At 67.8% G+C, this 57671-nt stretch carries 47 protein-coding genes and 1 pseudogene (1 of these 48 running past the window's edge); 23 read left to right on the forward strand and 25 right to left on the reverse strand.

What is annotated here, in order from left to right; all coding sequences use genetic code 11:
• Positions 1-114 precede the first annotated feature (114 nt).
• On the reverse strand, positions 115-885 hold the full coding sequence (locus D7X99_RS07365; protein ID WP_158626946.1) for a sporulation protein: 771 nt from the start codon (positions 883-885) through the stop codon (positions 115-117).
• Between the two features lie 151 nt (positions 886-1036).
• On the opposite strand from D7X99_RS07365, the gene D7X99_RS07370 reads away from it, so the two are divergent.
• Entirely contained in the window at positions 1037-2152 is a 1116-nt protein-coding gene (locus tag D7X99_RS07370) for a Gfo/Idh/MocA family protein (protein ID WP_121777137.1), read from the forward strand.
• 45 nt (positions 2153-2197) lie between these two features.
• Positions 2198-2605: a PaaI family thioesterase gene (locus D7X99_RS07375; protein ID WP_121777138.1), complete on the forward strand. Its 408-nt coding sequence runs from the start codon at positions 2198-2200 to the stop codon at positions 2603-2605.
• Between the two features lie 6 nt (positions 2606-2611).
• On the opposite strand, the gene D7X99_RS07380 is transcribed toward D7X99_RS07375, so the two are convergent.
• Positions 2612-3643 carry a hypothetical protein gene (locus D7X99_RS07380; RefSeq protein WP_121777139.1) on the reverse strand — a complete coding sequence of 344 codons (1032 nt, stop codon included), beginning with the start codon at positions 3641-3643 and terminating at the stop codon, positions 2612-2614.
• Between the two features lie 351 nt (positions 3644-3994).
• Between D7X99_RS07380 and D7X99_RS07385 the strand changes: the two genes are divergently transcribed.
• Positions 3995-4576 (forward strand): NADPH-dependent F420 reductase, encoded by a 582-nt coding sequence (locus D7X99_RS07385; RefSeq protein WP_121777140.1) that lies wholly within the window; start codon positions 3995-3997, stop codon positions 4574-4576.
• 1 nt (position 4577) lies between these two features.
• Here D7X99_RS07385 and D7X99_RS07390 read toward each other — a convergent pair whose 3' ends face one another.
• Together D7X99_RS07390 and D7X99_RS07395 are read right to left on the reverse strand one after the other, a co-directional pair.
• Entirely contained in the window at positions 4578-5495 is a 918-nt protein-coding gene (locus D7X99_RS07390; protein ID WP_121777141.1) for a LysR family transcriptional regulator, read from the reverse strand.
• Between the two features lie 72 nt (positions 5496-5567).
• Positions 5568-6077: a DUF2267 domain-containing protein gene (locus D7X99_RS07395; protein ID WP_121777142.1), complete on the reverse strand. Its 510-nt coding sequence runs from the start codon at positions 6075-6077 to the stop codon at positions 5568-5570.
• Between the two features lie 228 nt (positions 6078-6305).
• On the opposite strand from D7X99_RS07395, the gene D7X99_RS07400 reads away from it, so the two are divergent.
• The 5 genes from D7X99_RS07400 (at position 6306) to D7X99_RS07420 (ending at position 13818) form a co-directional block, all read left to right on the forward strand.
• A complete protein-coding gene (locus D7X99_RS07400) occupies positions 6306-6506 on the forward strand; it encodes a hypothetical protein (protein ID WP_121777143.1) in 201 nt (66 codons plus the stop codon).
• A gap of 66 nt (positions 6507-6572) precedes the next feature.
• Positions 6573-7112 (forward strand): hypothetical protein, encoded by a 540-nt coding sequence (locus D7X99_RS07405; protein ID WP_121777144.1) that lies wholly within the window; start codon positions 6573-6575, stop codon positions 7110-7112.
• 353 nt (positions 7113-7465) lie between these two features.
• Positions 7466-8491: a hypothetical protein gene (locus tag D7X99_RS07410; protein WP_233613177.1), complete on the forward strand. Its 1026-nt coding sequence runs from the start codon at positions 7466-7468 to the stop codon at positions 8489-8491.
• A gap of 2 nt (positions 8492-8493) precedes the next feature.
• Positions 8494-8838: a DUF2019 domain-containing protein gene (locus tag D7X99_RS07415; protein WP_121777146.1), complete on the forward strand. Its 345-nt coding sequence runs from the start codon at positions 8494-8496 to the stop codon at positions 8836-8838.
• Positions 8839-8979: 141 nt separating this feature from the next.
• Positions 8980-13818: a hypothetical protein gene (locus D7X99_RS07420; protein ID WP_121777147.1), complete on the forward strand. Its 4839-nt coding sequence runs from the start codon at positions 8980-8982 to the stop codon at positions 13816-13818.
• 772 nt (positions 13819-14590) lie between these two features.
• Here the strand turns inward: D7X99_RS07420 and D7X99_RS42240 are convergent.
• The 7 genes from D7X99_RS42240 to D7X99_RS07450 are packed head-to-tail and all read right to left on the reverse strand — an operon-like array spanning position 14591 to position 24459.
• Positions 14591-18580: an NACHT domain-containing NTPase gene (locus tag D7X99_RS42240; RefSeq protein WP_147476055.1), complete on the reverse strand. Its 3990-nt coding sequence runs from the start codon at positions 18578-18580 to the stop codon at positions 14591-14593.
• A gap of 4 nt (positions 18581-18584) precedes the next feature.
• A complete protein-coding gene (locus D7X99_RS07425) occupies positions 18585-19595 on the reverse strand; it encodes an MlaD family protein (protein ID WP_121777148.1) in 1011 nt (336 codons plus the stop codon).
• Entirely contained in the window at positions 19588-20331 is a 744-nt protein-coding gene (locus tag D7X99_RS07430; RefSeq protein WP_121762164.1) for an ATP-binding cassette domain-containing protein, read from the reverse strand. Before D7X99_RS07430 ends, D7X99_RS07425 begins: the two co-directional genes overlap by 8 nt.
• Complete coding sequence (locus D7X99_RS07435; protein WP_121777149.1) at positions 20328-21074, reverse strand: ABC transporter permease; 747 nt, start codon at positions 21072-21074, stop codon at positions 20328-20330. The genes D7X99_RS07430 and D7X99_RS07435 overlap by 4 nt, the downstream gene beginning before the upstream one ends.
• A complete protein-coding gene (locus D7X99_RS07440) occupies positions 21071-21850 on the reverse strand; it encodes an ABC transporter permease (protein WP_233613179.1) in 780 nt (259 codons plus the stop codon). The genes D7X99_RS07435 and D7X99_RS07440 overlap by 4 nt, the downstream gene beginning before the upstream one ends.
• Positions 21851-21869: 19 nt before the next feature.
• On the reverse strand, positions 21870-22568 hold the full coding sequence (locus D7X99_RS07445; protein WP_121777150.1) for an ABC transporter ATP-binding protein: 699 nt from the start codon (positions 22566-22568) through the stop codon (positions 21870-21872).
• A 10-nt stretch (positions 22569-22578) separates the two neighbouring features.
• A complete protein-coding gene (locus tag D7X99_RS07450; RefSeq protein ID WP_121777151.1) occupies positions 22579-24459 on the reverse strand; it encodes a putative metal-binding motif-containing protein in 1881 nt (626 codons plus the stop codon).
• 208 nt (positions 24460-24667) lie between these two features.
• Here D7X99_RS07450 and D7X99_RS07455 point away from each other — a divergent pair, with 208 nt between their 5' ends.
• From D7X99_RS07455 to D7X99_RS07480, 6 genes are all read left to right on the forward strand, one after another.
• Positions 24668-26068: a TolC family protein gene (locus D7X99_RS07455; protein WP_121777152.1), complete on the forward strand. Its 1401-nt coding sequence runs from the start codon at positions 24668-24670 to the stop codon at positions 26066-26068.
• 5 nt (positions 26069-26073) lie between these two features.
• Entirely contained in the window at positions 26074-27261 is a 1188-nt protein-coding gene (locus tag D7X99_RS07460; protein ID WP_121777153.1) for an efflux RND transporter periplasmic adaptor subunit, read from the forward strand.
• Complete coding sequence (locus D7X99_RS07465) at positions 27258-30374, forward strand: efflux RND transporter permease subunit (RefSeq protein ID WP_121777154.1); 3117 nt, start codon at positions 27258-27260, stop codon at positions 30372-30374. Before D7X99_RS07460 ends, D7X99_RS07465 begins: the two co-directional genes overlap by 4 nt.
• Positions 30375-30513: 139 nt before the next feature.
• Positions 30514-30972: a DUF2267 domain-containing protein gene (locus tag D7X99_RS07470; protein ID WP_121777155.1), complete on the forward strand. Its 459-nt coding sequence runs from the start codon at positions 30514-30516 to the stop codon at positions 30970-30972.
• 88 nt (positions 30973-31060) lie between these two features.
• Complete coding sequence (locus D7X99_RS07475; RefSeq protein ID WP_121777156.1) at positions 31061-31699, forward strand: hypothetical protein; 639 nt, start codon at positions 31061-31063, stop codon at positions 31697-31699.
• 10 nt (positions 31700-31709) lie between these two features.
• Positions 31710-32189 carry an SMI1/KNR4 family protein gene (locus tag D7X99_RS07480; RefSeq protein WP_169819852.1) on the forward strand — a complete coding sequence of 160 codons (480 nt, stop codon included), beginning with the start codon at positions 31710-31712 and terminating at the stop codon, positions 32187-32189.
• Positions 32190-32210: 21 nt separating this feature from the next.
• Here the strand turns inward: D7X99_RS07480 and D7X99_RS07485 are convergent, their stop codons facing one another.
• Together D7X99_RS07485 and D7X99_RS07490 are read right to left on the reverse strand one after the other, a co-directional pair.
• Positions 32211-33032, reverse strand: a complete 822-nt coding sequence (locus D7X99_RS07485) for an SDR family oxidoreductase (protein WP_199756325.1) — start codon at positions 33030-33032, stop codon at positions 32211-32213.
• On the reverse strand, positions 33025-34572 hold the full coding sequence (locus D7X99_RS07490) for an NAD(P)/FAD-dependent oxidoreductase (protein ID WP_121777157.1): 1548 nt from the start codon (positions 34570-34572) through the stop codon (positions 33025-33027). Before D7X99_RS07490 ends, D7X99_RS07485 begins: the two co-directional genes overlap by 8 nt.
• A gap of 102 nt (positions 34573-34674) precedes the next feature.
• Here D7X99_RS07490 and D7X99_RS07495 point away from each other — a divergent pair, with 102 nt between their 5' ends.
• Positions 34675-35271, forward strand: a complete 597-nt coding sequence (locus D7X99_RS07495) for a TetR/AcrR family transcriptional regulator (RefSeq protein WP_121753241.1) — start codon at positions 34675-34677, stop codon at positions 35269-35271.
• A gap of 127 nt (positions 35272-35398) precedes the next feature.
• On the opposite strand, the gene D7X99_RS07500 is transcribed toward D7X99_RS07495, so the two are convergent.
• On the reverse strand, positions 35399-36526 hold the full coding sequence (locus tag D7X99_RS07500; RefSeq protein WP_169825934.1) for a serine hydrolase: 1128 nt from the start codon (positions 36524-36526) through the stop codon (positions 35399-35401).
• Between the two features lie 137 nt (positions 36527-36663).
• On the opposite strand from D7X99_RS07500, the gene D7X99_RS07505 reads away from it, so the two are divergent.
• Complete coding sequence (locus D7X99_RS07505) at positions 36664-37533, forward strand: alpha/beta fold hydrolase (RefSeq protein WP_121777158.1); 870 nt, start codon at positions 36664-36666, stop codon at positions 37531-37533.
• Positions 37534-37539: 6 nt separating this feature from the next.
• On the opposite strand, the gene D7X99_RS07510 is transcribed toward D7X99_RS07505, so the two are convergent.
• The 10 genes from D7X99_RS07510 to nhaA all read right to left on the reverse strand — a co-directional run bounded on the left by D7X99_RS07510 (position 37540) and on the right by nhaA (position 47636).
• A complete protein-coding gene (locus D7X99_RS07510; protein WP_121777159.1) occupies positions 37540-38052 on the reverse strand; it encodes a hypothetical protein in 513 nt (170 codons plus the stop codon).
• Positions 38053-38074: 22 nt separating this feature from the next.
• Entirely contained in the window at positions 38075-38899 is an 825-nt protein-coding gene (locus D7X99_RS07515) for an endonuclease/exonuclease/phosphatase family protein (RefSeq protein ID WP_121777160.1), read from the reverse strand.
• Positions 38896-39825 carry a hypothetical protein gene (locus D7X99_RS07520; protein WP_121777161.1) on the reverse strand — a complete coding sequence of 310 codons (930 nt, stop codon included), beginning with the start codon at positions 39823-39825 and terminating at the stop codon, positions 38896-38898. Before D7X99_RS07520 ends, D7X99_RS07515 begins: the two co-directional genes overlap by 4 nt.
• On the reverse strand, positions 39822-41780 hold the full coding sequence (locus D7X99_RS07525) for a glycosyltransferase family 1 protein (protein WP_121777162.1): 1959 nt from the start codon (positions 41778-41780) through the stop codon (positions 39822-39824). Before D7X99_RS07525 ends, D7X99_RS07520 begins: the two co-directional genes overlap by 4 nt.
• Positions 41777-42061 carry a hypothetical protein gene (locus tag D7X99_RS07530; protein ID WP_147476056.1) on the reverse strand — a complete coding sequence of 95 codons (285 nt, stop codon included), beginning with the start codon at positions 42059-42061 and terminating at the stop codon, positions 41777-41779. Before D7X99_RS07530 ends, D7X99_RS07525 begins: the two co-directional genes overlap by 4 nt.
• Positions 42058-42312, reverse strand: a complete 255-nt coding sequence (locus tag D7X99_RS07535; RefSeq protein ID WP_121777164.1) for a hypothetical protein — start codon at positions 42310-42312, stop codon at positions 42058-42060. Before D7X99_RS07535 ends, D7X99_RS07530 begins: the two co-directional genes overlap by 4 nt.
• 168 nt (positions 42313-42480) lie before the next feature.
• Positions 42481-43971, reverse strand: a complete 1491-nt coding sequence (locus tag D7X99_RS07540; RefSeq protein ID WP_121777165.1) for a hypothetical protein — start codon at positions 43969-43971, stop codon at positions 42481-42483.
• Positions 43971-44429: a cytochrome c gene (locus tag D7X99_RS07545; protein WP_147476057.1), complete on the reverse strand. Its 459-nt coding sequence runs from the start codon at positions 44427-44429 to the stop codon at positions 43971-43973. The genes D7X99_RS07540 and D7X99_RS07545 overlap by 1 nt, the downstream gene beginning before the upstream one ends.
• A gap of 169 nt (positions 44430-44598) precedes the next feature.
• A complete protein-coding gene (locus tag D7X99_RS07550) occupies positions 44599-46284 on the reverse strand; it encodes an AarF/ABC1/UbiB kinase family protein (protein ID WP_121777166.1) in 1686 nt (561 codons plus the stop codon).
• Positions 46281-47636, reverse strand: a complete 1356-nt coding sequence (gene nhaA / locus D7X99_RS07555) for a Na+/H+ antiporter NhaA (protein WP_121777167.1) — start codon at positions 47634-47636, stop codon at positions 46281-46283. Before nhaA ends, D7X99_RS07550 begins: the two co-directional genes overlap by 4 nt.
• 151 nt (positions 47637-47787) lie before the next feature.
• Between nhaA and mutS the strand changes: the two genes are divergently transcribed.
• Entirely contained in the window at positions 47788-50553 is a 2766-nt protein-coding gene (gene mutS, locus D7X99_RS07560) for a DNA mismatch repair protein MutS (protein ID WP_121777168.1), read from the forward strand.
• 127 nt (positions 50554-50680) lie between these two features.
• Positions 50681-51847: a serine/threonine-protein kinase gene (locus tag D7X99_RS07565; protein WP_121777169.1), complete on the forward strand. Its 1167-nt coding sequence runs from the start codon at positions 50681-50683 to the stop codon at positions 51845-51847.
• A gap of 6 nt (positions 51848-51853) precedes the next feature.
• Here D7X99_RS07565 and D7X99_RS07570 read toward each other — a convergent pair.
• Positions 51854-52214: pseudogene (locus tag D7X99_RS07570) on the reverse strand (helix-turn-helix transcriptional regulator).
• 157 nt (positions 52215-52371) lie between these two features.
• Between D7X99_RS07570 and D7X99_RS07575 the strand changes: the two are divergent.
• The 5 genes from D7X99_RS07575 to D7X99_RS07600 form a co-directional block, all read left to right on the forward strand.
• Complete coding sequence (locus tag D7X99_RS07575) at positions 52372-54192, forward strand: serine/threonine-protein kinase (protein ID WP_121777170.1); 1821 nt, start codon at positions 52372-52374, stop codon at positions 54190-54192.
• Positions 54193-54216: 24 nt separating this feature from the next.
• A complete protein-coding gene (locus D7X99_RS07580; protein ID WP_169849527.1) occupies positions 54217-55134 on the forward strand; it encodes a DUF2381 family protein in 918 nt (305 codons plus the stop codon).
• Positions 55135-55260: 126 nt separating this feature from the next.
• A complete protein-coding gene (locus tag D7X99_RS07585; protein WP_158626947.1) occupies positions 55261-56415 on the forward strand; it encodes a DNRLRE domain-containing protein in 1155 nt (384 codons plus the stop codon).
• 168 nt (positions 56416-56583) lie between these two features.
• Positions 56584-56871 (forward strand): hypothetical protein, encoded by a 288-nt coding sequence (locus D7X99_RS07590; RefSeq protein ID WP_121777172.1) that lies wholly within the window; start codon positions 56584-56586, stop codon positions 56869-56871.
• 266 nt (positions 56872-57137) lie between these two features.
• Positions 57138-57671 carry the start of a pectin acetylesterase-family hydrolase gene (locus tag D7X99_RS07600; RefSeq protein WP_121777173.1) on the forward strand. 564 nt of this gene lie beyond the right edge of the window, so the window shows 534 of its 1098 coding nt (coding positions 1-534); it begins with the start codon at positions 57138-57140; its stop codon lies off the right edge, out of view.

The raw sequence follows: 57671 nt of genomic DNA on the forward strand, positions 1-57671 counted from the left end.
GCGGGAGGCGGGGGAGCTTTCACACGGCGGCTTGTACCACTTCCGAGCCCGGGCGGAGGACTTGGGACGTCGGGTACGTCCAGGGCTGTACGAAGGACCGGTCCTTCCGGGCTTTCACGTCCCGCCGCGAAGGTGGGGTGCCAGCAGCGCCGCGACGGCCCCCGTCCCCGAGGACAGGTCCGAGGAGGACAGCACCAGCCGCTGCCGCCGGCCGCCGTCCAGCGACGTGCCCTCCAGGAGGGAGGTGAGGCCCCGGGGGCCCCGGTCCAGGTCGAGGACCAGCTCCAGCGCGTCCTCCTGGGGGAAGGGCAGGAGGGCGAGCGAGCGAGGCGGGCCGTTCCACTCCGGGCCGGCGTGGAACTCCAGCTCCTGCACGAAGGGCTCGTCGCGACCCAGCGGGGACCCAGCCTCGCAGTACGAGTTGCGCCACTGGAAGCCCAGCTGTTGCACGGCTTCGATGACAGTCTGGAGGGAAGGGTGGGGCAGGACGTGGACGCGGTCGCTGTCCTCGGGGTTGAGGGCGTTGTCGATGTCGAGCGCCGTCTTGATCCACACGGGCGTGCCGCGTTCGGTGATGGGCGCGTGGGCGGGGATGCGCAGGGAGAAGGGGATCTCGCGCTCCTCGCGGGGCTGGAGGGTGAAGGGGTTGGCGACGCGCCAGGTGCGCACGACGGCGTTGAGCGCGCTGAGGCGGTCGTTGTCTCGCTGGAGGTACTGCGCCATCAGGTGCAGGTCGATGCGGTCGATGCGCTGGGGCGTGTGGCCGCCCTGGACATGGACGAGTCCACGCAGGTCGCCGCCCGCGCGCACGGTGTCGTGTTCCAGGCGGGTGTCCACCCGCGCGCTGCCAATCCCGAGGCGGGCGAGCATCTTCATGAAGGGCATGGGGGGAACGGCATAGGCCGGATGGACGCCGCGCGAAAGCCCGTCTGGCTGCCTGCCCATCATGCGGCCCCTGCACCGGAGGGACGGGCGCGGCTTGCGGGGTGGCCCGGCGCGTCACCAGCGTAGGGCTTCACCACGGGAGAGGTGCATCATGGCGCAGGGGACATCCAGGCGGGTGCGGTACGCGGTGGTGGGGGCGGGCAACCTCGCGCAGGTGGCCATCCTCCCGGCGTTCCAGCACGCGGAGGAGAACTCCGAGCTGGTGGCCATCATCTCCTCCGACAAGGCGAAGCGGGTCACGCTCCAGGAGAAGTACGGCGTGGAGCACGTGGGGGGCTACGAGAACTTCGAGCAGGTGTTGCGCGACTCGAAGGCGGACGCGGTCTACCTCGTGTTGCCCAACACCCTGCACCGGGCCTTCACGGAGCGTGCGGCGCGCATTGGCGTGCACGTCCTCTGCGAGAAACCGATGGCGACGTCGGTGGAGGACTGCGAGGCGATGATCCGCGCCACGAACGAGAACGACGTGAAGCTGATGGTCGCGTACCGGCTGCACTTCGAGGAGGCGAACCTCCGCGCCATCGAGCTGATGCGCTCAGGGCGGCTGGGAGACCCGCTGGTGTTCACGGGGATGCTGACGCAGCAGGTGCACGAAGGGGACATCCGCACGCGAGTGGACGTGGGAGGCGGAGCGCTGCTGGACGAGGGGCCATACCCCATCAACGCCGCGCGCTACCTCTTCCGCGACGAGCCGCGCGAGGTGTTCGCGTTCACGGGAGGAGGCAGGGATGGGCGCTTCCACGGTGTGGATGCATCCGCGTTCGCGCTGATGCGGTTCCCGAACGGACGGGTGGCCCAGTTCGCCATCAGCCACGAGGCCTCGGCGGTGTCGAGCTACCGGTTGGTGGGGACGGAAGGGGACCTGCTGGTGAAGCACGGCTTTGGCTACGGCACGGACATCCAGCACGAGCTCACGGTGGGTGGAGAGACGGAGACGCGGACGTTCAAGAACAGCGACCAGTTCGCGCCGGAGTTGGTCTACTTCTCGAAGTGCGTCCTGGAGGACCGGGATCCGGAGCCCAACGGCATCGAAGGCCTGGCGGACGTGCGCATCATCGTCGCGTTGCAGGAGTCCGCGCGCACGGGGAGGCCCGTGAAGCTGGCCCCGTTCGAGAAGCCGAAGCGGCCCACGTTGGATCAGCTCATCGTGAAGCCGGCGGTGGAGCCGCCGGAACCGGTGAACGCGCCGGCCCCGGCGGAGGGGTAGGGCTCAGGGGTTGAGGGCTGTGTCCATCGGTGGTCTGGTGGACGCATGGACGACCTTCAGGAGTTCGCTCAGCAGGTGTTCGCGTCGCAGCCCTTCAGCCAGTTCATCGGCGCGCAGCTCGCCAGCGCTGGGCCTGGGAACGCGGAGCTGCGGCTGGGCATCGTGGATCACCTGAAGCAGCAGCACGGCTTCGTCCACGGGGGCGTGCTCAGCTATCTCGCGGACAACGCCATTACGTTCGCCGGAGGGCTGGCGCTGGGCGGCAACGCGCTGACGTCCGAGTACAAGATCAACTACCTGAAGCCCGCCGTGGGCACGCTGCTCATCGCGCGGGCCCAGGCGAAGGCCGCCGGCAAGCGGCAGGCCGTGTGTCAGTGTGAAGTCTTCGCCGTGAAGGATGGCACGGAGACGCTGTGTGCCCTGGCTCAGGGCACGGTGGTCTCCGCCACCTGAGCCGCATCAGAACCCGAAGAGGCCGGACACGCCGTCCTTGATGCTCTTGCCGACGTCCTTGGCCGTGTCGGCGACCTTGTCCGTGACGTCCTTGGCCGTGTCGGCGACCTTGTCCGTGACGTTCTTGGCCGTGTCGCCAACCTTGTCCGTGACGTTCTTGACGGTCTCGCTGGCCTTGCCGTTGGTGAGGTTGTCGACCGTGCCCTTCAGCTTGTTGAAGTCGATGGTGTACGAGGTGCCGACGCCGACGCCCACGCCGAGCGCCGCCTTGGCCTTGCCGCCGATGGTGAGCTTGCCGTCCTCGAAGGCCACCTTCGCGTCCACCGCGGCGCCCACGCCGGCGATGGCGCTGCCCGTCACGGAGCCCTGCACGGGGCCGAACTCACCGCGAGCCGTGGCGCTCGCCTCGGCGCCCACCAGCGCGCCCGCGCCGACCTCGGCGCCCATGTCGCCGTTCTTGGGGTTCAGGTCGATCTTGGCCTTCGCGTCCGCGTTGGCGCCCACCAGCGCCTCGCCGTGCACGCCGCCGTAGACCTTGCCCTCCACCTTGTCGAGCCCGATGTCCTTCAGGTCCTTGCCGAAGCCCGCGTCACCGCGGAGGCTGGCGATGTTGGCCTCGGCGCCCGCGCGGCCGCCGATCTCCCACGGCATCACGCGGTAGGACGCATCGCCCTGGACCTCGGCGGCGCTCGCCTCGATCTGCGCGCCGGTGCCGTCCTGGGTGAAGCCCGTGCCGGTCTTGAACTCCGCCGCGTCCTTCTGCCACGACACGTACTTGCCGCTCTCGTTGCCCGCCACCTGGCCGGGGCCCGTGTTGCCCTGCGTGACCTGGCGCCCGTCCTTCTTGTCCGCGCTGGCCTGGGCCTTATCGCCCTTGCGCGAGTCCATGAAGATGTCCTGGCCCCACTCCTTGCTGAACTTCGTGTCCGGCTGGTTCTTGTCGATGAAGCCGGGCTTCTTCTCGGTGGCCGCGGACGGGCCAGCAACGGCGGGGGAGTTCGAGGCGGGCGTGGACGCGGGGCGGTTGGAGACGCGCATGGGAGACCTCGGGGGCGGCGAAGGAGGGGAGAGTCGGGGATTTGGAAGAGGGACCGGAGTGCTGCGTCCGGTCCGTGATGACCAATCCCTAGAGCACGGGGCGTGCCATGCCTCCGGCGAGGTGGTCTTCCTTCTGAAGCGCGTGTTTCGAGGGGTGCCCGGGCGGCCTGAAACTGGTGATGCGGATCATCAGCGCTGGTGACTCGTGTCACCAGGAGGCTCGTCCCGCGTTTCATGACGCCACGTCACAGGTGCCGTGACGACCCAGGCGTTTTTCGCGAGGAGCGCGTTCCGCATATTGCCTTCCGTTCCGGGGCGCACCGCTCCGGCCTTCACGAGGACGGCAAGACCATGGCGACGAAGATCGGGATCATCGGCAAGGGGAACGTGGGCGGCGCGCTGCAGCGGGGCCTGGCTCGCGCGGGGCACGAGGTGAGGGCGGTGGGCAAGGACCCGGCGGCCGTGCGTCAGACGGCGGCGTGGGCGGAGGTGGTGTTCCTGGCGGTGCCCTTCGGCGGGCTGGACGACACGCTCCGCGCGCTGGGCGACGCGGTGAACGGCAAGGTCGTGGTCGATGTGACGAACGCGCTGACCGCCGACATGCAGCTGGCGCTCGGCTTCACCACGAGCGGCGCGGAGGAGCTGCAGAAGAAGGCTCCCCAGGCGCGCGTGGTGAAGGCCTTCAACACGGTCTTCGCGCAGCACATGGACCAGGGACAGGTGAAGGGCGAGAAGCTCAGCCTGCTCGTCGCTTCGGATGACGCCGCTGGCAAGGAGCGCGTCCTGGGCCTGGGGCGCGACCTGGGCTTCGACCCGGTCGACGCGGGGCCGCTGGGCAACTCCCGGTGGCTGGAGTCGCTGGGCTACCTCAACATCCTGCTCGGCTACGTGCAGAGGCTGGGGCCGGACATCGGGTTCCGGCTGGTGCGCTGAGTCAGCGGCGCTTGCGTCCCGTGGCCAGCGGGGCCCTGGAGGCGAAGAGCTCCGCCACGAAGTCCAGGAACACGCGCACCTTGGGCACGGCGGACTTGTGCCGTTCGAAGAGGGCGAAGACGGTGCGTGGCTCGGGCTCGAGGTCTTCGAGGATGAGCTCGAGCTCGCCCCGGGAGAGGTGTTCGGCGACGTGGTACTCGTAGGTCTGGATGATGCCGAGTCCGCCCAGCGCTGCGTGCGTGAGCACGTTGCCAGAGCCGGCCATGAGCCTGCCCCGGGCGGCGAAGGTGACCTCGCCCCCTGGGCCCTTCAGCCGCCATGGGAGGGGGCCCGTGTTCGACAGGTACGCGATGCAGGTGTGCTCCCGCAGCGAGGCGAGCGTCCGGGGCCTGCCGTGCGCCGCGAGATAGGCGGGGGAGGCGACCAGGATGGAGCGCGCGCGGGCGAGCTTCCGTGAGACCAGGTCGGAGTCCCGCGTCGGCGCGAGGCGGAGGACCACGTCGACGCCCTCGGCGGTGGGGTCGATGATCCGGTCGCGGACCGTGAGATCGATGGACACGTCGGGGTAGCGCTCCAGGAACCGGGGCAACGCTGGCCCGACGACGTAGTCCGCGAGCGGGATGGGGACATCGACGCGCAGGCGGCCTCGCGGCGTGACGCTCGTCCGCGCCAGGGTGGCGTTGACCGCTTCGAGCTCCGCGAGCATGCGCGTGCAGTGCTCGTGGTACACGGCCCCTTCGTCCGTGAGGCTGAGGCTGCGAGTGGTCCTGTTCAGGATCCGCACGCCCAGCCGGCCCTCGAGCCGCGAGACGATCCGGCTCACGCCCGAAGGGGTCAGGCCCAGGTTCTCGGCGGCCCGCGTGAAGCCGCCCAGGTCGACGGCCTTGATGAAGACTTCGATCTCCGAGATGGAGTCCATGTTGTCGCCAGCTCACAGCCATTCATGACATGGCGTCAATGTGATGCGGTCATGCAGGCGAGCGCCCTGGCCTCAGGTGGGGCGCGCCCAGAGTTCGCGGAGGTCCGTCGGCAGCTCGCCCGCGATGTCGTCGCTTTCCCCCTCGGAGATCTGCGCCTGGATGGCGCTGAAGACCGCGCGGACAATGGGCTCGGCGTTCTCGGCTTCCACGCCCAGGTCCGTGGTGACCATCGCCAGCATCTCCGCCCGGCCAAACTTATGAGGCGGCGGCCCGGCTTCGTGGCGGTCGCACCGCACCAGGAGCTCGCGCAGCTTGTGGGGCAGCTGGGCCTCCATGTCGTTGTCCTCCTCGCCGAAGAGGCGCTGCTCCAGCACGCACAGCACGGAGAAGGCGGCTTGCTGGGCAGCCTGCTCGTCCTGGAACTGACCCACGTCGCGCAGGTACTTGAGGAAGGCCTTGTAGGTCTGAGACGTGCGGGACTCGTGGCGCATGCGGCGGCGCTCGTCGAGCGGGATGTCCGTGCTGCGGTGCGCGGGGCTTCCTGCCTGCTGCCCGGTGCCGGGGATGTCTTGCGCTGCCATGTCTGATTCCTCGTTCCTCGGAGTGGAGTCCGACCCCAAAGCTGGAGCGCTCGCGAGTCCGGAGGAAGGCACGCGCCGCCCTGCGAGCCGCCCGCTTCCCGTAGGCGGGGGCTGACGGAAAGCGCCTGCTCCCACCTCCTGTCATTGCCCTTGCATCGGGGCAAGCACATCCGAACCGTGAAGAGAGGGGCCGCATGGCGCGGTCGCTCTCTCCAGTGAGGTGCCGTCATGCGTGAAAGTCTTCGTCCCAGGGGAGAGGCCCTGCGCAGCGCAGCCCGCAGGATCGCGGTGCGAAGGGTAGAGGAGCCGGACACGCCCCTATTCCAGATCATCACGGAGTCAGCCCGCCACTTCGATCTCTCGCCAAGCGAGGAGCAGATGTTGCTGTCGGACCTGCTGCCCGAAAGCCCGGAAGCGCCCGCGCCCTGATGCGCAAGCCCTGGCGGGGGGAGGGGGGCTGGAAAGGCTGTGAGACCATGGAGTAGATGGGCGCCCATGAACCTCTTTCGACTGTCGGTTGTGGGCGTGGGTGTGGCGTTCCTGGTGGCGGGCTGCGGGGGCCGCCGGAGCAACTCCAAGGTGGACTTCTCCCAGATGGGGCCGTCCATCAACTCCAAGCGCTACGCGAACCTCGAGAAGATCGCCGCCAAGGATCTCAAGTGCGACCAGGAGCTGACGCCGCAGTACCTGGGTGAGAATCAGTACCAGATGATCGGCTGCAACGTTGAGGGCGTCTACGAGCTGAAATGCAAGGTGGGGCAGTGCTCCTGGATCCCGGACGTGAGGGCCCGCGCGGAGTTCGACATGGGCTGTTCACGGTTTGATCTCAAGACGTCCAAGCTGGATCCCGTCACTACGGGAGTCGCGGGCTGCGGAAAGCGCGCGGCGTACCGGCTGAGCACGTTGGGGCGCGGGTACTCGTGGATCCTGAACTCGCCCGTGGCCCAGGATGAGGTCCCTGCTGTGGCTCCCGCACTGGCGCCTGCGCCTACTCCGGCACCCCCGGACGAGGTGCCGGTGCCGACCGAGCTTTGAAGTGTATTGCCTTTGCCTGGATGGTGGGGCGGAGGCAACCACCAGGTGACGGGGCACTTCCGAAAGCGAAGGCATTCATGACGAACCGGTTGGTGGTATCCGTCCTTGTTCTTTCGCTGCTCGGTGCGTGCGCGAACCGACCTGGGCTCCGCCTTGACCTGGGGCAGGGGCGATCCATTGATTACGTGCCGCGTGCCCCCTCACGGTCGGTGGTGGTAGGGGCGGATGCATTCGAGGAGGCGCTCTCCGCCTGGGTCCTTGAGATCCCGCTCTCGCTTCGCTCAGAGCGGCAACCCTGGTTGGTTCGAGCCGCCTATCCGGGAAGCACGCCTGACGCAAGCTGGCGAAGCCTGATGCGCAAGAGCTTCGGAGGAATCTGTCGCGCGAACCAGGAGAGCGAGGATTGCCTCTCGCTCCTCGCCGACGTTTCAGCCTTGGGCGAGGCGGATAGGCTGGGCGTCGCGCTGGGCCTTTCGGTGGGCCCGCTGAAGTCGAGCATCGCCAAGGCAGTGGAAGACACCTTGGCGCCGCAGCTCTTCTACACCCTCATCGCGACAGGGCTCATTACCTGGGCGGTGCTCGCGGCCAATCCAGAGCCCGTCTTCACCAAGGCAGCCGCGATCATTTCCGCAATTCTCCTGATCTATCTGGGCGTTGAGACCTTCCTGACGGTGCTGGAGGCAAGTCGGGAACTGAAGCGGGCAACAGAGACGGCGACCTCCGCCCGAGAGTTGGATCAGGCAGGGCAGCACTTTGCGAATCGTATCGGGCCGGAGGTTGCGCGTGTTTTCGTCCTCGCGGTGACGGTCGTGGTGAGTCAGGGGATGACCGGAGGCGCGGCGTCATTGGCGTCACGGCTCTCGAGAATGCCCGGCTACCCCGAGGCATCGGTGGTGGGCGCAACCCGAGTCGGAATCGAACTGGCTCACGTAGGGCAGGTGAGTGCGGTTGCCATCGCAGGCGACACCATCGTCGTCTCACTTCCTGCGACGGTGGTTGCGATGGTGGCCCGGAATGGAGCAGGAGCGAACAGCAATCCAGGTGGTCTTCGGTACTGGAGGTCGTTCAGCGGCCTCAAACGAGCCCTTGGCCCGGCGGGAGATGGAAAGCAGTGGCACCACATCGTCGAGCAAACACCGGGCAACGTGAATCGGTTTGGGCCCGAGGCCATCCACAACACCGAGAACGTCATTCAGCTGGAACAAGGACTGCATAAGCGGTTGAGCGGTTTCTATTCATCGATTCAACAAGAAATCACCGGCTCGCGGATCCTGACGGTGAGACAGTGGTTGAGCACGCAGTCCCTTGATGCTCAGCGCGATTTCGGCCTGCAGGCCATCGAGAAGATCCAGAAGCGAATTTGGGGAGTCTGGAAGTGACGATGGAAAAGCTCGTGGAAGCGTTCGCACGGCATGTGGCGGCCCAGAATGATGCAGTCCGGCAGGGCGATGCGAAGACCGCGAACAAGCACGCCAAGAAGGTGAACGAGACTTTCGACAAATTGTGTGCGCACGGGAACGCGGGTCGGGATGCGCTCGCGACCCTGTTCGTTCATCCGCGCATGGACGTCCGGGTCAAGGCGGCCGCCTTCCTCCTCCGCCATCGAACGGATGAAGCCAAGGCCGTCCTCAACGAGGCTGCTCAAGGTCAGGACCTTGTTTCTTTCGCTGCCTCCGAGGCGCTGAAGCGCTGGGCGGAAGGAACCTGGGCGCTGGATCCCGGGTAGGGACTGCTCAATCCCGCCAGACAAGCCCACTTGAGACATGTCTCGCCCCCCCCCTGAGACATGTCTCATTTCCTGAGAAATGTATTATGAGCACAAATGTCGTGTTTCTTGCGGTCTCGCCGGAAATAATTCACGAGACCCATGAAACTCTACGGACAGATAGAAACCTCGGAGCCTGGCAGCCTGGAAGCATGCACGGTGCTGCTGGGCCAGTCGCCCAACACGCCCCTCTTCACCGCTGAGTTCACGAGCCCGCAGGGTGGGTTCTTCTTCCAGAAGATCACCGCCTCCGCGCTTCCCTTTCCCCTTTCGCTCCATGTCCTCCGCTCGGGGGTTTCCGTCGTGGAGCACTCCTTCGCCGACAAGGCCGCGCTGAACGCGGTGCTGGTCGCGGAGAGCAAGCCCGCCGCGGCGGACCGGCGGGTCATCCTCCATCTGCCGGCGCTCGCTCCCGCGGTGAAGGTGGCCCCGCGCACGTCGGTCACGACGATGGAGGCCGCGACAGCGCCGAAACTGGTGGTGGAGTTCATCTCCGTCCTGGGCGCGGTGGAGAGCTCCGCTGGCTCCGTCTCGGGGTACACCCTGGAGGTCTCCTGTCCGGACACCATCGCTGGAGACAGCGAAGTCACCCCCATCCACCAGGAGTTCCTGCTCGGGCCCACGGGCGCCTTCCAATTGGGGCTTGCCCTCACCGGCCGCATCTCCAGCAGCCCTCTCACCTTCGTGGTGCGCACCCCCAACGGCCTGCCTACCCGGCTCGTCTCTCCGACGCACCTCACCGTGAGCCAGGCCGCGAAGATGGCGGTGGTGAAGGTGCAGGTGGAGCCGTTCTCGCCCAACGTCCTCGTTCCAAGCTCCAGCGCGCCCACCACCCGTGTCCTCAAGGGGCGCCTGGTGGACCCCACGGGCAGGGCGCTGACGCGGCAGCAGATCCTCTTCCAGGCACTGCGAGGAGACGGGACGAGCCCCCCGCTCAAGGTGTCCCTCGCCGCGGTCACCACGCACAGCAGCGGCAACTTCTCCGTGGTGGTCCCCAACGAGCCGTTCCTCGGGGCCCACGCGGTGGTCTCCTCCCGTCCCGACGAGGAGCTCCCCATCGTGCTCAACGCGGATGGGACCTTCCCCGCGTTCACGCTGCTGGTCGTCGCGACAGGGAGCACGACCGAGGCCGCCAGCGGTGAAGACGACTGCGCCTGCACTGACCCGACCCCGCGCCTGCCGGGCACGGAGGAGCTCGTCGCCAACGAGTCCAGCTACTCGCAGGATATCGGCGGCTCCTGCGTCAACTTCACGGTCCCCAACCGGTCGCTGGAGGAGTTCAGCCACTACGCCATCGTCCGCACCACGGACCCGCGCGGCCAGCTCGTCCCCATCCGCGAAGCCCCCGCCTGGGAGTGGAATGGCGACACCTCCGACCCGGCCGGCTACGCCCGTCATCTCCACCGCACCTTGCGGCAGACGCTGGGGAGCAAGAACCCCCTGCGCTGGGACGACGACGCCAGCGACTATGAGCTGTATCAAGCCGTGTCGCTGGCGCACGGCCACGTGCTCCACTTCAAGCAGACCTTCAAGGCGGACGGCTACTCGATGGGGGACCTGCTCTATTCCCTGCCGCTGGCCCCCGGGCAGAAGAAGCAGCTCGTCATCTACGACTGGAACCGGGAGGACGGGGCCTCGCGCGATGAGGCCACGGTGGCCGAAGAGGGGCTGACCCACAACCTGTCGAGAGACCGCGACATCGACGAAATCCTCAGTGGGACCGTCCAGGAGTCCATGCGGGGTGGCAGCTCGGCCAAGACGCGCGGCTTCTCCTTCGGCATGGGGGGCGCTGGCAGCGGCAGCAAGAACGGCGTGGCCGTGGGGTTGTCCACCGGCTTCAGCATCTCCGGCGGTTCAGGGACGTCCTCCGCGTGGCAGGACAACACCCGCGACATGACGTCCAGCCTTCACAACCGGCTGCGTGACGCCACCATGCAGGCGACGTCCTCCGTGCGCAGCCAGCGCTCCACCGTCGTCACCAGCGCGAAGCAGGGCGAATCGCTCTCCGTGCAGACCGAAGTGGTGGCCAACCACAACCACTGCCACGCGTTGACCATCCAGTACTTCGAAATCCTCCGGCACTTCGTCATCGAGCAGCAGGTGGTGGACGTCCAGGAGTGCCTCTTCGTCCCCTTGATGATGAGCCTCTTCACGGACGCGAAGATCCTCCGCTGGCGGGAGTGCCTGTCCGAGCACCTGCTCTACTCCCTGGAGACGACCCGGGGGCAGGAGCTGCGCCGGGGCTTCGACGCGCTGGATCGCATTGCGCGGAACTACCAGGGCACGGACTTCCCCCGCCGCGTGGAGTCCTCCGGCGCGGTGACCTTCCTGCCCTACAGTGAGGAGTCCATCGAGGAGTTCTCGGGTGAGCTCCAGCTCCGCCTGACGCTGAGCAGGCCGGCGGATCAAGCGGATGGGTCGATTGACGCCGCCGCCTGGGCCACCCTGAGCCATGTCTTCCTGGGGCTGGACATCCAAGGCATCCGCAACCTATTCCTCAAGCTCTCCATCGAGGAGCGCGAGCGCACCTTCCAGACGCAGCACGCCCCCGCGCTCGCCCGCAACTTCGTCGAGCAGCTTCGCTTCGAGGCCATCCTCGCGGACGGAACGACGGTGAAGGACCTGCGGCTGGACTGCACCCTGCTCACCGACTACGCCCCGGGCCGGCTGTTGACCGTCTCCGTGCGCTCCACGCGGACCACGGACATCAAGGCGCTCAAGGCAGGGGTGGCCCAGCAGCCCTTCACCGGCACCCCCGCGGACCTCAAGCGCAGCCAGATTGTCGGACTGCGGCTGAGCTCGCCCAGCCTGAGTCTGTCGGGCAGCTTCGCCGTCGTCGACCGGGGCACGCTGCGCTACCGCACGCCCCACTTCAGCGGGACGCTGGTGAACAACCAGGCCATCCGCAACGACATCGGCTTCGCGGATCAGATCTACCTGCCCACGCCCATGAAGCCTGAGGAGCAGCGCAACCCCTGGCAGGAGGACCAGCGGCTGGCCCAGCAGCTCCGGGATCACCTCAACCAGGAGAACCTGGAGTACTACCACCACGCCATCTGGTGCCACGGCATCACGCCGCACCGCCGGTACATGATGCTGGACCGCATCCATCTGGCGCAGGACGAGTTCAACTCCATCTATGCGCAACGTGGAGTGCTGGGCCGCTCCCTGGCCTCACTGGTGGAGAACCGGCTGCTGGGGGTCGCGGGCAACTCGCTCGTGTTCCCGGTGGCCCGTGGCCTCAACCTGGACCCCACCTACGAGATGGGCACCCCGGACCAGAGCGGCAGTGGGGCCATTGCCCATGCCTCACTGCTGGAGCACTACCAGACGGAGGCCGAGCGCGAAGGGGGGCAGGGCGCGGTCTTCCGCCTGAGCGTGCCTACGCCCGGAGTCTTCGCGGAGGCCGTGCGCGGCGCCTGCAACGCTTGCGAGCGCATCGATGACACGCGCTTCTGGAGATGGGAGCAGTCGCCCTCGGACGAGCCCACCGCCATCAACCCGGTGAGCACGGACAGCCGCTACCAGACGCCGCAAAGCACCACGCCCACCGCGCTCCCGCAGCCCATCGTCAACATCCAGAACGCACCGGCCGCGCCGGATCCCACGGGGGTGGGCTCGCTGCTGAACGCACTCACCCAGGTGAGCCCGTTCGCCAACCTGACGGGCCTGGACCAGAACCAGAAGAACGCCCTGGCGGCGATGACCTCCAACCAGGAGACCGCACGGGCCTTCGGGGAGATGGCCACGAAGCTCGCGCTGTCAGCCCAGAGCAGCCGCAACTCCGCCGTCCTGAACGAGCAGATCGACAAGGCCTTCCCTGCCGCCAGATCCCCGGCGAAGAACCAGGAGTGGAAGGAGCGGTTGCTGAACGCGCAGCTCGGCGGCGATTCCCAGGCGTCGAGCTCGAAGGCGTCGCCGCTGGATCAGTTGGACCTGGGTCAGACCATCGACGCGGTCCGCGGTTCGCCTGGCATGGAGGTGGACGTGGGGCCGTCCAAGGTCGCGGTTCGCAACCGCTCGGGCACCCGGAGCGCCAGCTCCGCGGTCTCCACGCCGGTGGTCCCGGAAGAGCAGGAGCCGTCGCCCCCGACGGAGTGGCCTTTCATCGAGGGCTACTCGCAGATCACGGCGGCCTACCCGCGACTGACGCAGATCCTCGAAAGCTCCAGCGTCTTCCGTCAGTCCGTCATCGAGCCCTTCGCCAACCGCGGCGCCGCCGACTACGTCCCGTTGATCATCGAGGTCACTCCGAACGCCACGCGCGGCATCGATGGTCAGTGCATCATCGAGGTGCGGGACCCTGCCGACACGACGACGCCGGGCGGATCCTGGATTCCGCTTCACCAGCTCACCCGGGACCTCGCCGGGTTCGACATGTCTCGCGACGTGCGGATCCGCGTCCATATCGCGATGAGGGGACAGGCCACCACGCACCCGGGCGGCATCCTCTTGATCATCTCCCATGAGTGGGCGCTGCATGGGCTTAGCAACCGCGAGACGATTCTCCACGCCCGGAGCGGTAACTGGACGCTCAATGAGCTTCGCGACTGCTACATCGCCGATATGGTCAGCCATCAGGACCACCGGCAGATTGCCTCGAGCACCCATGCGACGTACGAAGCGGTGAACGATGAGCTGGAGCAGTTGCTTGCCGATATGGACCCGCCGGTCACGGTGAGGATCAAGCCATCCTATGTTGACGAGGGGACCCGACTGCTGCCGCTGCCCGCCCGTGTCGTCGCGCCCCAGAACACCCGGATCCACGCATTGAACCGCCAGCACAACCTGTACACGGCCCACCAGATGTTCGCGTTCGAGCGCGACATGGAGAAGACCTACAAATACAATCCGACCCATCCCATGAGCTACCTGCGGTCGGCCACGCCGGCCGACGCCTTCCCGTGGGAGTACCTCGATTCCGACCAGGGTCGGCGGTAGGGGACGCCGGGGCCGCGCCAGCGCGGCCGGGCGGGTGCTCCGGACTCCTCTCGGAAGGGGGGAGTCCGGAGCAGCTCGTCACTTGGTCGAAGCCACGGGGGCACCCTGCGCAGTGCAGGGACCCGGACACTCCCTTGTTTCAGATCATCACGGAGGCAGCCCGCCACTACGACCTCTCGCCAAGTGAGGAGCAGATGTTGCTGTCGAATTGACTGTCCGAAGTTCGGTAGCGTCCGCGACTGATGCACGGGCAGGGGAGGGGCTGCGAGGCCATGGAGTAGATGAGCGCCCATAAGCCTGACTCGACTGTCGGTGGTGGGCATGGGCGTGGGTGTGGCGTTCCTGGTCGTGAGCTGCGGGGGGCGCCGGCGCAAATCCAAGATGGATTTCTCCCAAATGGGGCCGTCCATCAATTCTAAGCGCTATGCGAACCTGGAGAAGTTCGCCGCCAAGGATCGCAAATGCCAGGAAGAGCTGACGCCGGAGTACCTGGGTGAGAACCCAGTACCGGATGATCGGCTGCAACACGGAGGGCGTTTACGAACTGCGCTGTATCATGAGGCAGTGCGCCTGTATTCCGGACGTGAGGCTCCGCGCCGACGCCAGTGCCTGCTTCGGTGCCCGAGGACGAGGCCCCAGTGCCGACCAAGCATCGAGAAGGGCGTCAATTCCTTCCGGTAACGACCCAGCGAATGGATTGATGGGCCGCCCGCTCAGGGGATGTCTGCTCGCTCAATCTCGGGACCAACTCTACGTCGAAGGACGTAGAGACCTACTCGTTAAAGCCTTCAAGCAGAGCAAGTTCGTCAGTCACGCCAGGTAGCAATGAACGTTCGCGCCATCGCCGGAACAGGGAGTCCCAAAGCTGGCGTGTGGTCCTGTTTCTGCCTGTAATCTCCAAGATACGGCCGAGAACGGAGAGTACATGGGGGTGTTGTGCGACCCCAATCAAATCTGCCGCATAAGCCAGTTGCAGGCCAATCGGATGACTTAGACTGGCGAGGTCTGTCATTATGTTGCCGCTTTCCTTGAACTCATCGACCCCGCCGCCTGGATGCAGAACCGACAGCGTAAGGGCTCCGGCGCGAATATGAGGGGGGATTTGGCTGTCTGTGTAAATCTCACGAAGACCGTCAATTCTCGGGGCGTAAATAACAGCCAGGCGCGAACAGCGTTGTCCTGGCGAACTGGTTTGATCCGAGTCGTCGAGTCGAGCGAACAGCGGCCCATTCAAGTTGAGGCTGAAGAACGACACAAGCGACGATGCAATTATGCGAAGAAACTCACCTTCGCGCTCTAGATCTATTTCAAACGGCTGAAAATCAACTTGCAAAGGAAGCAATGGCCAGAAAGCCACTTTGATTTCGTGAGCATGGGTGGCCAGAAGACTCCTGATGAGATGCGCGTCGTTGTCGACACGGTCGAATACCCTTCCCCAAGAGTGAGGATATGGAAATAGGTGTGTCGCATCTAGGCTCCAAACATCAAAGAGCGCAGCAAGTGTCGCTGGTTCTGTGAGGCTTGGCCTTGTCGTTCCATGTCTTGACCAATTTCCGCACCAAAGCTCGGTTGCGACATGGGGATACTGCTTGATTAGTCGAAACATGTCATTGGGCCGAAATTGGCTCTCTGTGCTATCGAAATGAAATTGTCGATGCCAGTATGTCTTCATTGAGATCCCCCCGAGCTGTCCGCCCTGAAGGCTGGCGTGAAAATCACTGTCAGAGAGGTTGCGGATTGCATTCAATACTCTGGCGGGCGATATCAATCTGGAATTCGGGATTGGGATTGTGGATCGCAAGAAAATAGGCAGTATGTCTATTGCCGTCCAATGTTCGCCCAGATCAAGAAGGAGACGGTAGTAGCTGGCCACAGTTTGATGGGTGGCGTAACTCGCTGCGCTTCTGACTATGCGCCAAACTCCCGTTGTTTCCTCGGATGCTGATATTTTTCGCAAAGATTCAAGATTCTTCTCTTCGGGGACGCGGACGAGGGGATGAACAGTGACAATGCCAAAGTGGTCTGCATTTGCTGGGATTCGCGTGGTCTCGGGAGACGGGCTAATGATCTCAATGGCGAGCTCAACTGTTCGAAGTTTTCTCTGTTGCGCGTTCTGTGTTAGTCGCTGAAGCCAATTTTTGCTGGATTGAGGTCGTCGGCCAAGCAGCAACTGAAGTGATGCGGCACTGAAATGCCCACTCAGGTCGCTCGTTAGGAAGTCGAAAAGCATGTCGGACTTCCATGTAGAATTGTGCGAGGTGTTGCGGGCGGCGAAATGGAAGTCTACTCTGATAGTTTCATAAAAATCTTCGGGGGATAGTGATTTCCAGATTTCAATGTTGGCGCTCAGGTTCTCAGAATCTTCGCTCGACTGGGACCAGAGGTATCTGGATGCTCCAATTGCCTCTTGTGGTCTGCATTGTGCCATATGGCTTGACATGACGTCAGTCAGCCAAAGTCGAGACTCCTCACCTTGCGTCGCCAGGAGTGAGTCCAAGCAGCGCATGTCGGAGGATGTTGCGAGTGGGGTCAGTCGATCGCGAAAGAGATTTCGGAGGCTTTTGTTTTGCTCAAGGACTCCATCCTCAATGAGTCGAGCCACAATGGTCGCGCCAATTGCCATTCTCTGGCCGATGAGGCGAAGTGGGCCACTGCCATCAACCTCGTCGACCTGCTGAAGTGCTTCAATTGCGACGCTTAGTTCTGTCCGTCGCCCCTGTTCAACAAGAGCGCTAATGAGGAAGTGCATGACTTCGCGCCAGTGCACATTGCTTATTGTTTTGCCAATATTCGTTCGAAGCGTGTCGATTTCGACGCCTTCATAGATGTGTTCAGCGGCGAAGAATTCCTGGAGTTGCCGTATGTCAAATCGCAGCTTCGTCCCGTCATCCGGAGTGCTAATGAGGACGAGTCGCTGCGTCGCGGCCTGCATTAGTGTTTCCGTGATTGACTTTGTGTTTTTTGTCTTTCTTTCATTAACAATGTTGCTTACGAGCCTGTTGAAGTCTTCGCGAGGCAGGCTTGACTGGGCGCCGACAGCCGTCTCTGCAAGCGAGTGCAGTGTGAATCCCAGCTTGTTATGCACCGCCTTAAGTAACTCCGTGTCTTGCCTGAGTAGGTTTGATAGATGCTTGTCTGGCAGATTCCTGTTTGCTTCTCTGGCGCGAATGACTTCATAGAACTGGTTATACATTTCCCATTTGCGTTCGGGTGGTTTCTTGCCGCCTCGAACAACTACAGCCATGATGTGTGCCTGGAGGGGGGTTGTCATCAATTCGCGTATTGTTGTTGATTGCGTTGCACTCCTGAGGGTGGCGAATGCTTCCTCGGCTTCAGGACTGGAGCGGTCGAGGCGCACCAGGGGTTCTGCGCAGGCCAATGCTTGGCTCACGGTCAGTGGCGTAAGCTCAATTCGGACCGAAAGGGCTATGTTGTCAAATTGGCCTGAATATCCCTGTGGGCGTGACGTGCAGATGGTAAGGGCATCGCCTTCCATTGATGTTAGGCGAATGAACTTCTTCACCTCTGATGCTATGTCGTCCTTTAGTTCTCCAGGAACCTCGTCTAGCCCGTCGAAAACAACGAGCCAGCTCTTGAGAGTCAGCATTCGCTTTAGAGTGCCAACCAGGACCGGCTGTTCGAGGGCTTTAGATAGGCGGCCTTTCAGGTAGGACAGCACTCCTCTGAACGTGTCTGCCCCTTGCTCCCCATACCACTGAGCATAATCTTTGAGTTCAATGTGGATAGGAACTCTTGGGGCATTTGGCCACGTGCCTTTAGGCTTTGCGACTGCTTCTATCTCGCAGGCTAGCCGTCTTGCCTCGGAGGTTGATGGAAACGACGACTCCTGGGAGAGAATCAGGGCTGCGCGATGAATTTGACAGAAATATTGGCCGAGGGTCGACTTTCCATTCCCCGGTCCGCCCTGGATAAGCCAAACAGGAGAGCGTTTGGGATGGCTCCTCCATGAAGCCCAGTTTTCATTTTGGGGTGGGTCATTGCCTGGGCGGTGGCTTTGGGCGGCGGCCTCGGAGAGGGTTTTTATTACCAGGCCCCGGAGTGAATGGGCCTGATTTTTGAATGGAAGATCTACAAATAGCCTGTGTACGCCTGGCCGACTGTCGACGCTCGCTCCCGCCTGCTCAAGCTTGGTGTACTTCTGTTCTTCGATTCCTGAGGATATGAGCTCTTTGAGTATTTGGTCTGCGGTCGCGCGGTCATCTTGGATTGCAGCTGCTAGTTCGGTGAGTATGTGGCCTGGGGTTAGAAAATGCCCATATCGAGAGGAGATGGCTGGATGTTCTGAAAGCAGGTCGAGTATCTTGCGTCCACCCCAAATATCAAATTGGCGCTCTAGTCCCGGACGAGCCTTTTTGACTAATTCATGCGCCTTCTCGAATGATCCGGTTCGGGGATCTCCAGATGGATCGATATTTGTGGCGATAATCCATATGTCTGGCCATATGCGTTGTTTTCTGCTGTCTGAGAACTTGCTTAGCTCTTCCTTTATTTGATTAAGCAGCCATGCTTGAGGGTTGGCTGATAGGTGTGGAGCGTGAAACTTTGATTGTATGTACCAGCGGCCAGCCCATCGCTCCGCTTGGCTTGGATATGGGGCTTCGCCTCTGAAGTATCCATCGCGCCCCCCGTCTGGGCCTGGTGCGAAACCAGTATGGCCTGAGCCGAGGATGTGGAGTGCAAGCGCATTTACAAGGTGTTCAAAGGATGAGGGTGTTAGCTGTGTGAGTTCGTGTGTTGTCATTGTGTTAGTCCTTCCATAGGATTTTCCAGGGATGCTTTCGCAAGTCAGTGACTAGGGTTCGTAGCTCATTATAAAGCGCCGGGTCCTTGAGCAGCGCGCCTCCGGTTCCTTCACCGGAGTCGAGCTGGCCGAGGATCCGGTCCGCCTTGGTGGCGATCTGTTCCAGCTGTCCCGCTGCCGCCGTGAAGCGCTGGAGGGCCAGCTTCACCTGCTGTCCGTCCTCGGGCGTCAGCGGGCCGGTCACCGCCGCCAAGCCGTCCAGGGTTGTTCCGGCGGACTTCGTCAGGCCGGGGAGGTCCTTTCGCATCAGGGCCGCCACGGCGGAGGCGTCGTCCAGGAGCCTTGCTCCCTTGCCTCCGGGCTGCATGGACTCCTTGGCCAGCTGCGCCAGCTGACGCAGGTCCTTTGACGCCGCCGCCAGCTCCGTGGCCAGGACCTTCACGTCGCCTTTGTTCTCCGTCAGGACTTCGTCCAGTGTCTTCGCCAATCGCGACACGTTGGCGGCCAGGCCCGTGACGGCCTCCGGGTCCTTCTCCAGCATGTCTGACAGCAGCGTTACGAACTTGGACAGCTGTTCCGACAGCAGGTCCAGGCGCGGCGCATCCACTCCTCGGAGCGCTTCCTTCTCAGGCAGCGGTGCTTCCGCGTTGCCTGGGTTCAACTCCAGATAGGGCTCACCCAGCAGGCCCACCGTTCCCACCGTCACCCTGGCGTCCTTGCGCAGGGCGCTCCTTGCCTCGGGCTCCACGGACAGGTCCATGCGGACGGGGAGGGGGAGGCCCTTCGCGTCCCTTCGGTCTGCCAGGAGATGGATGGTGTCCACCTTGCCCACCTGGACGCCTCCCAGCTTCACCGGGGCTCCCTGCACCACGTTGCCCGTGTGTGCGAAGTCCACTTCCAGTTTGGCGCCTCGGCCCAGCGTCAGCTCTCCCATCAACCAGAGCAACACCAGCACTCCCACCAGCGCCGCGAGCACCAGCGCTCCGACCTTCAACTCCAGGCGTTGCTCATCCATCCGTCGCGCCCTCCATGAATGGCGCTGTCAGCGTCCGCAGCTCCGGGGCAGGGGACTCCAGGAAGCCCTCCGGACTCCCCAGGTACGCGTTGCGTCCCTTCGCCACCACCAGCACCCGGTCCGCGATGCCTCTCAACTGCCGGTAGTCGTGCGACACCACCAGCGCCCCCAGGCCCTGCTCCTTCAACGACGCCAACACCGCCTCCACCTGCATCGCCGCCCTCCGGTCCAACCCCGTCGTCGGCTCGTCCAACAGCAGGTAGCGCGGCTTGAGCACCAGCGCCCTCGCGATGGCTGCCCGCTTCTTTGCCCCGGGCCCCAGCTCCGGCGGCAGCCGGTCCGCCCATTCCTTCAGGCCCACCTTCTCTAGCGCCGTCTCCACGGCTTCCTCCGGGGCGTTCGGGTCCGCGAGGCGCACGTTCTCTCGCAGCGTCCTCCAGTCCAGCAACGCGGGGCCCTGCACCAGGTACGGGGCCCGGCGGCGGAGTGTCACCAGCGTCCTCTCCGGCTGCGTGTCCACCCGTTCGCCGAACAGCGTCACCTTGCCGGCTTCGGGCTTGAGCAGCCCGACTGCCAGCCGGCACAGCACGCTCTTGCCGGAGCCGCTCGCTCCCGCAATGAACGTCAGCTCCTTCGTGGAGACCTGCGCGCTCAGGCCGTCCAGGACGCGGCGGCCCTGCTCGAAGGCGATCGCCACGTCCTCGAAGAGCAGCGTGTCCGGACCGGTGTCATTCACAGGCGCACGAACTGGAACGCAAGCGACACCGTCAGGTCAATCAACAGACATCCCAGACTGGCCGCCACGACGCCTTCCGTCGTGGCCTCGCCCACCGCCTCCGCGCCACCCCGGGCGTTCAACCCCGCCACCGCCGCCGCGAGCGGGATGTACAGCCCGCAGGCCACGACCTTCAGCCCTCCGACGAGCACGTCCCACCCATCCACGTACCTCGCGTCCATGAATGCCCGGCCGTCGATGTTCAGCGCCACGCTCGCCACCAGCACCGCTGACGCCGTCGCCGCGATGGTCCCCAGCACGCTCAGGAGCGGCACTCCGACCAACCCCGCCACCACCCGGGGCGCGACGAGGTCCGCGTACGGATCTCCCGCAGACATTTCTAGCGCCTCCACCTGCTCGTTCACACTCATCGTGGCCAGCTCCGCGGAGTGGCTTGCGCCTGCTCGCGACGCCGTCAGCAGCGCCGACACCGCGGGGCCCAGCTCGCGCACCAGCATCTCGAAGTAGGCCGGGCCCAGCACCGCCACGTTGCCGATCAGCTTCTTCGCCTGCGCGTTGGCGATCATCACCAGCACCGCGCCGAAGAAGGCCATGCCGGACATCACCAGCCACACGCTGCGCCCGCCCAGTTCGTGCACCTGCGCCAGGGTTTCACGCCACGGGATTCCCTCCCGCGCGCCCGCCCGTACCGTGCGCGCCAGCATCACTCCCGGCGCCCCGAAGAAGAGCAGCACGCGCTTCATGCGAGCACCTTCGACAGCAGCGTCGTCAGCAAGAAGTCCAACAGGAAGATGGCCGCGCAGCCCAGCACCACCGCGCTCGCCGCAGCCTCTCCCACGGCGCGGGCTCCTCCCTTGGCCCGGAGCCCCACCGCCGTGGACACCAGCGAGATGGCCAGCCCGAACGCTCCTGTCTTCACCACGCCCCCGAGGATGTCGGACGGGCTCAGCATCTGCGCGAACGTCCCGAAGAACACCCGCACCGGCAGGTCCAACGTGAGCTTCGCCGCCACCGCTTCGCAGAGGATGGACACCAGGAACGTGAACGTGCTCAGCCCCAGCATGCTCAGCTCCATGGCCACCACCCGGGGCGCCACCAGCAGCGCGAACGGATCCAGGCCAATGCCTCGCAGGCCTTCAATCTGTCCGCCCACCTTCAGCGTGGCCAGCTCCGCCGCGTTCCTCGCGCCGATCCGCGCCGACATGATCAGCCCCAGCAGCAGCGGGCCGAACTCCCACAGCACGCCGTAGCCCGCGGCCCATCCCAGGAAGGCCCTCGCTCCGAAGCGCTGGATGTAGAGCGAGGCCTGCACCACCACGATGACGCCCGCCAGCGCCGCCGTCGCCAATGCCAGCGGCAGCGACCCGTAGCCGAACTGCACCAGCCCTCGCGCCAGCTCGCGCCGCTCCAACCGGCGCAAGCCCCAGGCCGTGCGGCCCGCGACCAGGGCCAACGCTCCCACGCCGCCCACCGCCCGCATCGCCGAGCGTCCCAGCCAGGCCAGGGCGGTGGTGCTCACGGGTGCTGGGACCGCGGAATCATGCGAGGGCCTCGTCCGGCGCGCTTTCGAGCTGCGGCGCCGGGGCCCCATCGTGCACCAGTCTGCCGCTTCGCAGGTACAACCAGCGGGGCAGGGGAAGATCCACCGGCGCTTCCGGCGCCGCCACCAACAGCGTTCCCTGGCCAGCGACCTCCAGGAGCACCCTCGCCACCTGACGCGCCGTGCCGGGATCCAGGCCCGCGAACGGATCATCCGCCAGCAGCACCGCCGGCCTCGCCGCGATCGCCCTCGCGAGCCCCGCGCGCTTCTTCATGCCGCCGGACAGCCGCTCCGGCAGCGTGTCCGCCGCGTCCGCCAGGCCCACCGAGCGCAGCACCGCGTCCGTCCGCTCGCGGGCCTCGTCTTCAGGCACGCGACGACGGAGCAGCGGCTGCATCACGTTCTGGCGCACCGTCAGCGAGTCGAAGAGCGCATCCGTCTGGAACACGAAGCCGAACGACGCTTGCTGCGCGCGCCGCTCCGGCGCAGAGAGCCTGGAGACGTCCTGTCCGTCCCATGTCACCTGTCCAGAGGATGGGCGCAGGAGGCCCGCGAAGGCCTTCAGGAGCGTCGTCTTGCCCGACCCCGAACGTCCCAGCACCAGCGCCTGCGTGCCGGGCGGGACGTGGCAATCCGTGGGCTCCAGCACGGTCCGAATATCGTAACGGAGGGTCAGGGCTTCGGCGCGCAGGTCCATGGTGGGGCGGTCAACGCGTCGTGACGAAGCTGGCGGCCGCGCCCCGGTCCCCCGAGGTGACGACCCCCGTGGGCGTCTTCCCGTCCAGGGAGCGCAGGGCCCGGGCTGGAGAATTCACGTCGGTGTAGACGACGCTCCACTCGTTGCCGTTGAAGAAGAGGACGGCCCCTCCGTTGCTGCCCGCCTCGATGGTCGCCACGTAGACCGCGGTCTTTCCAAAGGCCACGACGTCCTGGAGGTCGCGGCTCGTGTAGGGCGAGGGCAGGGGCTTCATCGCGCTCCACACTCCGTCGGTCCGTTCGAAGGCCATTCCGTTGTCGCCCACCGCGTAGGCGTAGTTTGCGTTGACGACGTGGACGCCTCGCAGTTCGCCCGTGAGTGTCGTGGAAATCGCCTCTTCGCTCCAGGTGGAGCTTGCCGCGTCGAACCGGAACGCGACGGGCTTGGCGCTCCTGCTTCCCACGGCCAGGAGCGTGTCCGGGCGGCCCGCGGCGCTGACGGCGCGCAGGCTTGCGTCCAGCTGGTTCGCCTGCGTCTGTTCCGGAGCGGCGGGAGGCGTCCACCGGAAGCTCCTGCCACCCCCTGTGACTCCGTAGAGCGTCGGCGCTCCCGATGGATTCTCGATACCGATGAGGCCGTTCACGACCTGGGGGACGTTGTTGGTCTCCAGCGTGCACTCGTCCGCGGTCACGGTCACCCGCGCGAAGCGGCCGGAGTTGTTCTTGCCGCCCGCGAGGAACAACTCCCCGGAGGCCGCGAACCACGCGTCCTTCCAGTCACCGTCGCAGGTGACGTACCTGCCCCCAGTGAAATCCATCTGGGATCGGGCCAGCTTGCCGCCATCCCCCGCGACCCAGATCGTCGTCGTTCCATCCGTCGCGGTCGCATTCCATTTCGTGCCGTCGGTCACCGCAGGCGTCCTCCAGTTCAGGCTGCACGCCAGACCATTGTCGGCCACGCCGCTGCAATCGTTGTCGATCCGGTCGCAGACCTCCGTCAGGTCCGGTGAGCGGAAGCGGGAGCTCTCGTCACAGTCGGATGGATCCCTGCTCGCGTTCGCGGGGATCGGTCCGCACTTCCGGCCCGCCTCCGTGCCCGCCTTTCCGTCTCCATCCGTGTCCAAGTAGTAGGGAGCGGGGACGGCGGTGTTGGCGCAGACGCTGCCCCCATTCGTGCCGCCACAGGCCGTCACTCCCTCGCAGTCGAGCGTGTCACGGCACGTCCTGCCCACGTCGAACGACTCGTCGTTCACGCCATCGCAGTTGTCGTCCTTGCCATCGCACCGGAACTCCACCTGATCCGGGTGAACCAGAGGGTCGCGATCGTTGCAGTCGCCGGTGCGGGAAGCGGTCAGCGCGGGCCCCTCGCATGCCACCACGCGGGGCGGCAGGAGCCCGTTGCCGTAACCATCGCCATCATCGTCCGCGTACCAGGGCTTGGGACCGCCCACGGTCTCGTCGCGGTCGTTGCAGTCCGTGCCGCCTTCGGACGAAACGACGTAGCCGTCGCCGTCGCCATCCGTGGCCGCCAGCAGCAGCTCCACCGGTGTGATGCCGTCCTTCGCGAGGCTCGCGGTGGCCTCCGCGATCGCCACCCGGGCGCCTTCGCAGGACTGCTCGTGTGCCTGGGCCAGGAGCTTCACGTCGTTGCTCCAGCCTGCCTGCCGGAACACCGCCACGGACAGCGTGCCCGGAGGCGCACCGGCGGACACGTTCACGTCCTTCGTGACGTGCCGGGACACCTCCGCCTGATCCGTGACGGTCAGCGTCACGCACCCCGGCCGAAATCCTTCGTAATGAACCTGCACCTTCAGGGCGGCGGACTTGAGCTCATCGCCCTTGGAGCACCCCGCGAGAGTGCTCGCGAGCACAGCGACCAGGAATAAACGCATGGGACACGCATTCTGGGGCGCGCCCACACCCGGAGTAGGGCGATGTCGCCACCCGTCGGCAATTCAACCCGAGAGCCTTCTTCCCCGACCCTTAGTCCGCTGCGCGAGGCATCGTCCAGACACGCACCGCTCATCACCCCCCAGATGACGGCTTCCGTGTATAGGGGCCGCTGACCTTTCAACATTGGCCCGTTCCACCGCACGCCTTATGCCTACCGTCCGCCGTGCCCTCTTCGCCGCGCCACTGGGTGCCTGCCTCTGCGCGCTGGCCCCGGACGCCTTCGCCCAGACGCCTCCGGCCCCGTCTCCGGCGCCCGCCACCGAGGCTCCCGCCAGCGCCTTCCCCAAGCCGCCGATGCCGTCCGGTGATGCCGCGCCGCTGACGCTGGAGCGCGCCGTGGAGCTCGCCTCGCAGAAGAACGAGGCCGTGCTCGCCGCGGGGCAGTCCGCCGAGGCCGCCCAGGCCCGCGTCGCCCGCGCCCGCGCCTTCTTCCTGCCCACCATCACGGCCGCTGGCACCTACACGCGGCGCCTGCGGGAGTCCACGCGCGAGGTCGGCGGACAGACCGTCGTGCTCCAGAAGTACAACGCCCTGGGCGCGGTCTTCTCCGGCCGGATGGCCCTCTTCGACGCGCGCGGCTTCCCGCTCTACAAGGCCGCGAAGCTGGAGAGCGAGGCCTTCAAGCTGGACGCAGTGGAGACGCGCCGCCAGGTGTCCTTCAGCGCCGCCAACGCCTTCCTCGTCACCCTGGCCAACCAGCAGGTGTACCAGGCCGCCGAGCAGCGCCTGGCCTACGCGAAGCAGAGCCTGGCGGACGCGCAGGCCCGCGCCAGCTCCGGGCTCGCCAGCACCAACGACGTCACCCGCGCGGAGCTGGAGTTGGCCACCGCCCATTCCAACCTCGCCGCCGCCCTGGGCACCGCGGAGACGAGCCGCCTGGAGCTGGGCTACCTCCTCGTGGAGCCCGTGCAGGGCGGGCTCGCGCCGCCGGAGCCGCTGCTCGCGGACGCCATTCAGCCCACGCCGCCCCTGGAGCTGCTCACGGAGGGGGCCACGGACCGGCGGCCGGACATCCTCTCCGCGCGCCTGCGCGTGCGCTCGCTGCGGGAGAACGCGAAGGAGCCCCTGGCTCGCCTGCTGCCGTCCCTGGGTGCGAGCGCCCAGTACCGCCTCACCAACGAAGCGGGCCTCAACGGCAACGTGGGTGATGGCTTCCTCGCCCTGGACCTCACCTGGACCCTCTTCGACGGCGGCGCCCGCTACGCTGACCGCGATGAGCGCGTGGCCAACGCCAACGTCGCGGAGCTGAACACCCAGGCCGCGACGCGCCGCGTGCCGGTGGACATCGAGCAGGCGCGGGTCAACCTGGAGACGGCGCGGGCCGCGCTCGCGCAGAGCGAGCAGGCGGCGAAGGCGGCGCGGAAGAACGCCGCGGAAACAGGCATCCTCTACCGCCAGGGCCTGTCCACCGCGCTCACCCTGGCGGACGCGTCGCTCAGCCTCTTCGAGGCGGAGGTGGCGCTCGCGCAGAACCGCTATGGGCTGGGCGTGGCGTTGTTGGGCCTGCGGGCCGCTGTCGGACTGAATCCGCTGGGGAAGGAACCGTGAAGGCAATGCAACGCACTGGTGTGCTGGCCCTGTCGCTGGCCGTGCTGTCCCTGGCCCCTGGCTGCAAGAAGGAAGCGACCGCGCAAGGTGGCAAGGCCGCGGGCCGGGGCCCCCTCCAGTTCCCCGTGGAGGTCGCGCCCGTGGAGTCGCGCGACGTGGAGTACGCGGTCAGCGCCGTGGGCGCGGTGGAGGCCTTCGAAAGCGTGCAGATCACCGCGCGTGTCCCGGGCGCCCTGGAGCGGGTGTCCTTCACCGAAGGCCAGACGGTGAAGAAGGGCGACACGCTCGCGGAGATCGAACCCGCGCGCTACGCCATCGCCGTGCGCGCCGCGGAGGCCGTGCTGCAGAAGGCCCAGGCCGCGCTGGTGGAGGCCAAGGCCGGCGCCCAGCGCCGCGCGGAGGTCAACGCGCAGAGCCCGGGCCTGCTGCCCGCCGAACAGCTGGAGACGTACCAGGCCCGCGCCGCCACCGCGCAGGCGGACGTGTCGGCCGCGAAGGCGGCGTTGGATCAGGCGCAGCTCAACCAGCGCGACGCGTACGTGCGCGCCCCCATGGACGGCATCCTCCAGACGCGCACCGTGCAGACGGGCCAGTACGTGCAGCCGGGCGTGGTGCTGGCCACGCTCCTGCGCCGCGAACCGCTGCTCCTGCGCTTCAACGTGCCCGCGGCGGACGTGACGCGGATCACCCCGGGGATGTCCGCGCGCTTCACGGTGCGCTCGGACGGTGGGGCGTACGAGGCGAAGATCACCTACGTGTCCGCGAGCGCGGACACGCAGAGCCGCATGGTGGCGGTGACCGCGGAGGTGACGGGCGAGGCCGCGCGGAAGCTGCGTCCGGGCGCCTTCGCCACGGTGAGCGTGCCGGTGGAGTCGCGCGGGGGCAGCCCGGTGATTCCGCAGACGGCCATCCGCCCCAGCGAGCGCGGCTTCCTGGCGTTCGTGGTGACGGACAACAAGGCGCGCGAGCGCATCCTGGAGCTGGGCCTGCGCACGCCGGACGGGCGGGTGGAGGTGAAGGAAGGCCTCAAGCCCGGTGAGACGCTGGTGGTGCGCGGCGCGGAGGCCCTGCGCGACGGCGTGGCCGTGCGCGTGGAGCAGGATCGTCCGAAGCCGAAGGTGGGAGGCGAGCAGCCCCCGGCCGAGGCCCGCGGCGACACGAACCCGAACGCGGGCGCCGAGGGCCGGCCATGAGCATCACCGACGTCTGCATCAAGAAGCCGGTGTTCGCCTGGATGATCATGGCGGCGACCATCATCTTCGGACTGGTGGCGGCCCAGCGCATCGGCATCAGCCAGTTCCCGGACGTCGACTTCCCCACCATCAACATCTCCGTGTCGTGGGAGGGCGCCAACCCGGAGGCCGTGGAGTCGGACGTCGTCGAGTTCATCGAAGAGGCCGTGACGCAGGTGGAGGGCGTCAAGAGCATCACGTCCTCCGCGCGCCAGGGCAGCGCCAACATCACGGTGGAGCTGGATCTGTCGCGCAACGTGGACCTGGCGCTGCAGGACGTGCAGACCAAGGTGAGCCAGGCCCAGCGCCGGCTGCCGCTGGACATCGACCCGCCCGTCGTCTCCAAGTCCAACCCGGAGGACCAGCCCATCATGTGGCTGGGCGTGGCCGGACCGTTCTCCCAGCAGGTGGTGAGCGACTTCGCCCGCTACCGCGTGAAGGAGCGCCTGCAGACGGTGCCCGGCGTGGGCGAGGTCATCCTGGGCGGCCTCCTGGAGCGCAACGTGCGCATCTGGGTGGACGCTCAGAAGCTGGACGCGCACGGGCTCACCGTCACGGACATCACCGCCGCGCTCCAGCGCGAGCACGTGGAGCTGCCCGCGGGCCGCATCGAGACGCAGGGCCGCGAGGTCAACGTGCGCTTCATGGGCGAGGCGCTGGACCTGGAGACGCTTCAGAACGTCGTGGTGCGCGAGGAGGGCGGCCGCCCGGTGTACCTGCACGACGTGGCCATCGTGGAGGACGGCTTCGAGGACGAGCGCCGCCTGGCGCGCGTGAACGGCGAGCCCGCCCAGGCCATGGGCATCAAGAAGCAGCGCGGCGCGAACGCGGTGGCCGTGGCCCAGGCGGTGCGCGAGCAGCTGGCGCAGCTCCAGAAGGAGCTGCCGGAGGGCATGAGCGCGAGCATCAACTTCGACTCGACGCAGTTCATCGAGGAGAGCGTGCACGAGATTGAGTTCGAGCTGCTGCTCGCGTGCATCCTCACCGCGTTCGTGTGCTGGGTGTTCCTGGGGTCGCTCTCCAGCACGCTCAACGTCGTGCTCGCCATCCCCATGTCGCTGTTGGGGACGGTGGCGGTCATCTACTTCCTGGGCTTCACGCTCAACACGTTCACGTTGTTGGGATTGGCGTTGGCCGTGGGCATCGTAGTGGACGACGCCATCATGGTGCTGGAGAACATCTTCCGGCACGCGGAGGAGGGGAAGGACCGGGTGAGCGCCGCGCGTGAAGGCACGGCCGAAATCACCTTCGCGGCCCTGGCGGCGACGCTGGCGGTGGTGGCCATCTTCCTGCCCGTCGTCTTCATGAAGGGCATCATCGGCCGGTTCTTCCTCCAGTTCGGCGTCACGCTGTGCGTGGCGGTGCTCCTGTCCTACGTGGAGGCCATCACCCTGGCGCCCGCGCGCTGCGCGCAGCTGCTCAAGACGTCGCGCGAGCACCGCAGCCGCATTGGCGTGGTGGTGGACAAGGCCTTCTCCAAGCTGGAGGCGCTGTACGCGCGGGCGTTGGGCTGGGGGCTGGTGCGCCCCTGGCGCGTGCTGCTGGTGGCGGTGGCGATGCTGTTCCTGAGCGCGTTCGCGTTCAAGGCGCTGCCCGGCGAGTTCGTCCCGTCGCAGGACCAGGGCCGCATGTCCGTGCGCCTGCAGACAGCGGTGGGCAGCAGCCTGGAGGAGACCAACCGCCTCTTCAAGCGCGCGGAGGAGTTCGTCGCCAGCCGTCCGGAGGTGACGCGCGTGTTCGTGGTGGTGGGCGGCGGCGGCAGCGGGTCCGCCGTGAACTCCGGCAACATGAACCTGACGCTGGTGCCGACGGATCAGCGCATGCCGCAGGCGGAGTTCGCGCAGGTGCTGCGCAAGGAGCTGAACAGCTACCCGGGCCTGCGCGCGGTGGTGCAGGACCTGTCCCAGGCGGGCTTCACCGCGCAGCGCGGCTTCCCGGTGGAGTTCAGCGTGCGCGGGTCGGACTGGGACAAGCTGGTGGAGGCGAGCCAGTCCCTGCGCGATCAACTCCAGGCATCCGGCAAGGTGGTGGACCTGGACACGGACTACCAGCTGGGCCAGCCGGAGCTGCGCATCACCCCGGACCGCGCTCGCGCGGCGGACGTGGGCGTGCCCATCCAGGCGGTGGCGTCCACGGTGAACGCGCTGGTGGGCGGCGTGCGCGTGGGCAAGTACAGCAGCGGCGGGCGGCGCATCGACGTGCGCATGCGGCTGCTCGCGAGCCAGCGCTCGCGGCCGGAGGACCTGTCGCTGCTGAAGGTCCGGACGGCGAACAACTCGCTGGTGCCGCTGTCGTCGCTGGTGACGCAGGAGGAGCTGCCCGCGCTGCAGGCCATCACCCGGCGCGACCGTGAGCGCGCCATCAGCATCTTCGCCAACGTGGCGCCGGGGTCGAATCAGGAGGAGGCGCTGGCCACGGTGGAGTCCCTGGGCAAGGACCTGCCCGGAGGCATCCGCGTGGTGGCGGGCGGCGCGAGCGTGGCGTTCCGCGACTCGATGAGCAGCCTCATCTTCGCGCTCTTCATGGGCATCGCCGTCGCGTACATGGTGCTGGGCGCGCAGTTCAATTCGTTCCTGCACCCGGTGACGGTGCTCACGATCCTGCCCCTGTCAGTGGCGGGCGCGTCGTTCGCGCTGCTCATCACGGGGAACACGCTGAACATCTTCAGCATGATTGGCCTGCTGCTGCTCATGGGCATCGTGAAGAAGAACTCCATCATCCTGGTGGACTACGCGCTCCAGCAGCGCGAGCAGGGCGCGGACGCGATACAGGCCATGCTGCGCGCGGGTCCGGTGCGCCTGCGTCCCATCCTGATGACGTCCACCGCGACGATGATGTCCGCGGTGCCGGCGGCGCTGGCGCTGGGCGCGGGCAGCGAGACGCGCGCCCCCATGTCCATCGCGGTGCTGGGCGGCCTGTCCGTGTCCACCGTCTTGAGCCTGCTCGTGGTGCCCGCGTTCTACGTCGTCGCGGACCGCCTCAAGACGCGCCTGGGCAACCGGTTCAGCAAGGGGAAGGGCGATGACGACTCGCACGCCGCCCACGAGGAGCCCCGGCCGGTGCCGCACGGGTAGCGGGCTGGACAAGTCTCAGCGGCGGCCTGACCGCCCGCGCGCCCCCGGCGCCTGTGGACGATGCAGGCGCCCTGGCACATGCGCAGCGTCTTCGGAACACGGCCCCGTCCTGGGGCCCTGCACCTTCGGAGACGCTGCCATGGCCACGCCTGTTCCTCCCGACACCCACGCCGTGCCCGTCAAGGAGCGCGACGAGTCGCTCGAACTCCAGCCGTTCCTGGACGAAATCCAGGGGGACGCCGTCATGCACAGCCAGGGCCTGGAGGCCCGGGAGGCCGCGAGCGCGGTGTTCTGCTCGCTCGCCCGGCGGCTGTCGGACGGCGAGGACGTGAAGCTCTACCGCGCGCTGCCCGGCGGCATTGGCGCCATCCTGGGGGCCTGCTCGGTGCACCGGGGGCCTTCACGCGCCAAGCGCATTGGCCGTGATGAGTTCATCACCGACGTGGCGGACCACCTGAACATCAAGCCCGACCAGGCCTTCCGCGTCGTCACGGCGGTGTTCACCGCCGTGCGAGACCGCATCCCGGAGGAGGAGATCGCCGCCGTGGCGTCACAGCTGCCCGCGGACCTGGGCGACCTGTTCCGCAGGCCTGTCTGACCGTCGGACCGGTTTCAGGAGCGGAACGAAGGATCTCTCTCATGGGAGAGGTTAACTTCCATCGCCCGCCGTGCTGACATGATGCGCGATGCCAGCCTCGCAATCCTTCTCGCGCACCGCGTGCACAGTCGCGCTCCTCGCCCTCGTCGGGTGCGGCTCTGCCACCGTCGGTGGGGGTGGCAGCCCGGCACAGGCGAAATGGGTCAGCCCCATCGTCAGCACTCCGGACGGCGGGCAACTCCGCACGACCATCTACTATGGGCCCTGGCAGTGCAGCGCCGAGTTCCTCTCCCGCTGCGAGTCGAAGTGCGCGGCGCAGGGCCACGCCCTCATGGGCTGCATGTGGCTGGCCGACATAAAGGGCGACTGGCAGGGGCGATACCTCTTCATGCCCGCGGAGGCCGGTGGCCGCCTCGCCATCACCCACTGCTGTTGTGACTATCCGGCCGCGTCCAACCTCAAGCAGTTGCGCACGCAGTGGAACAATGCGCGTCCTGGCTTCCGCGAGGACTGGGCCCAGGAGTTTGGCGCGTGGCCGGCAGGCAAGGACCCCTGGCCAGGCCACCACATCTTCGACCTCGCGCACGGAGGCCCTGCCACCGCACCCGGCAACATCCTCCCCACGCCTCCAGACGTGCACGACCTTTTCAGCAAGGAGTACCCCGCCTGTTACGCGCCTGGCGGCAAGTGGCTCACCCCCGGCCCCGCGCGGCCCTACGTGGACTGAGGACAGCACCATGACGACGCTCATGCGGCGCCTGCTCGCTGAAGTCTCCGCTCGCCACTTCCCCAACCCTCCGGCCACCCATGCGCAGGTCGAGGCCTTCGAGGCGCGCGTAGGCTGGCAACTGGACGATGACCTGCGCGCCTTCTATCTGCACTGCGACGGAGCCACGCTGTTTGCTCCACGAGAGAAGGCGCCCAACTACCGCATTCTCCCGCTCGACGAGATTGAGCGCGCGCGCGTCAAGATGAGGCACGAGGACACGGACACCTATGGTCCCGCCTCCTGGTACACCCTGCTCTACCTCCAGGACGGGGACTACATCCTCGCGGACGTCGCGCGGCAGGTGGACGGGGGATACCCGCTCCTCGACGCCTTTCACGAGACGTTCCCGGATCCGGCGGAGACCCGGCAGATTGCCGCGTCGTTCAGCGAGTTCCTGGAGAGGGCGCTGGCCAGCGGCGATGACTTCTTCTGGTTGAACGCGGGCTGAGCTCCCCAGTGCCGCACGAATTCAGGCGCGGAGGCGCGGGGCGAGCAGCTTCCAGTACGACACGGGGAAGACGCGGGCGAGCATCGCCAGCGCCACGGCGTCCTTGCCGACGAGGATGCGCTGCTCGCGCGCTTCGACCCCTCGCACGATGATGTCGCCCGCGGCCTCCGCCGGGAGCCGCAGCATCTTCTGGAACGACTTGCGGCGGCGGGAGACCTCCTCGTCCGTCGCGCCGGTGGGGACCCGGGCGCTCGCGGCGATGGACGTCGCGACACCGCCCGGGTGCACCACGGTGACGCCCACGGTGGTGCCCTCCAGTTCGTGGCGCAGGCCCTCGGAGAAGCCGCGGACGGCGAACTTGCTCGCCGCGTAGGCCACCTGTCCCGGCGGGGCCACCAGGCCGAAGACGCTGGAGAGGTTCACCAGCCGCGCGTCGTCGCTCTGGCGCAGCAGGGGCAGGAAGGCGCGGCTCAGGCGCACCACGCCCCAGAAGTTGATGCCGAACAGCCACTCGAAGTCGTCGCTGCTCACCTGTTCGAAGGAGCCTCCGAGCGCGACGCCCGCGTTGTTGAAGAGCAGGTCGACCCCGGGATGCTCCGCCTTCACCTTCTCCGGGAAGGCCTCCACGGCCTCCTTGTCGGACACGTCGAGCCGGTGTCGGCTGATGCGCAGCTGCGGCGCACTCGCCAGGTCCGCTGTTTCGGCGAGCCCCGCTTCGTTCACGTCCGCGAGCGCGAGGTGACAGCCCTTGCGCGCCAGGCAGACCGCGATGGCGCGGCCGATGCCGCTCGCCGCGCCCGTGACGACCGCCGTCCTGCCTTGAAGCCGCATGCGCTCAGCCACGGGCCACCTCCGCGTTGGAACGGGTGCTCACCTCCGGAAGCAGCGCCTGACCCGAGGCCGCGCTCCCGGACCGCTTGAACTCCATCGCTTCGTCGTCCACGCGGCCGTAGCGCATCATCACCAGGTCGCGGACGTAGTTCTGGTGCAGGCGCCACGGAGCGCGCGTGCCCTGGCGGGGCAGGGCGTCCAGCGCGCGCTGCACGTAGCCTGAGCGGAAGTCGAGCACGGGCTCCGGCGTCATGGCCGGGCCCGTCAGGCGGGGCACGCATTGCGTGTAGCCGTGCTGCTTCATGTGGTTGAGCAGGCGGCAGGTGTACTCGGCCACCAGGTCGCACTTCAGGGTCCACGACGCGTTGGTGTACCCGAAGGCCGCGACGAGGTTGGGCACGTCGCTGAACATCATCCCCTTGTACGCGAGCGTCCGCGCCAGCTGGACGGGCTCGCCGTCCACGGACAGCGCCAGGCCGCTGAGGATCTTCACGTTCAGCCCCGTGGCGGTGACGATGATGTCCGCGTCCACGTGCGCCCCCGAGCGCAGCTGGAGGCCCGTTTCGGTGAAGGACTCGATGTGGTCCGTCACCATGGAGGCGCGCCCCTCGCGGATGGCGCCGAAGAGGTCTCCGTCGGGGGCGACGCACAGCCGCTCGTCCCAGGGGTTGTAGCGGGGCGCGAAGTGCGTATCGACGTCGTAGGCCTTGCCGAGCGCCTTCCGCACGCCCAGGCGCAAGAGCCACTTGAACAGCCCCGGCCGGCTGCGCGCGAGGCCATAGAGGAGCATGCCGCGCAGCACGTTCTTCCAGCGCGCGACCGCGTAGGCCGCGCGCCGCGGGAGGACGTACCTCAACGCCCGGGCGACGCTGTCCTCGGCCGGTTGATCCGCGATGTACGTGGGCGAGCGCTGCAACATCGTGACGTGCGCGGCGCGGTCGGCCATCGCGGGGACCAGCGTCACCGCGGTCGCGCCACTGCCGATGACGACCACGCGCTTGCCGCCGTAGTCCAGGTCCTCGGGCCAGTGCTGCGGGTGCACGACGCGTCCCTGGAAGCGCTCGGTGCCGGGCCACGTGGGCGTGTAGCCGCTCGCGTAGTCGTAGTAGCCGGTGCAGGCGTAGAGGAAGCCGCACGTCATGCGGACGGGCGCGCGTTCAGGGCCCACCTCCATGTCCACGGTCCAGCGCGCGTGCTCGGAGGACCACTCCGCGCGCGTGACGCGGTGGTGGTAGCGGATCCGCTGGTCGATGCCGTACTCCGCCGCGGTCTCCTCGATGTACGCCTTGATGGAGGGCCCATCCGCGATGGCCTTGCCCCCCAGCCACGGCCGGAACCGGTAGCCCAGCGTGTACATGTCCGAGTCCGAGCGGACGCCCGGGTAGCGGAACAAATCCCACGTGCCGCCCATGGCCCCGCGCCCCTCCAGGATGGCGTAGCTCAGGGTGGGGCAGCGCGTCTGCAGGTGGTACGCGGCGCCGATGCCCGACAGGCCCGCGCCGATGATCAACACATCGACGTGCGAGAGCGGCTCGGCGGAGGACAGCGGCATCACGGGACTCCTCGTGGTACAGGAAGGTACCCAGCCTATGCGTCTGTTGAACAGAGGTAGCAGTGACATCTGGTACCGTCAAGTACCAGCCCCGGGAGCCGCATGACGACCCCGTCCGACCCACCAGGCGAAGCGCCCCGGGAGCGGCTCGTCGCGGGCCTGGCGCAGGCCATCATCGAGGTGGGCTACGCCCGGCTGACCATCGCGGACATCGTGCGGCACGCGCGCGTGTCGAAGCGCACGTTCTACGAGCACTTCGAGGACAAGGACGCGTGCCTGCTGGCGCTCTACGCGGCGCAGAGCGCCCGGCTGCTGGCGGAGATCCAGGCGGCAATCCAGCACGCGCCTCCGGGGGAGATGCGGGCCAGCATCGGCGCGGCCGTGTACCTCGCCAGCCTCCAGAGCCGGCCAGGGCTCGTGCGGACGCTCCTGGTGGAGATCCTGCACGTGGGCCCGAAGGGCGTGGCGCTGCGCCGCCAGGTGATGCGCGGCTTCGCGGAGCTGATGCGAAGGGAGTTCGACGCGGCGGGCACCGGGGCCACGCTGTCCCCGGCGATCGCCATGGCGCTCGTGGGCGGCATCAACGAGCTCATCCTGGAGGCCGTGGAGGAGGACCGCGTCGACCGGCTCTCGGAGCTGGCCGGTCCGGTCGCGGCGTTCGTGCGGGGCCTGCTGGAGGCACGGCCTCCGGCGAAGTGAACGGCACTCAGTCCAGGTGCTCCAGGGCTCCACGCGGAGCTGACCACAGACGCTCGACGCTGGGACATGGGCCGCCTCCAGAAAGCGGCGGGGAGTGTGCCACCAGCGCCGGGCCTTCGCACCGCGCTCAGTTCCCGAGCGCCGTCTCAATCAACGGTTTCAGGTCGTTCTCCAGGTCCACCGAGAACGCCACCACGCCGCCCGTGGTGTCGCTGCCCGCCAGCTGCATGCCCAGGATGGCGTAGTACTTCGCGCCCCGGTCCAGCCACGGCGTGAAGCCGAATGCGCCCGGCGAGCTGATGCTGTCGCAGCCCGTGGCGGGCGTCGTGCACTCCAGCCACGCCGTCAGCCCGTAGCGGTACGGATAGCCCAGCTCCTGGTAGGGCGAGTTGCCCACCACGACGGACGGGTAGGGCTCACGCGACTGCAGCGCGAAGAGCGCCAGCGAGCCCTTTTCCAGCCCCGCGTAGCGGCCCCGGTGGTACACGAGCGCGAGCAGCTTCGCGTACTCGTTCATGGACGCGCGCAGCCCTCCCGCGACGAGCGGGTTGGTGGTGCCCAACTGCTGCGTCGGCGCCGTGTAGTACGTCACCTCGGACGGCAGCCCCAGCGGCGTCGCCAGCGTCTGCGTGAAGAGCGTGTTCCACGTCTTGCCCGTGACGACCTCCGCCATGCGCCCGGCCACTTGGAGGTGCGTGCTGCCGTAGTCGAAGCGCGTGCCCGGCGGCGCCTTCATGGGCACGGCGGCGATCTGCGCCACGCACTCCGCCAGCGTGATGCCCGGCCGCGTCGTGCAGGGGTTCGACGGCTCCAGGCCCGACGTGAAGGACAAGAGGTGGCGCAGCGTGATGTTCGCCTTGTCGCCCGTCCACCCCAGGACCTGGCCGGTGGTGGAGTCCAGCGACAGCAGGCCCTGCCGGATGACGTCGAAGAGGACGGTGCCAGACACCATCTTCGACGACGACGCGATCGCCACGCGCGTGTCCGGCGTGAAGTCGCCGAGCATCTGTTCGTACACCTTGCGGTCCTGCGCGTCGTAGATGGCGAGTCCCATGCTCGTCACGCCCGCGGCCGCCGCGCGGGCCGTCACCATCGCGCCCACCGCGTTCCATGCGGCGCCCGCGTCCGGCGCCAGCTCCTGGGAAGTGGCGGCCGGCGTCACCTCCGGCGCTGGAGCCGGACCGCCGACACCACCACAGGCCCACAACAGGAGACACATCCCCGCACCGCTGACCGCCCTGATCACCGTGTTCATGAACAACCTCCGTTCCCTGTTCAACCCGGAGTGTTCGAAACGGTTGCGGGGCGAGACCTTGGTCCCCGTGCCGTCTTGCCCGGCACGGAGTCACATGCTAGCCGATAGGTTTTCAGGCGAAGCAGCTCCCGAGGGCCATGGCACGCTCGACTCCGCATCGCATCCCCTGCGCCGATGGCTTCGAATTGCACGCCTCGCTGCACAGCCCGGAGGGCCCTGTCCGGGGCGTGGTGCTGGTGCATCCCGCGACCGCCATGCCCGCGAGCATGTATTTCGCGTTCGCCGATCGGCTGACGGACGACGGCTTCGCGGTGGTGACCTACAACTACCGGGGCGTGCACCCGTCAGGCGTGGCGAAGCGGACGCGTGCCGGGTTCCTCACCTGGGCCGACCAGGACGTGGACGCGGTGACCCGCTGGGCGGCGGAGCGATACCCAGGGCTGCCGGTGCTGGCCGTGGGACACAGCTTCGGCGGCCACGCCATTGGACTGAGCGCGAGCAGCCAGCAGCTCACCGCGGCGGTGATGGTGGCGGCCCAGGCCGGGAGCATGAGGTTCATCCACTCCATTCGGGAGCGGATGCTGGTCGCGATGTACCTCAAGTTCATCGGGCCGCTGTGCGCACGCTTCCTGGGTTACATGCCCTATGCGCGGCTGGGCCTCGGCGAGGACGTCCCCGCCCAGGCGTCGCTGGAGTGGAGCCGCTGGGCGTCGCTGCCGCGCTTCTACTTCGACGACCCTCGCGTCGACGCCGCGGCCCGCTTCCGGCGGCTGAGCATGCCGGTGCTGGCCATCGGCCTGGATGACGACCCCTGGGGGCCACCCGAAGCCATCGACCTGGTCTGTGAGCACCTCACCGGCTGCACCGTGGAGCGCCGACAGTTCTCCCCGGCGGACAGTCTGGGCCAGGGCATCTGCCACCTGGGCTTCTTCCGCGAGCACCATGCCGCCACGCTCTGGCCCACGGTGAGGGAGTGGCTGCGCCGCCACGCCCCGGAGCGCGGCTGAAGGCCTTCAGCGCTTGGATGGCGCCGCGTCCGCGATGGCGCGGGCCTTCGTGTTCGCGTCCTTCGTCTTCGTGGACACCTCGCCGCTGATGGACTCGAAGCCTTTGAGCCCCCTCACGATCAGGTATTCCCCCAGCTTCTTGCCCGGGCCGGACTGCTCCTTGTTCAGGGCGAAGCACGTCACGCGCTGGATGACGGCGAAGGGCTTCCCCTCCCTCATCCGCCACTCCAGCTTGGGTCCGAAGCGGGACACCGGGCACTGCGCCTTCGGCCGCAGGTCGACGGAGAAGCTGGAGTCGCTCTTGGAGGTGATCCGCCGCTGGATGTCGTAGGCGCTGTAGAACTCCGTCAGCACGTACTCGCCACCAGGGCCATCACATTGGAGCGGGATGTCGCCGCCCTCGGAGTCATCCTCCTCGGCCTGGCGCGGACACTTCTCCACGTCTGTGTATTCAGAGGAGAGCTCCGGCGGGGCCGTGTGCAGCAGGAACAGCGCGGGCAGGACGAGGGCGGTGTGCATCCGCGGCAGCGTAGCGCATCCGCTACTTCGCACTCCTCGCGTCGTCGCCCATCTCGTCCTCCTCATCGGTCATCAGCTCGTCCTCGTCGTTCAGGTGGATGCGGTAGGCGATGGGCGCATGGTCGATCTGCGTCCACTGGTTGTAGCCGGGAAACGGGGGCATCGCCTCGATGCGGCTGACGTCCTCGGACTTCCACAGGTAGTCGAGGATCTGGGTCCTGAACCCACCCGTCTCCGAGACCTTGCCGAAGGTGGCTTGGAGTTGGGGGTGGACCGGCTCCCAGTCGTAGAGGTAATCGACCTCGTCCTCCAGGCTCTCGGGGTTTCCTGTCCGCGCCTGGTCGAGGCTGCTCCAGGCGTAGTTCATGTCGCCGATGAGCACCGCGGGATGCGGCTCCGAGTGGAGCTCCGCGATGTCATCGAGGATTTCATCTGGAGCCTTTTCGGAGTTGGCGATGATGTGGACGCCCCCCACGGTGAGGTCTCTCATCCGCACCCGCACCAGGGGCCGCCTCTGGCTGATGCCAATGATCTTGATCTCGGGATTCAGCTCTTCCTGCCACATGACGATGAAGGAGCACGGGCTGGCATTGTTGTTCCTGTCGCCCGCGGCGATGTAGCGCGCCCGGTAGCCGCCGCCGAATGAGTTGAGGTACGCGGCCAGCTCCCCCCCGCCCTGCGACACCTCGGACAGGAAGATGAGCGAGGGCACGGCCTGGTGGGTGTTGATGGTCGCGAGGATCCACTGAAGGATCTGCTGGCAACACCAGAGACAGCGGGCCTGGGGCTCCAGGTTTCGAGACCTCAGGCCGCTGGCCCGCTGGGTATTCCAGTACGCGATGATCACCCGCGGTCCGCCACGGCCCGGGGCTGGAACGGACGGGCGGCGACGCGCGTGCGCGGGAAGCCCGGGCTCGGCAGCCTCCGCTCCTTCTTCGCGGTGCCCAGCGTGGAGAGGTCCGACAGGTTGTAGGGCCCCTGCAGCAGCGTCGGGGACAGGCCGTTGACGATGCTCGAGAGCACCACGCCGTCCGGCGAGAGCACGCTGACGATGTCCATCAACTGCCACTTGAGGAACATCTGCGTGTAGCTCGCGGTGGCGGTGAGGGTGTCGGAGACGTAGGCGGTGTACTCGGTGCTGATCGAGACCTCCTGGAAGCTGGTGGAGCTGGCGCTCAAGCTGGCGGAGATGCCCACGGACATCGGCCCCCAGCCCGCGCTTGCGCTGGTGCCGAGCGAGGCGGAGACGGTGTCGGTGCTCGACGACGTCTGCTGCATGTTCGACGTGGACGTGGTGCTGACGGTCTGCGTCTCACCCGGCGCGATGGTGTAGGACTCGGGCAGCCGCCGCCAGTACTGCTCACGAATCGTGCGGTTGCGGTTCGCCAGCAGGCCCGCCGCCACGAGGACGCGCGGGGAGTCCGGGGGGATGACGACCTCGGAGGTGGGCTGCGGGGGCAGGCCGATGTCGTTGGGGGCCACCATGAAGTTGGGGCCGAAGAAGAGGCTGGGGGTGCTGGAGGTGATGGCGCACAGGCCCATGAATGAGCCCGTGTGGCGGCAGGACCCGCTGATGTAGTCCCCATTGGCCACCCAGAAGTTGACGGCATAGCCCGCGGGCACGACCCCCATGGCGCACCGGGTGGCATCCTCGGTGAGGTAGAAGAGCTGCGCGTCCACGGGCAGGTTGTTCCAGAAGCGGAGGGAGCGCATGCCGCCGGTGGGCGCCGAAGCCAGGGTTCCCGCGAGGGCCTGCTGATAGAGGGGGTTCATGAACGGCCTCCACCCCGGGTGAGCTCGTCCTCGAAGAGGCGGGCCCACGCCAGGGCAATGGTGTCCCACCGGAACGTGGGGCGGGTGGCGAGCGCGTGGGCGGCCCGGGAGCGGGCCTCCAGGTGCGCCCGGTCTTCGTACAGCCGGGTCAACGCCGCCGTCAGCGACTCCACGGACGGCACGTGGGCATCCGTGAGGATGCGGGGCTGGCACAAGGTCAACGCCACGTCGAGCAACTCGGCGCTGCCCGCCCAGAGCTCCCCCGGCGCGGTGTGGCCGGGGACCACCTGCGCGGCGCCCGTGGCGGCGTGCTCGAAGGCGACGAGCCCCCACCCCTCGCTGCTCGAGGTGTTCACGCCCACGTCGCACGCGTTGTAGACGTGGTTGAGCTGGGCGAGCGACAGCCGGGGCGCGAAGCGCTGATCCGTGCTGATGATGACGCGGTCGGTGATGCCGAAGCGCTCGGCCAGCCCGCGCACGTCCCAGCCCACGTCCTCGGTGCCCATGTGCAGGTAGAGCCGGGCGTCTGGGCGCCCCTGCGCGAAGGCGGCGAAGCCCCTCACCGTGAGGTCGATGAGCTTGCGCGGCTGGTTGCGGTTGGCGTTCAGGACGATGAAGGCGTCGTCCAGTTCGTTCGTCCCGAAGAGCGCGGCGCGGCTGGCGCGGCGGGACGCGACGAGCGAGCCGCCCATGGGCGCCAAGGGGTGGAAGACGCTCGTGTCGATGCCGTGGGGGATGATGTCCACGCGGGGCCAGGTGGGCGGGGTGGAGAGCCGGGACGCGGCGGCGCTCAATTCGCCCTGACCGAAGGCGGTGTACGCGACGAGGCGGTGGACGCCCTGGAGTCCCGCGAGGAAGCCCGCGCTCAGCGGTCCGGAGTCCACGGGGCAGTAGGCCACCAGCCGGTGTCGCCCGGGAACGCGGCCGAGCGCCCGGGCATGGTCCCCGAGCACCCAGATGTCGTTGACGAGGAAGACGAGGTCCGGCGCCAAGCTGGCGCACAGCTCCGGCAGCTTGCTGACGCCGCGAGCGTCGATGGCCGGATGCAGCGTCCACGGCAGGTCGTGGGCGCCCCCCGCGTATTTGATGCCGAGCTGGTGGATGTCGTAGTCGCGGGAGAGGGGCCGGAAGATGCTCTCCGTGACGCGGCTGAAGCCGGTGGGGGCCACGGCGTCTCCCACCACGAGGATGCGGGGGCGGCTCCGGCGCCCGGATCCCGGCGACGTGGCCCGGGGGGCGTCCGTGGGCTTTGCCCGGCGCTCCGCGCGTCGCTGCACGGCCTGGAGCACCCGGTCTCCCAGAATCCGGTGGCGCTCGCTCCGGCGTCGCGTGAGGACCTCGTCCCGCGCCCGGAGGAACGCCTCGTCGAAGGTGACGGCGTCGGGCATGGAGAGCCCGGGATAGAGGCTGCGCAACGACGCGGGCAGCGCGAGCTCGTCCATCACCAGGTCGTCGAAGTCCACGGCCAGCCCGGGAATGGAATCCAGCGCCTCCTGGGCGTCGAGCAGGCCCTCGATGAGGGCCTCATCCGCGTCGTCGCGGCGCACGCCTCGCGCCGGATAGGTCCAGCCCTTATCCCCCATGGCGAGCGCGACGTCCGCGAGGGAGCGGTGGATCTTCAGCACCCGCAGGGGGCCGGGTTGGGAGAGCGCGGCGGCGACGACGAAGGGCTGGGTGACGTCCTTGTAGGCCCAGCCGGTGGGGCGCACCAGGTGCTGGAGGTGCTCGCGGGCAGCGTCGAAGGCGGGGCCGTCCGACGGACGCAGGAAGTGCACGGCCGCGGCCGTGGACGCGAAAGAGAAGCGCTCCAGGTTGAGCACCTCGCCATCCGTCACCCAGCCAGGCGCCGCGAGCCCCAACAGCTCTCGCGCCCACTGCCACGTGGTCGACGACAGGGAGCGGGGCAGCGACACCTGGAAGAGGGAGGGCGTCTCCTGTGGCGCCGGCGAGCTCATCCCTCCTCGAAGACCGTGAGGAGCGCGCCGAAGGTGATGGTGACGTCCGAAGTGAAGGTGGCCGTCCCCGAGAGGGCCTTCGCCCCGCCCGAAGGATAGAGCTGCATGAAATAGCTCTCACCCGGGCTGCCGGAGAACGTCGCGGTGGTGTCGGTGGTCGCCGCCTTGTGGACCTGCGCGTTCGTCAGCTGGGTGGGAGGCTGCCCCTGGGAGAGCTTCTTGATGTCCGCCTGATAGCCCTGCACCGGATAGGGCGCGAACACGACACGCATCTGGCTCATGGCGTCTGCTCCGAGGTGAAGACGATGGACACGTCCGTCTGGGGCGCGAGCGAAGGGGACACCATGGTCGTCGCATAGGCGGAGCAGGCGTACGTGGCATAGCCAGACACCTGGAAGACGCCGCTCATGCCGGTGACCTGCCCCGAATAGACACGGGCCGGGACGCTGCTGGCGTTCTGATAGCCGTTGATGATGACGGTCACAGGCGCGTTGGCCTGATTGCGAAACACGACGCGTACGGGGTCGGACATCCGGTCTCCGGTTGAATCCTGTTCACGTGGCGTGAAGCAGGATCCACCGGCCGGCGTCGCATTGCAATCGCACCCCTGCAAAAACAGGGTAGGGATGGGTTGGTATTGCCTGCCCTCCCTCCCGGGTTGGGTGTTTGCCCATTCCAGGAATGGGCAAACACTCCACGACTAGTAACGGAAGCCCACCTGGAGCGACAGGCCGGGGTACTGATCCACGGCGCCACCGGCGACGTACGGGTCGCCCGGCTCCGGGTTGAACTTGAAGAAGTAGCGGCGCAGGTCCGCCTTCAACCTCACGTCCAGGATGCGGTTGAGCCGGTACGCCAGCGTGGCGCTCCCCGTGACGGCGCCCGCGGACATGCGCGGGAACCACGCGTCCGAGGACAGCTCGCCGGAGTCCAGCGGGTGCTGGTAGCCAAGCCGGAAGTTGAAGTCGAACTTCTCCGACAGCGCCGCCCGCACGCCCAGCCCCAGGCCCGCGGTCTTGTACTCCACGTTGGGCAGGTCCAACGGCCGCTCGCCGTCCACCGCGTCGATGCGGAACGTGTTCATCCCGTACGTGCCGGTGACTTCGAAGCCGTGCTGCTTCGCCGCGCCGAAGGGGATCACGTAGCGCAGGCCCGCCTGCCACTCGCGCGCCGTGGTGGGGTAGGTGACCTCGCCCGAGGAGCCCGTGGACTTCAGCCCGAAGGACTGATCAATGGAGCCCGTGATGCCCAGCCGCGCCAGCGCGCCCTTCTTGAAAGCCGCGAGCGGATAGACCGTCACGTCACCCGCCACCTGGGGCGCGCCCGGCAGCGCGAAGCCGCCCACGTCCGGCCCCAGCGTGTACGGCCGCAGCACGCCGAACACGTCGTCCTTGTAGCGCAGCGACCGGCCGAACAGCTTCAGGCCCAGCGCGCCCTCCACGATGGGCGCGGAGGCCGTCAGCTCTGGCTCCGTGGAGGAGGAGTCCTCCGGCTTCTCCGGGGCCTTGTTCTCCTTGGGAGTGGCGGCCACCGGCTTGCGGTTGGGCTCCGCGGCGGGCGTCTTCGTGGGGGCCGGCGTCTCCGCGATGGGCGTCGCGGGCTTCAGCGCTGGCTCCGGCTCCACCGGCGTGGCGGGCTGCGGGGGCGCCACCGGGGCGGCCACTGGCGCGCTGGACTTCTGCAGGCCGCGCTCCAGCGCCGTCCACTGGCGCTTCACCGCCACGGGCACCAGCTTCGGCGTGGCGGGCTTCGCGGCCGCGGGCGAGGCCAGCGCCTTGCCGTCCTTGCCGTTTCGCACGGTGACGCGCACCTGGTGCTTCTTGCCCACCGTGGACGTGTCCGCCACCACCACCGCGCTCAGGCCCAGCTCGCTCGCCACGGCGGCGGCGCCAGCGGGCTGCGTCGGATCCCTTCCCATGCGCGAGGCGGCGGCGCGCACCGCGGACTCGGGGACGACTTCGTAGCGGGCCGGACGGCGGGCCAGCTCCGCCTCCAGCGCGTCGCGCGCGGCGTCCGCGTGCGGACCGGAGGCGAGCACCGCCACGCGGCGCGCCTCCGCGGCCTGGGCCTTCTTCTTCGTGGCCTGCGCCGTCTTCGCGGACGCCTTCTTCGGCGCGGCGTCAGCAGTGGGGGCGAGCAGCAGGGCCGCGCCCAGGAGGGCCGCGGCGGAGACATGACGGGTGCGCGTCATCACGGGGAGCTCGGCTTTCCGGCGACCAGCCACTCGGAGAGGCACGCGGTGTCGGAGGCGTTCAGCGACGCGCCCAGCGGCATCCGCGCGCCGCAGCCCGGAGAAGCCGTGAGCTTCATCAGGAAGAAGGACTGGGACGGATTGGCGCTGTCCGCCAGCGGCTTGGAATTGCACGCCGCGTTGGTGGTGTAGAGCCGCCCGGGGAGGCCGGACGCCTGCAGGTCCAGGCCCCCCCCCGCCGAGCCGTTGGCATCCGTGGAGTGACACGACAAGCACTGCGCTTGGATGATGCTCGCGCCGGTGGTGCCGGCGGCGCAGGAGCTGGAGCCCCCGGTGAAGCGCTCGGGGTCATCGAGCCCGCCAGCACAGCCGGCGGTGGTGGCGAGGAGCGCGGCCGCGAACAGCGTGGCCAGCGGGGCGCGATACGGACGACGGGCGGCGGTTGGGTTCGCGGACAAGTCGAGCACGGGGGCAAGAGGGGGGAACGACAAGCCCCGCAGACTACCCGGGCAGAGCCTGACTGTGCACCCCTCAACGGATCCGTTCGCGCTGACGTGACACGCGCTCCCTTCGCCGCTTGCCCATCCCCAGGTGGGCCGTTGTCACACCCGCCCGGGAGGTCCCCGGCTACCTGCGCTTCTTGAGGAAGCGCTTCACGCTGACCTTCCCGAACCGGCCGCCGAACAGGTACCAGGTGAGCACCGCGCCGAAGAGGGCCGCCGCCAGCGCGATGCCGACGATGCCCAGCACCGGCACGTTCCCGTACATGGGCGGCCGGGGCGCGAAGGCGATGAACGCGCCCACGATGAAGCCGCACGCGCACAGGCCCAGGAAGGCGATGACGGCCACGCTGCGCAGGTTCTCGTTGAGCTTGTCGAACTGCTCCGCGCGCACCGTGACGCTGAACTTGCCCGTCTCCAGGTCCAACAAGATCTGCGACAGCTGCGTGGGCAGGTCCTGCGCCATGGACTGGAAGCGCAGGAGCGTGCGCATCAGGCCGCCCTGGAGCTGCGAGGGGTCGTAGCGGCCCGCCATCAGCTCCTTCGCGTACGGCAGCGCGACCTCGATGATGTTCAGCTCCGGGTAGAGCCCGCGCAGCATGCCTTCGGTGGAGATGGAGGCGCGCGACAGCAGCGCGTACTCCTTGGGGATGCGGATGCGGTACTTCACGGCCAGATCCAACAGGTCGCGCAGGAGCGTGCGCGCGTCCACCTGGCCCAGCGTGGTGGGCAGGTGCTGGCCGAGGATGGCCTCGATGTCGTTGCGGAAGCCCATCAGGTTGGCGCGCGCGTCCGGCACGCCCACGCGGTAGAGGATGCGCGCCACGGAGTCGCTGTCCTTGAGCGCCACCGCCAGGCACAGCATCACCAGCGTCTCCTGCATGGGGCGGGTGAGCCGGCCCACCACGCCGAAGTCCAGGAGCGCCAGCCGGTTGCCCTCCATGAGCAGCACGTTGCCGGGGTGCGGGTCTCCGTGGAACAGGCCGTCGTCGAAGAGCTGGCGGAAGCTGGCCTCCAGGATGTGCTGGGCGATCTGCTTGCGGTCCGCCTCCGGCAGGGCGGCGGGGTGGATCTTCTCCCCGCGGATGAACTCCATGGTGAGCACGGTGCGGCTGGAGAGCGCCGCGTGCACGCGCGGAATCTTGAGGTACGGGCGGTCCTTGTGGTTCTCCAGGAACGCGCGGATGTTGGTGGCCTCGTTGATGAAGTCCAGCTCCTCGTGGATGGCCCGGTCGAACTCGTCCACGATGCCGGAGGGCGAGTAGATGCCCGTCTCCTCCACCACGGCTTCCAGCAGGCGCGCCAGCGAGCGCAGCACGCCCAGGTCCGCGTCGATGCGCTGGGCGATGCCGGGGCGCTGCACCTTGATGACGACCTCCTCGCCGTCCAGCGTCACCGCGCGGTGCACCTGGGCGATGGACGCGGCGGCGAGCGGCTCCGGATCCACCTGGGCGAACAGCTCCTGCACGTCCTTGCCCAGGGCGTCGCGGATCTGCGCGTGGACCTGCTCCAGGGGGATGGCCTCCACGTCGTCCTGAAGAGTGGCCAGCTCCTCCACGAACTCCGCGGGCAGCAGGTCCGCGCGGGTGGAGAGCACCTGGCCCAGCTTGATGAACGTGGGGCCCAGCTCCGACAGGAAGAGGCGGAAGCGGCGCGCGGTGGACTCGCGGCGGGCCTCCTCGGAGACCTCCACCTTCTCCTTGCGGCCGCCGAGCATGCGCCAGACGCCCGCGCGCTCGGTCACCTCGCCGAAGCCGTGGCGGGCGGCGATGAGGGCGATCTGCCGGATGCGGTTGAGGTCCTGGAGGTTCATGGCGAGGGCTGCGCGGGAGCCTGGGCTGGACGGGCCACGTAGCGCAAGAGGACGTAGCCCGCGACGGCGGAGAGCAGCGAGCCCGTCAGGATGCCCAGCTTGGCCTCGGCCAGCAGGGCCGGCTGGTTGGCGAAGGCCAGGCCGCCCACGAAGAGGGCCACCGTGAAGCCGATGCCGGCCACCACCGACACCCCGTGCAATTGGGCGAGGCTGCCGCCCGCGGGCAGGGGGGACACGCCCGCCTTCACCGCCGCCCAGGTGAACAGGAAGATGCCCACCTGCTTGCCCACGAAGAGGCCCACGATGATGCCCAGCGGCAGGGGCTTGAGCAGGTCCGAAAGCGACATGCCGGACACGTCCACGCCGGAGTTGGCCAGCGCGAACAGGGGCACGATGCCGTACGCCACGTAGCCGTGCCACAGGTGCACGAAGCGGTTGAGCGGCGGCTCGATGTCCTCCAGCGCCTCCTCGATGTGGAGCAGCTGCGCGCCCCGAGCGGCCTCGTCGTCCGGCTGGGACACGAGCCCCTTGATGTACTCCGCCAGCTCCTCCAGCACCTCGCGCCCCGGGCGGGTGGGCAGCGCGGGGATGCAGAGGCCCAGCACCACGCCGGACAGCGTGGCGTGGATGCCGCCGTGGTGCATGGCGTACCAGAGCGCCAGGCCCACGGCGGCGTAGAGCAGGCCGTTGCGCACGTAGAAGCGGTTGAAGCTCCAGAGCACCGCGACCAGGCCCGCGGCCACCGCGAGCCACTCGACGTGAAGGCCCGTGCCGTAGAAGAGCGCGATGACGAGGATGCCGCCGATGTCGTCGAAGATGGCGAGCGCGGTGAGGAACACCACCAGCCCGTGGCCCACGCGCGCCTTCACCAGCGTGAGGCACCCGATGGCGAACGCGATGTCCGTGGCCATGGGGATGGCCCAGCCGCCCTGCGCGGGCGTGCCCCGGGTGAAGAACAAGTAGAGCCCGGCGGGCACCACCATGCCGCCCAGCGCGGCGATGAGCGGCAGCACCGCGCGGGAGAAGGTGCGCAGCTCGCCCGCGGCCAGCTCGCGCTTGATCTCCATCCCCACGAGGAAGAAGAAGAGCGTCATCAGCCCGTCGTTGATGAGTTCGCGGAAGGTGAAGTGGCCGCCGTGGCCCACGATCTCCAGGTGCAGGGGGGCGTCGAAGACGGCGGCGTAGGTGGCGCCCCAGGGTGAGTTGGCCCACGCGAGCGCGGCCACCGCGCAGAGCGCCAGGAGGATTCCACTGCTGGCCTCCAGCCGGAAGAACGCCTGTACGGGGGCCAGGGCCACCTTGAACAGGGCGGGAACGGGAGGGCGGGTAGTCGTCTGGGGTGAGGTCGCCATGTCGCCGGGCAGACTGCCGGGGGGCAGGGGGCCAGGAAACCGTTTTCGGAAAGGAGCCCGCCGAAATGTCGGACGCCGGTGGTAGGCATACGCACCAGGTAGGGGCGCCGGTTCGTTGATCCGGGGGTAAGGCCGTGAGAGAAGGTCGGGGATGGCGTTGACGCAGCAGGCGAAGACAGGCAAGGCGGCGGACGTGGTGCTGCCCGACGTGGACACGACTCCGGAAGTCGGAACGGGTGAGGCCCCCGCGGGTGCGCGGGAGATCGCTTCCCTGACCCCGATGATGCGCCAGTACCTGGAGGTGAAGGCGCTCCATCCGGACACGGTGCTCTTCTTCCGGTTGGGTGACTTCTACGAGATGTTCTTCGAGGACGCGGTGAAGGCCTCGGAGCTGCTCCAGATCACCCTCACGGCCCGGGCCAAGGGCGCGGACAAGATCCCCATGTGCGGGGTGCCGTACCACTCCTCGCGCCGGTACATCGCGAAGCTGGTGGAGCACGGCCTCAAGGTCGCCATCTGCGAGCAGGTGACGGAGCCGGGCGCGGGGCCGGGCATCGTGCAGCGGGAAGTCACGCGGGTCATCACCCCCGGCATGGTGCTGGACGACGAGGTGCTGGAGCCGCAGGCCAGCAACTTCCTCGCGGCCGTGTGCTGGGGTGAAGCGGGCTTCGGCGCGGCGCTGCTGGAGGCGTCCACCGGCGAGTTCTACACCTTCGAGGCCCAGGGCCTGTCGGAGCTGGTGGAGGGCCTGTCGCGCGTGGAGCCGCGCGAGCTGCTGGTGCCGCAGGGCATGCGGGACGCGCCGGAGGTGGTGCAGGTGTGCCAGCGGCTGTCGCGCGTGCCGGCCGTGGCGGAAGGCGAGGGCGCGGCCTTCGAGCCCACCCGGGCCTCCGCGTTCCTGCGCTCGCACTTCAACGTGCAGTCGCTGTCCGCGTTTGGTCTGGACGGCTCGCCGCTGGCCACCGGAGCGGCCGGGGCCGCGCTGCGCTACCTCAAGGACACGCAGAAGACGCCCGCGGCGCACGTGGACCGGCTGTCGCGCCAGGAGCGCGCGGGCTGCCTGGTGATGGACGAGTCCTCGCGGGGCAACCTGGAGGTGCTCAAGAGCCTGCGCGACGGCGGCCGCAAGGGGTCGCTGCTGGGCGTACTGGACAGGACGGCCACGGGCCTGGGCGCGCGCAAATTGGCGCGCTGGCTGTCCGCGCCGCTGTGCTCGCTGCCGGAGATCGAAGCGCGGCTGGACGCCGTGGAGGAGCTGTCCGGCAAGAGCGTGTGGCGCGAGGAGCTGGTGGCCACGCTCAAGGAGGTGGGCGACCTGGAGCGGCTGTGCGGCCGGCTGTCGCTGGGCGCGGGCAACGCCAGGGATTTGCGCGCGTTGGGGCTGTCGCTGACGCAGCTTCCGAGGCTGGGCGCGGCGCTCGCGCGGTGTGACGCGGCGCTCTTGAAGTCGCTGTCCGGGCCGCTGGGCGCGCTGCCGGAGCTGGCGGACCTGCTGATGCGCGCGGTGACGGACGAGCCGCCGGTGATCATCCGCGAGGGCGGCTTCATCCGGCCGGGCTACCACGCGGAGCTGGATGACCTGGTGGCGCTGTCCACCACGGGCAAGGACTACCTGCTCAAGCTGGAGCAGCGGGAGAAGGACCGCACGGGCATCTCCTCGCTGAAGATCCGCTACAACAAGGTCTTCGGCTACTACCTGGAGGTGACGAAGGCGAACCTCCACGCGGTGCCCAAGGACTACATCCGCAAGCAGACCACGGTGGGCGCGGAGCGCTTCGTCACCGAGGAGCTGAAGGAGTACGAGGAGAAGGTCCTCACGGCGGAGGAGCGCCGCGTGGTGCTGGAGCTCCAGCTTTTCGAGGAGCTGCGCACGAAGGTCATCGCCGCGGCGCCGCGCATCCGTTCCGCGGCGGAGGCGGTGGCCACGGCGGACGCGCTGGTGTCGTTCGCGCGGTGCGCGGCGGAGTACGGCTACACCCGGCCCCAGGTGGACGCGGGCGAGGGGCTGACCATCACCGGCGGCCGGCACCCGGTGGTGGAGCGGATGCTGGGCGCGGGCGAGTCCTTCGTCCCCAACGACGTGCGGTTGGATCCGGAGGACGCGCAGCTCTTGGTCATCACCGGCCCGAACATGGCGGGCAAGAGCACGGTGATGCGGCAGGTGGCGCTGACGGCGCTGATGGCGCAGGCGGGCTCGTTCGTGCCGGCGAAGGCGGCGCGCATCGGCCTGTGCGACCGCATCTTCACGCGCGTGGGCGCGGCGGACAATCTGGCCCGAGGGCAGTCCACGTTCATGGTGGAGATGACGGAGACCAGCCACATCCTCCATCACGCCACGAGGAAGAGCCTGGTCATCCTGGATGAGATTGGCCGTGGCACGTCCACGTTCGACGGCTTGTCCATCGCGTGGGCGGTGGCGGAGCACATCCACGACAAGGTGGGCGCGCGAGCGCTCTTCGCCACGCACTACCACGAGCTGGTGGACCTGGCGCGCGAGCGGCCCCGGGTGAAGAACCTGTGCATCGCCGTGAAGGAGCAGGGCGGCAAGGTCATCTTCCTGCGCAAGCTGATTCCTGGCGGGGCCAGCCGCTCCTACGGCATCGAGGTCGCGAAGCTCGCGGGCCTGCCGCCGGAGGTGGTGTCGCGCGCCCGTGAGCTGCTCCAGAACCTGGAGTCCGGTGAGCTGGACGACGCGGGCCGTCCCCGCGTGGCGGTGCGCTCCACGAAGCGCGTGGCCCCGGTGAACGCGGGACAGCTGGGGCTGTTCGGTGGGGCTCCGCAGCCGGCTCCCGTGGCCGCGCCTCCCGAGCATGCGGAGGTGCTGGAGTCACTCCGGAGCGCATCCATCGACCGGATGACGCCGCTGGACGCGCTCAACCTGCTGGCGAAGCTGAAGCAGACCTTGGGTACCTCCTGAGAGGCGGAGGGCGTCGCGCCGGTCATGAAGAACACCTGACAGATTCTGCATGGTGGACTTTTAAAGTTCAATAAGTGGAGACTCCCCGTGCGGCGCGCTCGCGCCCCTGCTCATGCCCGGAGGAGTCATGACCCCGTCCACCCCCGACCGCGGAGGTAGCACCCAGCCCGCGCGTCGCCAGCCTCCGCCGACGCCTGAAGCGCCGCGCCTCCTCTTCTGCGTCGATGGCATCCGTTACGAGGCCGTCCGCGAGCTGGTGCGGATGCAGACGGGGGAGCTGCTGATGTTGGCCCGTCGGAGACAGGAGGCAGACGATGCATTGTCAGGCCTCTGCCTCGTGCGCCGGCTGCCCAACCCCTCCACCTACCTGCGCCGCAAGCGGCTGGTGGAGGAGGTCCAGCTGGCTTTCCGCCTCAACCATCCCGGCATCGCCCAGGTCTACTTCCGGAAGGTGCACGAGGACTTCCTGCACGTCGTCATGGAGCACGTGGACGGGCCTTCGCTGGAGACGCTGGTCAGCGCGGGGGTTGCGCGCGGCAGGCCTGTCTCCGAGGCCTTCGGCCTCTACGTGGGCGCGGAGCTCGCGGAGGCGTTGCACCATGCACACACGCTGACGGACGAGGAGGGCAGGCCGCTCGGCATCATCCACCGCGACGTCAATCCCCGGCACGTCTACGTGGGCGCGCACGGCGGAGTGAAGCTGACGAACTTCGGCGCGGCGTACTCGATGATGGTGGGGCGCGAGGAGTCCCCCATGAACCTCGTCCGGGGGGACGTGGCCTATGCCTCGCCCGAGTACCTGGAAAAGCAGCCGCTGTCTCCGCGCTCCGACGTCTTCAGCCTGGGCGTGCTGCTGGTGGAGTTGCTCACCGGCAAGCACCTCTTCGACGTGCAGGACGTGCACCTGGTCCCCACGGGACTGGCGCCCCTGCGGATTGAGATCCTCCCCTCCCTGCCGCTGACGCAGATGCGCATCCTGCTCGCGAGGTTCAGCCCTGCGGACGTCGAAGCGGCGGTCGCGGGGCTCTCGCCGGACGTGAAGGCGCTGCTGCACACGGCCCTGCGAGCCGACCCGACGGAGCGCTTCGCCACGGCGGCGGACCTGTGTGGCGCTCTCCGTGCCGCGTTGGCGGAACGGCACCCGGGCTATGGGCGCCACGAGGCTTCCGAAGAGGTGGCGCTCGTGCTGGCCGAGGGCAGTTGCCTGCGGGACGCGGTGGAGTTCGGCGAGGGTGGCCTCTTCCCTGAAGGACTGGAGGAGCACGAGTTCGGAGGACTGCCCCCGCGGAGGTAGCAGCCTTCAGCGGGTCAGGACGGTGGCGACATGAAGGAGCGCCTCCAGCTTCTCCGCGTCCAGCTTGCGCGCGAGGTAGAGCAGCCGCCGCAGGGCGGGGGTCTCGTCCTCACGCGGGCGCGGGCGCTGGCCCTTGCGGCCTCGCACCAGGGCGGTGAGGCCCAGCATGTCCTCCGGGGACACCTTCAGCTCCGTGCACAGCCGGTAGAGCGTCGGGACACTGGGCAGCATCTTCCCGCGCTCCAGGCGGCTGTAGACGGTGGAGAGAAGGCCGACGCGGGGGGCCTACCTCGGCTTGCGTCAGGCCCTGCTCTTCGCGGGCGGCACGGGCGGTTCTGCCGAGGGTGATGGCCAGTTCTTCATTCATGGGACCGGCTCGGGAGCAGGTGGAGGAGGATGCGCAGCTGGGGCATCCCAGGTGCCGCGCGAGGTTTATCAGACGACACCGGGCTGCTGGCAGCGTGCACGCCCGCGCGGAGAGGACGTCGCATGCGAGTGGCCCGAAGTTCCCGAGGAAGGACGTCATGAGGCCGCCACCCGCCATCCTGCCGCCCGGGGCCGAGGTGCTGGGCTACGCGGTGGAGTGTCAGCTGGGGCAGGGCGGCTTCGGCACGGTGTACCTCGCGCGCAACGCGGGCCAGCCCTTCGCCTTGAAGCTGCTGCACCTGCCCCGCGTGGGTGAGCGGGTGGAGCGGGAGGTCTCCATCCTCTTGAAGCTGCACCACCCCAACGTGGTGGGACTTCAGGGATACGGCTTGTGGCCGCCCGGGGCGCCGCAATTCGCCGTCATCGCCATGGAGTACGTGGACGGGCGCCGGCTGGACGTCTGGGCGGACGAAGAGAACCCCACGGCGCGACAGGTGGCGCGCGTGGTGCTGGGCGTGGCGCGGGCGCTGGCGGCTTCGCACGCGGCGGGCGTTCTGCACCGGGATGTGAAGGAAGCCAACATCATGGTGCGGGCCTCGGACGGCGTGGCCAAGCTGCTGGACTTCGGCATCGGCGATTACGAGGGCGCGAGGGGGCTGACGGTGGACATCCTTCCGCCGGCGACGCCGGAGTACCGCGCCCCGGAGGCGTGGCGCTTCTTCCGGAAGCATGTCCACGTGCTCGGTGCCCGTTACGAGGCCGGGCCTCCGGACGATTTATGGGCAATGGGCCTGGTCCTCTACGCGCTGCTGACGGCACGGAAGCCTTTCGACGAGCCCGACGACCCCAGCTTCATCGAGGCCGTCATGAACCGCGAGCCGGTGGCGCCGCACGTGGAGAACGCACGGGTCCCCCGCACGCTGAGCGACGTGTGCATGCGCCTGCTGGAGAAGACGCCGGAGACGCGCACGTTGAGCGCCCTGGCTGCCGTGACGGACTTGGAGCGGGTGCTTGCGGGCGCGGACGCGCAGTGGGACTTGCCGCTCTGCGATGCCTACGGCGAGGACACCGCGACGACGGAAGGGGGCCGGGACAGCGAGGAACTGTGGCTGCGTGCGCCCCTGTACCGGCCCCGCCGGGGCAAGCGGGCAGCTCCGCCCGCCGCCGAAGCCGCGATGGCCGTCCCCCAACCCCTCGTGAAGGCGGCGCCGAAACCACGTGGGCGTTCGCGGGCGTGGACGACGGTTGCGCTGGTCCTGGTGCTGTTCGCAGCGGGGGCGACGCGGATGCTCTGGCCGTCCCGAATCGAGGGGGGCGACCCGGCCCGTCAGGAAGTAGCGGCTTCTTCCGAGTCGCCTCAAGCTGACCGCGCCGCGGCCCCCACCGGGCCGAAGGCCACCGCCGCGGCCGTCGCGCTCCCCGCGACGCTCCAGGAGGATTCAGCCACCGTGACGACGCCGCCGAAAGACACGCAGCCCCTTCAGCTCCCCCAGAAGCCCGCGAAGAAAGGACTGGGCGTCATGGCCCGTGCGGTGAGCACTGCGGCGGCTTGCACGGCGCTCGCGTGTCCTGGACCGCAGGTGCGCCAGCCTCCGCCGCCGGAGCCGTGTCCGATTGGAGCCGTGAAGGCCATGGCGAAGTGGGGGGTAGCCATTGGGGACACGACGCCAGTGCGCTTCGATTTGGGCGAGCCTCGGGTCATTTCAATTGGCGAGGGCCCTGTCGAAGTCCTCATCATTGGCGGAGGAAAGGGCCTGCCGGGCAGGACCGCCTTGTCCGGGCGGAGCATCGTGCGTGACCGTGTCTATGCTCGCCTCACCTGGGCGACGACGCCGCAGGGTGACAGCTTCCCTGTATGTTTTGATGTCCATGCTGAAGAGGGGCCGAGGGGGATCGTGCGAGAACCAGGCGATGACTCTCCGTCTCGCGCGCGCATCTTCACGATTGCCACTGTGAAGGCGGTCGCTGAGTTCGAATAGCAACTCCAACGGAAAGATTGTCGAGTGCCTCCTTTTTCATGGGTCGTTCTCCTGGGGCTGCCTCTCATTGGGACCGCGGCGGTCGCGCAGCCAGAGGTTTCATCTTCAGTGCCAGGTTCGCGGCGCATTGAATTGAGTCCGGAGGGAACTGGGACCATCAGCGAAATCATGATCAGCCCGGGCCTTTCCACGATGCTTCTCTTCGACTCGGAGTTACAGCGGGAGAGCATTGAACTGGAAGGCCGACAACGCTTTTCGCTCGTAGACGTGGGGCAGGCCACCCTCAGGCTCATGCCCACGACGAGCGCCATACCGGGAGAACGGTTCAAGCTGATGGTGCGCTTCCGGGACGGTGCAGCGCCATCGACCGCGGTGTTCCTGCTGAAGGTGCATCCGGCGAAAGCAGAGGCCACCATCGAAGTTTACCGAGAGCAGCGGACGATTGAGACGTACCAGCAGGAGATCCGGGATGCACGGGTGGAAATCTTCCGTTGCAAGGAGGAGCTGGCACGAATGGTGTCTGACCATGGGGCGCCAAGTGGATTGACGGGAATCCTCATCAATGACGGATTGAATCCGGATGGCGTGGCGGGGCAGGTCCTGACGAGGTCCGTCGCGATGACGGTGACCCGTGCATTGAAGCCGACCACAATCTACAGCTATCGCTCCAGCAAGCTGGCGGCTGTGGATGTCAGGATTGAGGTAGAGACTGGAACGCTGCCGTGGAGGGCGGAGGGGGCGACGCTCAAAGGCAGGTCCGGCGAGGAGTTGAAGATCCTTCGCGTGTGGCAAGCAAAGCCCATCCTGCCGGGGGGACCCGAAGGACGCGTGATCGTGGAGGCAGAGGCTCCGGCGGCCGAAGTCCACGGGCCCTTCTCGCTCAAGCTCTGGGAGGCAGATGGGCCTCGGAGCATCACGCTCGGGAATGTGACCTTCCCTTGAGCGCGGGCGGCCTGGTTCATGGCCGACCCTCCATTTCCCGGGATGCAACCCGACCTGAATACACCCCGACTCCATCGTGTCCGTGAGATTGGGAGCAATCGATGCTCTCTTCACGAAAAGGCAGACATGATGAGTCGCTTCAGACTTCCGTCGACATCTTCTGTAACAACCCTGCTGGCGGTGGCCGCGCTGTCGGCCCCGTCACTGGCGCTGGCGGCGTCCACGACGGTGACGCTCACGCCCGTCGCGGACTCCTACGTCTCGCCTGACGGACCGGACTCGAATTTCGGGAACCATGGGACGTTCATCGTGAACCGGGGGTACGCCGAGGCCTACCTGCGGTTCGATTTGAGCAGCATTCCCCCGGATGCGGTCATCACGGCCGTCAGTCTCAGCGCGCTGGCCTACGACGGCTACGCGTACGGGGGCGACGGCAATGTCTACACGTCCTTCGTCGCGGACGATTCGTGGCAGGAGATGGGCATCACCTGGAACAACCGGCCCGCACCGGCGGCGACCCCGGTGGGCGAGTGGTTCCTCTGGTACGACTACACGCCGGTGGACAAGCTGGGCGTCAACTCCAATGCCGCGCTCATTCCCGTCGTGCAGGGAGAGGTCGCGGGCGACCAGAGGGTGAGCTTCCGGCTGCACTCGCCGGGCTACAAGACGCGCTATCGCTCGCGTGAGTACGCCACCGCGGCCCAGCGTCCGGCGCTGACCATCACCTACCGGGACAACGAGCCCGTCACCGTGGCGCTGGAGCCCGAGGCGGATGCGTACATCACCGGCGGCGACCACGGTGAGAACACGCTGAACTACGGCGGCGAGCAGTCGCTGCTCATCGACTACCGGTGGGACCGGAAGTTCTTCCTGCGGTTCAACCTGGGCAGCATCCCCGCGGGGGCCCACATCCAGGCCGTGAAGCTGTCCGCCACGGCGTTCACGGGCCGCTCGCCCGGCGGTGATGGCAACGTGTACGTGTACCCGTTGTGGGACAACACCTGGGACGAATACACCATCACCTACGACAACCAGCCGTGGCCGTACTGGTCGCTGCTTGGCACGTGGTGGATCTGGTATCCCTCCGTCAACCCGTACTTCGATCAGGTGGGCGTCACGGAGGATCCGGCCTTCATCTCCGTGCTCCAGACCGCTTCGGACGCCACCGACCGGCGCATCTCCTTCCGGCTCAACGGCCCGTACTACGCGACGAGCTACTACTCGCGGGAGTACCCGGACGCGTCCAAGCGTCCCAAGCTGGAGGTGACGTACCTGCCGTGATGCCGCGTGCCCTGTCCTGAAGGTCCGGGCACCCCATGCAATCGCTTCCGTCCTCGTTCGATACAGGAGCCAGGACGGAAGCGAGGGGGCTGTCTCCAGAACGGTGCTTCCGTCCGTGCTGGGGGAGGCGGTGGCGGACAGCGCGCCCACCGTGAACGTGGCGGAGGCGTGGACGGCGGTCCCCAATCCGCCGCCGCGGCGAAGCGGGGGCACCTGCTGCCCGCGGACCGGGACGTGCTGGTGTCCTGTCTGGGCAGTGCGGGCGCGGCCGTGGACGCGAAGCTCGACTCGGCGGTGCCCGAGGTGCACGCCGCGGAGCAGGCCTACATGGCGGAGCTGGCGGAGCGTGACGCGATGGAGCAGCGGCTCACGGGGGACATCGCGTCGTTTGGCCCGTATCGCTTCGCCTTCGTCTTGCGCGCGGCCGCACTCTACTCGGCGGCTCTGCGCCGGTAGATCTGCCCCTCGATGCTGATGATGTCCGCAGGGGGCTACGCCGCCGGGCGGCCCGAAAGGCTACTCGTCCTTCAAGTCGTTCAAGCGGGCCATGGGGCCAGCAGGAGAGGGCAAGGAGTGGCACCACATCGTGGAACAAACGAATGGGAACGTGGCGCGCTTTGGGCCGCAGGCGCTCCACCATACGGAGAACATCGTTCCGCTCGACAAGGCACTTCATGACCTCGTGAGAGGCCCGCCGCACGGCATGTGTGTTATTGAGAGACATGCCGACCCGCCTCGTGACGCTCCTGGGCATCCTGGTCCTTTCCGCCTGCGCGAATCCTCCCGGAGACAGCGGGGGACCGCCGGACGCGGGAGCGGGTGACTACGATCTCCCGTCCATCCCCTACACGGTGGACGCGGGCGCCCCCATCGACGCGCCCCGTGAATCCTGGACGTTCGTGCCCGTCTCCGACGCCCACTGCGCGAACGGGACGTCCACGGGCATGGCCGTCAACCTCACGGACCGCTCCAAGCGGGTCGTCGTCTTCCTCGCGGGCGGTGGCGCGTGCTGGGAGGCCGCCGCCTGCGCGTTGGGCACGGCCACCCACATCACCGACACGATGGGCGCGGATCCCGTGCTGGCCGAGGCCCGCGCGCCGGAACTCGCGGCGCTCTTCGACCGCGACGACGTCCGCAATCCCTTCCGCGACGCGAGCTTCGTCTACATCCCCTACTGCACGGGCGACCTCCACGCGGGCACCCGCATCCAGACGTATGACTGGTTCGGCCCCAAGAAGGTCGAACACGTCGGCTCC

This window comes from Corallococcus sp. AB032C, from assembly GCF_003668935.1.
Classification (GTDB): Bacteria; Myxococcota; Myxococcia; order Myxococcales; family Myxococcaceae; genus Corallococcus; species Corallococcus exiguus.

Bases quoted from the DNA above. Each gene is read 5' to 3' on its own strand.
- mutS (WP_121777168.1), top strand. From the start codon at position 47,788: ATGGCGTTGACGCAGCAGGCGAAGACAGGCAAGGCGGCGGACGTGGTG.
- D7X99_RS07510 (WP_121777159.1), bottom strand. From the start codon at position 38,052: ATGCACACCGCCCTCGTCCTGCCCGCGCTGTTCCTGCTGCACACGGCC.
- D7X99_RS07370 (WP_121777137.1), top strand. From the start codon at position 1,037: ATGGCGCAGGGGACATCCAGGCGGGTGCGGTACGCGGTGGTGGGGGCG.
- D7X99_RS07525 (WP_121777162.1), bottom strand. From the start codon at position 41,780: ATGAGCTCGCCGGCGCCACAGGAGACGCCCTCCCTCTTCCAGGTGTCG.
- nhaA (WP_121777167.1), bottom strand. From the start codon at position 47,636: ATGGCGACCTCACCCCAGACGACTACCCGCCCTCCCGTTCCCGCCCTG.
- D7X99_RS07445 (WP_121777150.1), bottom strand. From the start codon at position 22,568: ATGGACCTGCGCGCCGAAGCCCTGACCCTCCGTTACGATATTCGGACC.
- D7X99_RS07400 (WP_121777143.1), top strand. From the start codon at position 6,306: ATGCGTGAAAGTCTTCGTCCCAGGGGAGAGGCCCTGCGCAGCGCAGCC.
- D7X99_RS07480 (WP_169819852.1), top strand. From the start codon at position 31,710: ATGACGACGCTCATGCGGCGCCTGCTCGCTGAAGTCTCCGCTCGCCAC.
- D7X99_RS07585 (WP_158626947.1), top strand. From the start codon at position 55,261: ATGATGAGTCGCTTCAGACTTCCGTCGACATCTTCTGTAACAACCCTG.
- D7X99_RS07505 (WP_121777158.1), top strand. From the start codon at position 36,664: ATGGCACGCTCGACTCCGCATCGCATCCCCTGCGCCGATGGCTTCGAA.
- D7X99_RS07475 (WP_121777156.1), top strand. From the start codon at position 31,061: ATGCCAGCCTCGCAATCCTTCTCGCGCACCGCGTGCACAGTCGCGCTC.
- D7X99_RS07500 (WP_169825934.1), bottom strand. From the start codon at position 36,526: ATGAACACGGTGATCAGGGCGGTCAGCGGTGCGGGGATGTGTCTCCTG.
- D7X99_RS07490 (WP_121777157.1), bottom strand. From the start codon at position 34,572: ATGCCGCTGTCCTCCGCCGAGCCGCTCTCGCACGTCGATGTGTTGATC.
- D7X99_RS07495 (WP_121753241.1), top strand. From the start codon at position 34,675: ATGACGACCCCGTCCGACCCACCAGGCGAAGCGCCCCGGGAGCGGCTC.
- D7X99_RS07540 (WP_121777165.1), bottom strand. From the start codon at position 43,971: ATGACGCGCACCCGTCATGTCTCCGCCGCGGCCCTCCTGGGCGCGGCC.
- D7X99_RS42240 (WP_147476055.1), bottom strand. From the start codon at position 18,580: ATGACAACACACGAACTCACACAGCTAACACCCTCATCCTTTGAACAC.
- D7X99_RS07575 (WP_121777170.1), top strand. From the start codon at position 52,372: ATGAGGCCGCCACCCGCCATCCTGCCGCCCGGGGCCGAGGTGCTGGGC.
- D7X99_RS07530 (WP_147476056.1), bottom strand. From the start codon at position 42,061: ATGAGCCAGATGCGTGTCGTGTTCGCGCCCTATCCGGTGCAGGGCTAT.
- D7X99_RS07550 (WP_121777166.1), bottom strand. From the start codon at position 46,284: ATGAACCTCCAGGACCTCAACCGCATCCGGCAGATCGCCCTCATCGCC.
- D7X99_RS07435 (WP_121777149.1), bottom strand. From the start codon at position 21,074: ATGAAGCGCGTGCTGCTCTTCTTCGGGGCGCCGGGAGTGATGCTGGCG.
- D7X99_RS07390 (WP_121777141.1), bottom strand. From the start codon at position 5,495: ATGGACTCCATCTCGGAGATCGAAGTCTTCATCAAGGCCGTCGACCTG.
- D7X99_RS07375 (WP_121777138.1), top strand. From the start codon at position 2,198: ATGGACGACCTTCAGGAGTTCGCTCAGCAGGTGTTCGCGTCGCAGCCC.
- D7X99_RS07535 (WP_121777164.1), bottom strand. From the start codon at position 42,312: ATGTCCGACCCCGTACGCGTCGTGTTTCGCAATCAGGCCAACGCGCCT.
- D7X99_RS07565 (WP_121777169.1), top strand. From the start codon at position 50,681: ATGACCCCGTCCACCCCCGACCGCGGAGGTAGCACCCAGCCCGCGCGT.
- D7X99_RS07365 (WP_158626946.1), bottom strand. From the start codon at position 885: ATGCCCTTCATGAAGATGCTCGCCCGCCTCGGGATTGGCAGCGCGCGG.
- D7X99_RS07450 (WP_121777151.1), bottom strand. From the start codon at position 24,459: ATGCGTTTATTCCTGGTCGCTGTGCTCGCGAGCACTCTCGCGGGGTGC.
- D7X99_RS07470 (WP_121777155.1), top strand. From the start codon at position 30,514: ATGGCCACGCCTGTTCCTCCCGACACCCACGCCGTGCCCGTCAAGGAG.
- D7X99_RS07425 (WP_121777148.1), bottom strand. From the start codon at position 19,595: ATGGATGAGCAACGCCTGGAGTTGAAGGTCGGAGCGCTGGTGCTCGCG.
- D7X99_RS07415 (WP_121777146.1), top strand. From the start codon at position 8,494: ATGGAAAAGCTCGTGGAAGCGTTCGCACGGCATGTGGCGGCCCAGAAT.
- D7X99_RS07420 (WP_121777147.1), top strand. From the start codon at position 8,980: ATGAAACTCTACGGACAGATAGAAACCTCGGAGCCTGGCAGCCTGGAA.
- D7X99_RS07460 (WP_121777153.1), top strand. From the start codon at position 26,074: ATGCAACGCACTGGTGTGCTGGCCCTGTCGCTGGCCGTGCTGTCCCTG.
- D7X99_RS07410 (WP_233613177.1), top strand. From the start codon at position 7,466: ATGCGCAAGAGCTTCGGAGGAATCTGTCGCGCGAACCAGGAGAGCGAG.
- D7X99_RS07380 (WP_121777139.1), bottom strand. From the start codon at position 3,643: ATGCGCGTCTCCAACCGCCCCGCGTCCACGCCCGCCTCGAACTCCCCC.
- D7X99_RS07395 (WP_121777142.1), bottom strand. From the start codon at position 6,077: ATGGCAGCGCAAGACATCCCCGGCACCGGGCAGCAGGCAGGAAGCCCC.
- D7X99_RS07520 (WP_121777161.1), bottom strand. From the start codon at position 39,825: ATGAACCCCCTCTATCAGCAGGCCCTCGCGGGAACCCTGGCTTCGGCG.
- D7X99_RS07405 (WP_121777144.1), top strand. From the start codon at position 6,573: ATGAACCTCTTTCGACTGTCGGTTGTGGGCGTGGGTGTGGCGTTCCTG.
- D7X99_RS07465 (WP_121777154.1), top strand. From the start codon at position 27,258: ATGAGCATCACCGACGTCTGCATCAAGAAGCCGGTGTTCGCCTGGATG.
- D7X99_RS07455 (WP_121777152.1), top strand. From the start codon at position 24,668: ATGCCTACCGTCCGCCGTGCCCTCTTCGCCGCGCCACTGGGTGCCTGC.
- D7X99_RS07385 (WP_121777140.1), top strand. From the start codon at position 3,995: ATGGCGACGAAGATCGGGATCATCGGCAAGGGGAACGTGGGCGGCGCG.